We start from the raw sequence: 56346 nt of genomic DNA on the forward strand, positions 1-56346 counted from the left end.
CCATAACTGGTGAGGCCTCCAATTTCCGCTGGTACAAGGGGCGGCATTACTCGGGCTGGTATCACGCGACAACGGGGGACAGCCTGGTTGCTTACGAGAGCCGCCTGGAGCTCGCGCGGATTCTGCTGGCGGACTTCGCCCGGGACGTGGTTGGCATCGCTGCTCAGCCGTTCGGCTCGCCACCTGACACATGCACTTCGACAGGACAGAGTGCTCTCGATCCATCGCCCCACAGACTTCGTCACCTTTTGTCAGTCTTCAGGTCGGTGCGGATCTGCCTGCCCGAGCAGGCCTCGGCCTCGCACTGTGCGCTGTGATCTCAGCGGCCTCGTCCCTTTCTGCGCTCAGGCCCTGCTGATGCTGTGTCCGGTTTCGCAGAAGGCTGGTCGGGGCTTGTCGAGGTGGGGCGTCCGCGCGTTGTGGTGGAACGTCCTCGCGCGGTGGTGTCGGCCGGCCCGGCATGTCAGGACCAGCGTGGCGGGATTGACGATCTTCCGTCCAGGGAGGCGGGGGCAGGTCCGTCACATCTGGCCGGGAACCGCCTGTGCGTCGTGGCTCCGCCTGTCGCATTCGGCCCACACGACCTTTCCGGGCGTCCCACAGGGGCGCCGACCCCAGCCCCAGCGGTCGGCGAGGGCGGCGACGAGGAGCAGGCCGCGCCCCTCGGTGCGGTCCGGGCCCGGAAGGTGCTCTGCGGGCTCGGGCGTCCGCTCGCCACGGGTATCGGTCACCTCGATCCGTACGGCGGCGATGGGCTTCGTGGGGACGGTCAGCCGTACGTGGAAGTCCCGGCCCGGCACCCGGCCGTGGCTGACGGCGTTCGCGCTGAGCTCGGCCACGAGGAGGGCGATCGTGTCGTGCGCCTCGGTGCCGTACGCGATCCCCCAGGCGTGCAGCCGCTCCGCGCACAGCCGGCGGGCGAGGCGGGCGCCTCGGGGCGTGGAGGTGAACCGCATCTCGAAGTGGTGGATGGGCGTGGTGGGTCGGGTGGGGGTAGCGGTGTCGGCGGGGTTGCTCGTCATGGCTCCACGGTGGGCCGTGGTGGCGTAGCGTGACCATGGGTGACGCGCCGTCGCGTTCCGCTTGTACGCGGGCGAGCGGTGCTGTGTACGTGTGCGGAAGGGTGGCGGCGGTGCGGGACGATGACGCGGGAGCCGGACAGGAGCCGGCGGAGCCGCTCGAGTCGGCAGAACCGGTGGGGCAGCGGCCGGACGACGAGCCCGGGCAGGGCGTGGTCACGGCGTTCGGGCAGCAGTTGAAGTTGTTCCGGACCCGTGCCGGGCTGGAACGTGCGGAGTTCGGGAAGCTGGTGGGGTACGCGGCGCAGTCGATCGCCTCGTTCGAGCAGGGACGGCGCATCCCTCCGCCGAGGTTCATCGACCAGTCGGACGACGTGCTGGACGCGGGTGGTGTGCTGAAGACGCTGAAGGAGGAGGTGGCGCGGGCGCGGTATCCGGCGTTCTTCCGGGATGCGGCTCGGCTTGAGGCGTCGGCGCAGGCCCTGTGCGTGTACGCAGCCGTGGCAGTTCCTGGCCTGCTCCAGACCGAGGAATACGCGCGGGCTGTCTTTCAGATGCAACGGCCGTTGCTGGACGACACAGTGATCGAACAGCGCCTTGAGTCGCGCCTCGCGCGGCAACAAATCTTCTCGCGACGTCCGGCACCGCTCTTGAGTTTCGTCATCGACGAGGTCATCCTGCGCAAGCCGATCGGTGGCCGGAAGGTACTGCGCGGCCAGCTGGAACACATCCTTCTCATCGGCCAGGAGAGGAATGTCGAGATCCAGGTCATGCCGACAGATCGTGAAGATCACGGCGCACTCGATGGGCCCTTCAACCTAATCGACGCCGCTACGGGGCAGCGCATCGCCTACACCGAAGTCCAGAACGACAGCCGTCTGCACACCGAGGCGACAAAGATCCGTGAGCTTGAAGCGCGCTATGGCATCCTGCGCTCACAGGCCCTGACGCCCAACGAGTCACTGGCCTTCGTGGAGAGCCTGCTAGGAGAGAGATGACCGTGCATCGCACCGTTTCCACCGTGCCGGAATCGGCGTGGTTCAAGAGCAGCTTCAGCGGCGGGGGCGGCGGCGAGTGCATCGAGGTAGCCGTTACGCCCGGCACCGTGCACGTTCGGGATTCCAAGCGGCTCGGCGGGCCCGTACTGACCGTCACTCCCGACGCCTGGGCCGGCTTCGTGGGGCTGGCCGCTGGCCGGTCCGTCTGACCTGAGCGGTCGTGAGGGCCCTCCCGCGCGTGCGGTCGGCCCCTCACCTGCTGCACGGTCGGATCCAAGTCACCTGGCGAACGTACACGCATTCATGCCGGGGAACGATGAGGTAGACGAGGAAACCGCTGTCGACGTGTGCGGTGTCTCCCTTCGGGCCCAGCCCTTCGTACATCGTGGGTCGAGTTAGAAGGCGCCAGCAGCCCGCACCGGCTCGTCGGCCTTCTTCTCGACCTCGGCGACGAACGCCTGCGGTGCTCCGCCGATGACGTATTCCTCGCTGGGGTCGCATTCCCACTTCCACGTCACGCGGACACCGCCCGCATCGCCTCGTCCTCGACGGTGCGCGGCTCGTCCATGGCGGATCGGAATGCAGGGTCGTCCTTGCTGGTGGTGCCGTGGATCGTGGCGAGAGCGCGGCCACGGCGGGCGGCGAGATCGGGCCGACGCTCGATCTCTCCACCTGAGCGGCCCAATGAGTCAGCCACTGCTGAAGGTGTGCGATCTCGCTGGTCCGGATGGCGGCGGCGAGTGCTTCTTCCTTGTGCCGTTCCATCTCGTCCTGGCGGTGCGGGGCGATCCGGGCGAGCGCGACACGGACGGCGTCGGGTGTGTACTCGGGGCGCGGGGTCAGCTCGGTGCCGTGGTCGGGCTGAGTGCTCACGATGGCCTTCCCAGGGGTGCCGGTCGGCATAGCCGGCCGGGGCGCACGCATCACATGTCGCCGTACACGCCCTCCTCGCGGCGGGTCATCCGCCACGCGGCGCGGCGGACGCTGCGGTCGAGGCTGGACTTGAAGTTCCGGTCGGAGCCGAAGTACCGGCGGCCGAGACCGGCGATGGAGTCGACGTGGTCGGCCGTCTTGTCCGCGAAGACCTTGTCGAAGACCTTGCCGAAGTCGTCCTCGTCGTTGAGCTGATGACGCTCTTTGAAAACGGCTCTGGCCGCAGTTCCGTGAACGGCGGGTGAGGTTGCCGGTCAGCCCAGCGAGGCGCTCGCTGCACGCAGTTCGTCGAGGGCCGCCAGGGTGTACCCGGCGAGTTCGTCCTTGCTGTCACGGTCGCCGTCGGACCATTGGGCGTATCCCCGTTTGAAGGCGAGGACGCCCAGCTCGCCCGCCAATGCCGCGGTCGGATCGGGTACGCCGCGGGCGACCAGAGCGTTCGTCATCGCGGCCGCGAGGCTGACGCTCTTGAGGGCGTCACGCTCTTGAAGTTCGGCGCTGGCGGCGACGGCCTCCTTCAGGCGAGGCGCAAGCTCGCGGCTCATGGGGCCCATCGCGCTCGACGCGCGCTCCAGACCGGCGGCGACCGCCTCAAGCGGGCTGGCGTCAGCGGGCGCGTCGGCGATCCCCTCGGTCAGCAATCGGCTCAGCGTCTCCTGTCCGGCCACCAGCAGCTCGCGCTTGTCGGGGAAGTGCCGGAAGAAGGTGCTCTTGGTGACTCCTGCGCGCTCGGTGATCTGCGCGACCGTCGTGGCGTCGTACCCCTGCTCGGTGAACAGGTCGACGGCAGCCACGACGAGGCGTTCGCGTGCGCCTGGTTCCCATCTACCCATGGTCACCATCCTAGGTGATGGGACTCTTGTCCCATCACTGCAGTAGAGTGATGGGACAAGAGTCCCATCACTCCTGGGGGAGTTTTCCATGCGCGTTTTTGTCACCGGCGGCACCGGTCTGATCGGTTCTGCTGTCGTCGCCGAACTGCTCGACAACGGTCACACCGTCCTTGCACTCGCTCGCTCCGACGCATCCGTGCAGGCCATAGAGGCGGCCGGTGCCGAGCCCCTCCGGGGAGCCCTCGCCGATCTGGACACCCTTCGCGCCGGCGCCGCACGGGCCGACGGGGTGATCCACCTCGCGTTCGACCACGACTTCAGCAGCCCCGAGACCCTCGCGAAGTCGGTCGCGGAGGAGGGTGCCGCCCTCGCGGCCCTCGGCGAGGAACTCGTCGGCAGCAATCGCCCCCTCGTCACCTGCTCGGGCACGCCCTACGTAACCGGCCGGGCCTCCACCGAGGCCGACCCGCTGATGACCGAGGGACCGCTCGGCGGTCGCGGTCGCGCGGTCACGTCGGTCCTGGGCCTGTCCTCGCGCGGGGTCCGCAGCAGTGCCGTACGCCTGCCGCGCACGGTTCACAACCAGGGCTCAGGCGGATTCGCCGGCCTGTTGACCGACATCGCACGCCGGACCGGGGTGTCCGGTTACCCGGGCGACGGCGCACAGCGCTGGCCGGGCGTGCATGCGCTCGACGCGGCAGTCCTCTTCCGGCTCGCTCTGGAACAGGCGGAAGCGGGTACCTCCTGGCACGCCGTGGCCGACGAGGGGGACAAGGTTCGCGATGTCGCCACGGTCATCGGCCGACGGCTGGGCCTGCCGGTCGAGTCGGTACCGGCGGAGACCTTCGGTCCCCTCGGCCAGATCTTCGCGAGCGACCAGCCCTCGTCCAGCGCGTACACCCGGCAGGCGCTCGGCTGGGAGCCCAAGCACCCCAGCCTTCTGGAGGACCTGGAGAACATCCAGCCCTGACCGGCGACCGGGACGTTCGGGCAGGCCCCCTGCCGAAGCGATCCCCGTTCCCGCTGATCCGTGAATCTCATGGCTGGGTGAGGATGCGGGTCCGGAGGAGTTCGAATGAAGCTCGGCCGTACATCACCCTCTTGAGCGCCTTCACCTGGTTCACGTGACCCTCGACCACACCGGAACTCCACGGGAGGGTGAGTCCGGCGGTGACGGCGTCGAGGTCCTGGCGGAGGAAGCCGGCAAAGCCCTTCATGGGCTTCGGTGCGTCCTGCTCGGCCTGCCGGATCCACTCCAGCAGCAGGTATCCGCGCCGGTGGCGGACCAGGTCGACGAACGCCCGAGCGAGGTCGCAGGCCCGGGCGATGTCCGGGCAGGCGAGCCGGTCTTGGAGGAGTCGCTCGTCCTGGCTTTCGGTGAGCGTCTCTCGGGGCCGCATGATCCACGAGGTGATCTTGCGGGGGCTGGGGATGTCGGCCCGGACCGGTTCGGCGGTGCCCGCGCGGAGGGCGGCGAGGTGTTTGCGGACGACCTGGCGGCTGCCCCGGTAGCCTCGGGCCTGGATCTCCAGGAACAGGCGCGTGCCGCTGGCCTGGCCTTGTGCTTCGGCGAAGCGGGCGTTGAGGTATGCCTTGAACGGCTCCAGGACGCCGTTGGGGCGGCGCTCGCGGGCAGAGGCCAGCAGCTGGTCGAGGTCGGTGTCGCGGAAGCGGCGCACGGTCTTGCGGTCGAGGTTCAGACGGCGGGCGATGGCGCTGATCGTCCAGTGTTTGTCCAGCAGACGGTGGATGTTCTCGTAGCGGTGGCGGGTGCGTTCGATGATCTGGGTGCGGGGCAGTTCCGCGGGCGGTAACAGCATCGGGGGCGGCTCCGGCACCCCGGTTCCCGTCTCCTCCTCGGTGTGTTTGCGCAGGCAGTCGCGGGCTGGTGGCAGGTCTTCTCCACCGCAGCGGACAGGTTCTGCAACAGGTGCCGCGATCAGCGACTTCCAGGACATGAGGGGCGGCCTCTTTGACCGCCTTGGTGTAGGCGCTGGCCCGGTCCCGGCAGATGATCTCGGCGCCGGGGGTGCTTGGTGAGCCAGGCCGCGAACGTCTCGGAGGTGCGGTCGGGCAGCACATCGACGACCCGGCCGGCCTCGACGTCGACCAGCACGGTGCCGTAGGTGCAGCCCTTGCGGAAGGCGAACTCGTCCACCCCCAGCACCCGCGGCGCTCGGTCCGGCACCGTCGGTGCCGTCAATAGCCCGAGCAGCCGGGTCCGGCCCGCGGTCAGCCGCAGTCGGCGGCACAATCGTGCGGCCGGACGGCCGGACGGCCGCCGAGCTCGATCGCGATCGACCGCAGCCAGCCTGTCAGTCCGGTGCTGGAGCGGCGGTGCCGCTCGGACAGTCCCGGCACCTGCTCGACGAACGTCTTGCGGGAACAGCTCTTCCGGTCACAGAAGTACCGGCGGACCCACAGCCGGACTACGACCCGGCGTGAGCCCAACGGCCTTTCATCAAGGGCGCGTTGGTACATGCTGTGCGTGCGCCTCGCCTGTTTCCGGCAGTCTGGGCACCGGCCCGGGTGAGCGGTGGACACCGCCTCCACCACAAGGACGTCGGTGGACTCGCTGACGCGGTCCACCCGCGCATCGATCCCGGGAAACAGAACATCCTCGACCGTCTTGCTCGCCATGGCAGGAAACACTCTGCCGAAACGATCCCGCGTTCCGGCCGCTGACCTGGGGGTTCACGGAGCTGCGGCCAGAGCCGTTTTCAAGGATTCTCATCACCGCCCGGACTTTGGCGTCCGCCTTGGCCTCCTCGAAGGGCCGGACGACGTCCTGCTCTGTGAAGTCCGTGCCGAACTTGGCGTAGAACTTCTCGATCAGCTCGGACAGCAGGGACTTCTCGGCCTCCTTGGCGCCGCCCGGTCCCTCGCCGAAGCCCGGCATCGTCGCGGGCCCCTCCGGGCCGAGGGAAACGTCGTGCTCGCCGGTCTGCTGCGCGCGCAGGTGGCTGAGGTCCACATCGCCGAATGTCCACGCGAGGGCCGCCGGCCGACATCCGCAGGCCAGTGCCCTCCATGCCTCAGGCGGGGCCGGGATCGAAGATCTCGTGTCCGCCGACCCGACGCCAGACAATGTGCGGCTCACCCGCGCGGACCTCGTCCGTGTACTGCGAGGTGGCCCGCCCGTCAGGTGCCCAGGTCATCTCCTTGACGGGACGCACGTAGGCGGGAGTGGAACACCCTGGACCGGCTTGACAGCTTGCCCGCCGCCTGCCGGACGCCCAGCGGGTGCGGGGCCGCTGCGGCGGACGGTCCGGGGCAGTCGACGGCACACCCCGGCCGTGGACGGCCGGAGAGTAATAGGATCCGAGCTGCCACAACGGCCACACAAGACAAGTGTTCGAGCGTGAGCAGGGTCGTTCGGGCATGCTGGAAAGATGCCAGCGGCACCTTTTCCGGAGGGAGCGGGAATGGCGGAGAGTCCGGCAGAAGGACGCAGGGGCGGTCCGGCGGCACCCCAGTTGCGGCTGGACGAGCTGCTGGAGGGCCTGCAGGCGCAAGTGGCGCAGGTACGTGCGACCCGGGACCGGGTGCACACGCTGCTGGACGCGGTGCTGGCGATCGGCTCCGACCTGGATCTCGATGTGGTGTTGCGGCGCATCACCGAGTCCGCGGTGGCACTGGTGGACGCCCAGTACGGGGCGCTGGGGGTGCTGGGCGAGGAAGGCCGGATCAAGCAGTTCATCACGGTCGGTGTGGACGAGGAGACCATCAAGGCGATCGGCCACTATCCCGAGGGCCGGGGCATCCTGGGGCTGCTGATCAGGGAGCCGGAGCCGCTGCGGCTGGCCGACCTCGGCGCCCATGCCGAATCGGTGGGCTTCCCGGAAGGGCATCCGCCGATGACCACGTTCCTCGGGGCTCCGGTGCGCGTGCGCGACCAGGTCTTCGGGAACCTGTACCTGACCGACAAGCGCGGTGGGGCGCAGTTCGACGACGAGGACGAGGCGGTGCTGCGCACCCTGGCGGCCGCGGCAGGCGTGGCCATCGACAACGCCCGGCTGTACGAGGACACGCGCCGCAGGGAGCAGTGGCTGGCGGCGAGCAGTGACCTGACCCGCAGCCTGTTGTCGGGCACCCACCCGGACCAGGTGCTGCACCAGGTCGCCACCAGCGTAAGGGCGCTGGCCGAGGCCGATCTGGTGACGGTGGCCGTGCCGCTCGACGGCGGCGACGAGCTGGTGATCGAGGCCGCCGACGGGGAGGGCGCCGAGCGGGTGCGCGGGCTGGTACTGCCGGCCACCACGCTGGCAGCGAAGGTCTACCGGTCCAACGAACGGATCACCAGCAACGCGCTGTCCAAGGAGCCGCAGGGAGGGGGTGGGTCCGCGGCTCGCGTGGAACTGGGCGCCGGGTTCCTGCTCCCGCTGGTCGGCCGCGAGCACGCCCGCGCAGTCCTGCAGGTCGCCAACCTGCCCGGCGGCTCGGAGTTCTCCGACGCCGTCGTGACGATGACCAGTAGCTTCGCCGACCAGGCCGCACTCGCCCTGGAGATTGCCGAGCACCGACGCGAGGCCGAGCATCTCCTGGTCCTGACCGATCGCGACCGCATCGCCCGCGACCTGCACGACCTGGCCATCCAGCGGCTGTTCGCCTCCGGGCTGACGCTGAACTCGGTGCTCGGCCGACTGGGCGACCGGCCCGAGGTGGCCGAGCGCGTCCAACGCGTGGTCAACGACCTCGACGACACCATCAAGACGGTGCGGACCACGATCTACGCGCTGCGCGAGCGCGACCGCTCCGACGAGCGTTCCGGGCTGCGCGCGAAGCTGCTGTCCGAAACCGACAAGGCCGCCGAGACTCTCGGCTTCAGTCCCGCCCTGCGTATGACCGGGCTGCTGGACACCGGCGTACCCGCCGGCCACGCCGAGAACCTGCTGGCGGTGCTGCGCGAGGCGCTGTCGAACGCCGCCCGGCATGCGCACGCCAGCGCCGTCGAGGTCACCGCCGAGACGGACGGCACTCAGCTGCGACTGCGCGTGTCCGACAACGGGCGTGGCATCGACCCGGCCGTCACCCGCCGCAGCGGCCTGGACAACCTCCGCCGACGCGCCACCGACCTGGGCGGCAGCCTCACGCTCGCATCGAACGAGCCCACCGGCACCGTCGTGGAATGGACGGCCCCCCTCCCCTCAGAGGCGGACGCGTAGCGCGCGAGCCCAGCCGCGCCGCTCGGCCGGCGCGGACCGCTTCGGGCCGCTCCCCGGACCACAGAGCAGATGTCGCACCTCATGCGCGCGGGGGCCCGGCTCGCCGGACGCCGGCGGTGACCGCGTTCGTCAGCTCGTGCGTTCCCAGCCGCGGCGGGGAGCGCGGGCGCCGAGCCCGGTGTCACGGCTGCGGTAGACGATGTAGGGGCGGGTGAGGTAGCCCAGTGGTGCGGTGAGCATGTGGACGAGACGGGTGAAGGGCCAGAACGCGAACAGCAGCAGGGCGCTGAGCGCGTGGAGCTGGAACAGCACCGGCGCTTCGCTCATCAGGTCCGGGTCGGGCTGGAAGTAGAAGATGGAGCGGAACCAGACGGAGATCGTTTCGCGGTAGTTGTAGCCGCCGCCCACGATGTTCGCGGCCACGGTGGCGGCTAGGCCCAGGGCGATGGTCACCGTGAGGGAGAGGTACATGGCCTTGTCGTTGCGGGTGGTGGCCGAGAACACGGGCCCGACGGTGCGGCGCCGGTAGATCAGGATGGCCAGTCCGCCCACGGTGGCGACGCCCGCGATGGTGCCGAGGACGACGGCGGAGACGTGGTAGGCCTGCTCGCTGATACCGGCGGCTTCGGTCCAGCTCTCGGGGATGACCAGTCCGCCGATATGGCCGAGGAGCACGACGAGGATGCCGAAGTGGAACAGCGGGCTGCCGATGCGCAGCAGCCGCCTCTCGTACAGCTGGGAGGAGCGGGTGGTCCAGCCGAACTTGTCGTAGCGGTAGCGCCAGACGTGACCGAGGACGAACACCGCGAGGACGACGTAGGGCAGCACGACCCACAGCAGGATGCCGCCGGTGCCTGCCCCCGCCGCCAGGGTGAGGGGTTGCGCGGGCGCGGTCATCGGGGACCTCCTACGACGGGGTCGGGCAGGAACACCGGGGACGCGTACGGATCGAGGCCGACCTGCTCCTCGGGCGGCCCCTCGGAGGCGAGGCGCATGACGGCTTCGCGGTCGTCTCCGGCGAGGGCGGGCAGGGTGGCGGACACGGAGTGCAGCACCTGCGCCCAGGGCGAGCCGTCGTCGGCCAGGGCCAGCCGCAGCAGTTCCAGGCCGGCACGGTGTTCGGAGAGCAGGCGTACTCCCGCGGCCGGGTCCGCGGCGGCGAATTCGAGAACGACGGCCAGGTGGTCGGGAAGTTCGTCGTCGCCCAGGCGCCATCCGGCGGCGGCGTAGGCCTGCTTCAACCGCAGCAGACCGATGCCTCGCTTCCTGGTGTCGCCGTGCGCGTAATACGTCAGATAGGGGCAGCAGCGTTTGCGGTGGTCGAAGGTGGCCACGTAGGCGGCGGCCAGGTCCGCGAGGGCGGTCTGCCCGGCGTATGCCGTGAACCGGAGCAGCGGGCGCGCGGCCGGGTCGGGAAGGGCGGCGGCGACCCGGGTGGCCAGGGCGAGGCGCTGTTCGAACTGCTCGTCGGGGTAGGCGAGCAGCAGGGACTGGGCCTGCCAGGCGTGGGGATGCCAGGGCTCGGTGCGGGCCGCCCGCGTGGTCTTCCTCTTCATGGTTTCGGCTCGGCCTCCTCCGCGCTGTCTCCGCCGGCGCCGGCTCCGCCGCCGGATGGTCTGTCCGGGAACATGCCGGGCGGGGAGCCTTTGCCGTCCCAGTTGAGGAGGTTGACCCGGGTGGCCTTGTCAGTGGGGGCGGCCGGGGTGTCGGAGGTCTGACGGTTGCGCAGCGCTTGGAAGTTCTCCACGGCGATCGGGGCCGCACCGCCGGAGGTCTCACCGAACGGGCCGGAGCCTCCCATGCCGGGGCCGCCCTCGTAGTCCAGGCTGCACTCGGTGGCCAGCTCCTCCAGCCTGTGGGCCTGTTCGGCGTGGGCGGGCGGGATGACGTACCGCTCGTCGTACTTGGCCAGGGCCAGCAGCCGGTACATGTCGTACAGCTGCTCGCCGCTCATGCCGACCGACGTGGGGATGGTGTCGTCGGGTTCCCGGCCGAGGTTGATGTCGCGCATGTAGGAGCGCATGGCGGCCAGGCGGTGCAGGGCCGCGTCGACGGGGGCCGGGTCGCCGGCGCTGAACAGCTGGGCGAGGTAGTCGACGGGGATGCGCAGGGCGTCGACCGCGGCGAAGAGGTTGTGGTGGCTCTCGGCGTCGTGGCCGGTGTCGCGTACGGCGTCCACCACCGGGGACAGCGGCGGGATGTACCAGACCATGGGCATCGTCCGGTACTCCGGATGCAGCGGCAGCGCCACCTTGTAGGTGTTGATCAGGGAGTGGATCGGGGAACGCTGGGCGGCCTCGATCCAGTCCCGCGGGATGCCTGCCCGCTCCGCTTCGGCGATCACCTGCGGGTCGGTCGGGTCGAGGAAGACCTGCCGCTGGGCCTCGTACAGGCCGGTGTCGTCGGGGGTGGAGGCGGCTTCGAGGACGCGGTCGGCGTCGTAGAGGACGAGGCCGATGTAGCGCAGGCGGCCGACGCATGTCTCGGAGCAGACGGTGGGCAGGCCGACCTCGACGCGGGGGAAGCAGAAGGTGCACTTCTCGGCCTTGCCGGTGCGGTGGTTGAAGTACACCTTCTTGTACGGGCAGCCGGTCACGCACATCCGCCAGCCCCGGCAGCGGTCCTGGTCGACCAGCACGATGCCGTCCTCGGTGCGCTTGTAGATGGCGCCGGAGGGACAGGAGGCCGCGCAGGACGGGTTGAGGCAGTGCTCGCAGATCCGCGGCAGGTAGAACATGAAGGTCTGCTCGAACTCGAGCTTGATCTCCTGGGAGACCTGGTTCAGCAGGACGTCCTTCTCGCTGGTCGCCGCCGATCCGCCGAGGTCGTCGTCCCAGTTCGCCGACCAGGAGATCTTCATGTCCTTGCCGCTGATCAGGGACTTGGGGCGGGCGACGGGGGTGTGCTCCTGGAGCGGGGCGTTGGTCAGCGTCTCGTAGTCGTATGTCCAGGGCTCGTAGTAGTCGTCGAGGGACGGCAGCACCGGGTTGGAGAAGATCTGGATCAGCTTCTTGAAACGACCGCCCGCCTTGAGTGCGAGGCGGCCCCGCTTGTTGAGTTCCCAGCCGCCCTTCCAGGTGTCCTGGTCCTCGTAGCGGCGCGGGTATCCCTGGCCGGGGCGGGTCTCGACGTTGTTGAACCAGACGTACTCGACGCCGGTGCGGTTGGTCCACGCCTGTTTGCAGGTGACCGAGCAGGTGTGGCAGCCGATGCACTTGTCGAGGTTCATCACCATCGCCATCTGGGCCATGCAGCGTCCGATAGTGGCTCCGCCACGGGGTCCGATGGTGCCTTCGCCACGGGGTCCGACGGTGCCTTCGCCACGGGGCATCAGTAGTCCACCTCCTGGTTGGCGCGGCGGCGGATGACGGTGACCTCGTCGCGCTGGTTGCCGGTCGGGCCGAGGTAGTTGAAGGCGTAGGAGAGCTGGGCGTAACCGCCGATCAGATGGCTGGGTTTGATCAGCAGGCGGGTCAGGGAGTTGTGGATGCCGCCGCGCCGGCCGCTCGTCTCGGTACGGGGCACGTCGATGAGCCGGTCCTGTGCGTGGTGCATGTAGACGGTGCCCTCCGGCATACGGTGCGAGACGACCGCCCGGGCGGCGACCACGCCGTTGCGGTTGACGGCTTCCACCCAGTCGTTGTCCCGCACGCCGGCTTCGGCCGCGTCCTGCGTGCTCATCCAGATCGTCGGCCCGCCCCGGGACAGGGAGAGCATGAACAGGTTGTCCTGGTACTCGGAGTGGATCGACCACTTGTTGTGCGGGGTCAGGTAGCGGACGGTCACACCCAGTTCCCCGACATCCCCCGGACGCGGCTCGTCGAACAGGGCGTCCATGTTCAACGGGGGCCGATAGACGGGCAGTTGCTCGCCAAGCGCAATGATCCAGTCGTGGTCGAGGTAGAAGTGCTGGCGGCCGGTGAGGGTGTGCCAGGGCTTGAGGCGCTCCACATTGACGGTGAACGGTGAGTAGCGGCGCCCGCCGGTCTCCGAGCCCGACCACTCCGGGGAGGTGATGACCGGGACCGGGGCGGCCTGGGTGTCGGCGAAGGTGATCCGCTTGCCCTCGTGCTCGGCGGCCAGGTCCGCGAGCCGTGTGCCGGTGCGGGCTTCGAGGGTGTGGAAGCCCTGTGCGGCCAGGTGCCCGTTGGTGGTGCCGGACAGGGCGAGGATCGCCTCGCAGGCCTGCACGTCCCGGGCGATCGACGGCCGTCCGTCCGCCGCTCCGCCCCGCACCGTGCCGTTCTTGTGCCGCAGGTACTCCAGCTCGCGGTCGACCTTGAAGGTGATGCCCTTGGTCGTGGCACCGAGCGAGTCCAGCAGCGGGCCGAGGGCGCCCATCTTGTCGGCGACGGCAGCGTAGTCCCGCTCGACCGTCACGAGTTTCGGCATGGTGCGGCCCGGCACCGGCTCGCACTCCCCCGCCTTCCAGTCGCGGACCCGGCCGTGCGGGGTGGCCAGCTCGTCCGGGGTGTCGTGCAGCAGCGGCGCGGCGATCACGTCCGTGCGTACGCCGAGGTGGCCGACGGCCTGACGGCTGAACTCCTTGGCCAGGGTGTGGAAGGCGTCCCAGTCCGTGCGGGTCTGCCAGGGCGGGGCGATCGCCGGATTGAAGGCGTGCACGAAGGGGTGCATGTCCGTGCTGGACAGGTCGTGCTTCTCGTACCAGGTGGCTGCGGGCAGTACGACGTCGGAGAACACGGTCGTGCTGGTCATGCGGAAGTCCAGGGTCAGCAGCAGGTCGAGCTTGCCGACCGGGGCCTGATCCCGCCACACCACGCCCCGGGGGCGGGCGTCCGGCGGAGCCTCGGTGGCACGGACCGAGGCGTCGGTGCCGAGCAGGTGCTTGAGGAAGTACTCGTTGCCCTTCGCGGACGAGCCCAGCAGGTTGGCCCGCCAGACGGTCAGTACCCGTGGGAAGTTCTCCGGCGCGTCCGGGTCCTCGCCCGCGAACCGCAGCCGCCCCGCCTTGAGCTCGTCCACGATGTGCTCGGCGACCGGGCGGCCGGCTGCCGCCGCCTCGTCGGCCAGGTCGAGCGGATTGCGGTCGAAGGTGGGATAGGACGGCATCCAGCCCATCCGGGCCGACTGCGCGATGAGGTCGGCGGTGGTCTTCCCGGCGAACGGACCGCCCGCGCCGCTCTCACCGGCCGCCCCGCCGGTGTCCGCCGCGAGGGTGTCGGCCGAGAACGGGTCGTAGCGGAACTGGTCGCTGTGCAGATACCAGTACGCCGTCTGGATCATCAGCCGGGCCGGGCGGTTCCAGTCCGCAGCCGTCGCGATCGCCGAGTAACCGGTGATCGGACGCACCTTCTCCTGCCCGACGTAGTGCGCCCAGCCGCCGCCGTTCACGCCCTGGCAGCCGGTCAGCGTGGTCAGCGTCAGGAACGCGCGGTAGATCGTGTCGGAGTGGAACCAGTGGTTGGTGCCCGCCCCCATGACGATCATCGAACGGCCGCAGGACTCCTCGGCGTTGGCGGCGAACTCCCGGGCGATCCGGGCCGCCCGATCGGCGTCCACGCCCGTGATCGCCGCCTGCCAGGCCGGGGTGCAGGGCTGGTCCGCGTCCTCGTACGACGTCGGCCACTCGCCGGGCAGACCGTCACGGGCCACCCCGTACCGGGCCAGCAGCAGGTCGTACACCGTGGTCACCAGCCGCCCGGCGACCCGGCGCACCGGTACGCCGCGCCGCAGCCGGCCCCCAGCGCCGTCCGGAGCGTCGAAGCGCGGCAGCTCGACGGCGACCGGCGCCTCGCCGTCGCCGAAGGCGGACAGCAGCGGATCGGTGTCGCCGAGGTCCAGGTTCCACTTCCCGGCGCCGGACTCGCCGTAGCGATCGCCGAGCGTGCCGTTCGGCACCACGGGCTGCCCGGTTGCGGCGTCGAGCAGTACGGTCCTGAACTCGGCGTGCTCGGCCCCGGCGCTCTCACCGCCGAGATCGGCGGCGGTCAGGAACTTGCCCGGCGTGAAGGTGCCCGGCTCACCGTCGACCTCGTCCAGCGCGACCAGGAAGGGCAGATCCGTGTACTTCTTGACGTAGCCGGTGAAGTACGGGGCGGCCCGGTCGACGAAGAACTCCTTGAGGATCACGTGACCCATGGCCATCGCCAGCGCCCCGTCGGTGCCCGGCCGGGCCGCAAGCCACTCGTCGGCGAACTTCACGTTGTCCGCGTAGTCGGGCGACACGGCGACGACCTTCTGGCCCCGGTAGCGGGCCTCCGCCATCCAGTGCGCGTCCGGCGTACGGGTCACCGGCAGGTTCGAACCCCACATGATCAGATAGCCGGCGTCCCACCAGTCCCCCGACTCCGGTACGTCGGTCTGGTCGCCGAACATCTGCGGAGAAGCCACCGGCAGGTCGGCGTACCAGTCGTAGAACGACAGCATCGCGCCGCCGAGCAGCGAGTAGAAGCGGGCTCCGGCCGCGTGCGACACCATCGACATCGCCGGGATCGGCGAGAATCCGGCCAGCCGGTCGGGCCCGTACTTCTTGATGGTGTGCACGTGCGCGGCGGCGACCATCTCCACCGCCTCGTCCCAACTCGCCCGCACCAGGCCGCCCTTGCCGCGCACCTGCCGGTAGCGGCGCGCCTTCTCGGGGTCGGAGACGATGTCCGCCCAGGCGGCCACCGGGTCGCCCAGCCGCTGCTTGGCCTCCCGGTACATCTGGAGGAGCACGCCCCGCACGTACGGATAGCGCACCCGGGTGGGCGAGTACGTGTACCAGGAGAACGCCGCCCCTCGCGGGCAGCCGCGCGGCTCGTACTCGGGGCGGTCCGGGCCGACCGACGGGTAGTCGGTCTGCTGTGCCTCCCAGGTGATGATGCCGTCCTTGACGTACACCTTCCACGAGCACGATCCGGTGCAGTTCACGCCGTGCGTGGAGCGCACCACCTTGTCGTACGACCAGCGGTCCCGGTAGAAGTCGTCCGCCTGGCGGCCGCCCTTCCGGTGCAGGGTGCGCAGGTCGTCGGAGACCTCCGCCCGGGTGAAGTAGCGGCGGCTGCGCACCAGCGCCTCCGCCAGACCGCTGTCCATCCCCGCCCGCGCCGGCCCCTGGCTGGTCTCCCTGCTCACCGCGGCACTCCGCTCCCGGGCGCCACGGCCCGTTCGAATGGTGATCGGTTCCGGCCGTATGACTCTACGACCGCCGTCCCCGGGAAGGTCGGCAGCCACACCGTGACCGGCTCGGGGCTCGGCGAGGACCGTCTGTGTGCAGGGCCGGTCACCCCGGTTTCGCAGGGCCGTGCCCGGGTCTGGAAATGCCCCGTCCCCCGCTCGTGGTGAGCGGGGGGACGGGGCTTACGGGAGTGCCGCGCTGTCGGCGTCGGCGGGGGGGCGGCGGGCGGCCTTTCAGGCGGCCGGCCGGGACAGCGTGCTGCCCGCCCTGGCACGCACGGCCTCGACGGCTTCCCATTCCGCGGTGCCGAGGTTCGCCAGCGCTGCCGGGAAGACGCCGTCCTGCTCCTTGAGGATGTGGTCGCGCAGCATCGCCGTCGCCTCCATCAGGCGGTCCGGCCAGGTCGCATCGGTCAGGAACGCACCGTTCGCCTCGGCCAGCACCGCCTCGATGCGGCGGTGCTCGGCCTCCAGGGCGGCGATCTGCTCGGGGAAGTCCCCGGCCAGAGCGGGGAACAGGCCGTGCTCCTCCACCTCGGTGTGCGGGCCCAGCACCCCCGTGATCTCCCGGGCGACCTCCGCCATCCGGACCACTCCGCCGTCCTGGTGGGCGGGACGGAGGTAGCTGATCAGGCGGACCACCTCGTCATGCTCCCGGGTCAGCTCGTCGATCGTCTCCAGGGCCTGGCAGCCGCAGTACTCGCACACCGTCTTCTCCCTCTTCCTCGGCCCGTCGTTCTCGTCCGCTCGTCCCTACGCGGTGGTGTCCGCGGTGCGGTGCCCACCCGGGCGGCCGGTGGGCTGCTTCCGTTCGTCCCGCCCGCCGCCTTCGGCCGCGGCCCGGACACCGGTGAGGGTGTAGACCAGTGCTGCGGCGGCCACGATCGCGAGCAGGGCCAGGCCCGCCGCGTACGTCCCGTACCCGCCGTACAGCGAGCCCATCACCAGCGGCGGCAGGAAGCCTCCCAGGCCACCCGCGGCGCCGACCACTCCGGTGACCGAGCCGACCTGGTCGGCCGGGGTCCGCTGGGCCACCAGGGCGAAGGTCGCCCCGCTGCCGGCGCCGAGCGCGGCGGCCATGGACAGGAAGGCGATGGTGCCCATCGGCGCCAGGGGGAGGGTGAAGGACTGCACGACCGCTCCGGCCACGACCACGGCCAGCGAGCCGGCCAGCACCCGGACCGGGCCCAGCCGGTCGGACAGCCAGCCGCCGATCGGGCGCATCGCCACGGCGAGGAGCACGAATCCGGCCATGCGGTTGGCGGCGTCGGCCTGGGTGAGGCCGTAGCCGGTCTTGAGGTAGGTGGGCAGGTAGACGGAGAAGGCCACGTAGCCGCCGAACATGACCGCGTACAGCGCGGATGCCTGCCAGGTGATGGCGAGGCGGGCGGTGGCGGCCAGGCGGCGGGCCAGCGGCTCGGTCGGTACGGTGCGTCCGGGGGCGTCGCGTAGCAGCAGCGCGGCGGTCACGGCGTACACGGCCAGGACCGCGGCGGTGATGAGGAAGGGGGTGGCCATGTTGTTCGCGTCGACCAACTGCACGGTGGTCAGGGCGCTGATGGCGGTGCCGCCCATGCCGGCGCCGAAGATGCCGATGGCCAGGCCGCGCCGCGCGGGCGGGAACCAGGAGTTGACGAGCGGCACGCCGACCGCGAAGGCGGTGCCGCCGATGCCGAGGAGGAAGCCGCCGACCAGCAGTGCGGCGAGGGAGGAGTGCCCGGCCAGGCCGAGGTAGAGCACCGGCACGATGGTGGCCGCCGACACGATCGGGAACATCACCCGTCCGCCGAACCTGTCGGTCAGCGCGCCGACCGGGATACGGCCGAGCGAGCCGACCACGACCGGCACCGCCACCAGCAACGACTGCTCGAACGACGACAGGTCGAGGCTGTCCTTGAACCGCGGGCCGAGCGGGCTGAGCAGCGCCCACGCCCAGAAGTTCACGGCGAACCCGACCGTGGCCAGGGCCAGCATCAGCCACGCCCGGCCCGGCACCGGCGCACCCGACGGCGAGCTGCCGCTCCTCGACTTCAACGGCTGGACCATGTTGTCCGTCCCTTTCGTCTTCATGGTGGTACTGCGTGGTACTGCGCTGCGCCACCGGGATCGCTCACGCGCCGCAGGCCCCTTGCCTGCAGAAGCGGCATCCCGGAACCACTCTCCGCACCAGGTCCGACCGCAGGCATGGGCCAACGGTCCCTGCCGACGGACAGACGGTCCCCGGATTCGGACCGGCAGTCCCTCCGCACGGTCCCGTCCACCGGCTCGTCCGCGCGCTCCCGCGAAGCAACGGCAGCGATCGGTCGTCCTCGCACGGCGAGGGGGCCCGTGGGGGTAGGGCCGGTCGGCCCTACCCCCGCACGACGGCCGCGGGGACGATGGACTGATGTTCCAGAACGACGCCTTTCGCGCACTCGCCCGGCAGGAGTGCCTGCGCCTGCTCGCCAAGGTGCCGGTCGGCCGCGTGGTCTACACCCGGCACGCGCTGCCCGCGGTCCTGCCCATCAACTTCTCCCTCGACACGGACGCCTCCGTCCTGGTGCGCACCTCGCCGGACTCGGATCTCGTCCACGCCATCGACGGCGTCGTGGTCGCCTTCGAGGCGGACGAGTTCGATGCGGCAACCCGGTCCGGCTGGAGCGTGGTCGTCACCGGACAGGCCAACGTCGTGACCGATCCCGCCGAGCACGACCGGCTCTCGGAGACCGGCCCCACGTCGTGGATGCCCTTGCAGGAGGCGGCGTTTGTGCGGATCGAGTCGGAGATGGTCACCGGACGCGAACTCAGGGGAACGCACGGCACGCAGTGAGGCGTCACCCGCCGCGCGCCGCCGGGCTTCCGGTGCCTGCCGCGCCGGCCCTGCGCCGGCCGACGCCACGGGCCCTTCACCAGCCGACGCCACGGAGTCGGCCCGTCGGCTCGGTCCCGATGTCAGTCCTCAGGTCATGTGGCGGGCAGGGCGGTGGCGAGCAGGACGATGCCGAGTGAGCCGACGAGGGAGACGACCGCCAGGGACCGGGCCAGGTCGGCGCGGCCCTTGGCGTGGGCGATTCCGTGTCCGGCCGCGGCGAGCATCACCACCACGAACAGGGCGAGCTTGGCCGCCAGGGTGCGGCCGTAGCCGGGTTCGGCGAGCGAGGCCCAGGTGACGCCCCGGTGCCAGGCCATGGCCCAGCCGCTGGCCAGCTGCACGGGCAGGAACACCGCTGCGGTCAGTATTCCGAACCGGCGGCCCGCCGCCGCCGTGAATGTGTCCTTGACCTCCGGGGCGAGCAGATGCCGGGCCAGCGGAAGGACCACCAGGGTGAGGGCCAGCTGTCCGCCGACCCACAGGGCCGCACCGGCCACGTGCGCGAACCGCACCAGGGACCACCAGCCGACGGTGTCCATCAGTCGCTCACCTCCACCGTGCCGTGCGCGCCTGCTTCGGCGTGGCGCATGTCGTGGTCGACGAAGGCGTAGTGGCCGGCTTCCGGGAACGTCGTCTCGACGAAGCCGCCTTGCGCCGGGGCCAGGTCCAGCACCTGCGCGCCGCCCGCATCGCCGGGCTTCAGCGAGTAGGCGCCCTCCTTGTACACGGTGTCGAACACGGTGCCGACGATGTGGAAGGCGATGCCGTCGCCGGGGCCTGCGGCAACCACCCAGAAGCGGGCCCGCTCGCCGGCCTTCACCTTCAGGGGCTGCCTGGAGTACTGGTTCGCGATGCCGTTGAACACCCAGGCGTCCGGGGTGCCTTCGCGCATCTTCGTCACCTGGGCCGTGCTGCCGGGCGTGCCGAGGTAGAGCGCGGAGGAGACCAGCACGTATTCGTGGTCGGCCTTCGGCAGGCCGGGCGGGTCGATGACGACGGCGCCGTACATGCCGTTGCCCATGTGCTGGAGCATCGGTGAGGTGCTGCAGTGGTACAGCCATGCTCCGGCCTTCTCGGCACGGAACCGGTAGACCAGCCGCTCGCCCGGGTCGAGGGTACGCATGGGCTTGTCGGGGGCGAGGGCGCCGGCGTGGAAATCGATGCCGTGGCCCATACCGGTGTCGTCGTTGACGAGGGTGATCTCGAAGACGTCGCCGACCTTGCCGCGCAGGGTGGGGCCGGGTGCGCTGCCGCCGAAGGTCCACATCTGCTGCTTCACGCCGGGGGCGACCTCCATGGTGGTGTGGGCGGCGTGCAGTTCGACCTTCCGCACCGTCCCGCCGGGCGCCGGGGCGAGTTCGGCGTCGTGTGCCCGCCAGCCGTCGGAGAACTCGGCGGCGAGGTCCAGCCCGCCCGGGGCGGGGGCGGTGGCGTGCCCGCCGTGACCGTCCGCGTGCTCGGTCGTGCCGCCCTTGACGACGATGTCCATGGTCATCCCGGCGGCACGGTGGCCCGGCAGCGTGCACCACGCCTGGCGGTCCCCGGTGATGGTTCCCAGGTCCAGGGTGTGGCTGTCGCCCTTGCCGAGCATCGGAGTCGCCGGGCCGTCCTCGACCTTGAGGTCGTGACGCTGGGCGTCGACATTGGTGATCTTCAGTCGCAGCGCCGTTCCCTCGGCGACCTCGATCCGGCCCGGGCGGATACGCATGTCGGCGAGGGTCACGTCGACCGTGCGGGTCGCGGTGGCGGCCCCGCCTCCCGCCGCGGAGGCGACGGCCGGTCCGCCGGTGTCCCCGCCGCTGTCGGCCACGAGCACGGCCAGCACGGTCAGGACGACGCCCGCGGCGGTGCCCCACAGGGCCGGGCGACGTGCCACCCCGGCCTTTCCTGCGGCCGGCGACAGCCCCCGTCCGGTGCGGACGAGTACGGGCACCGCGAGGGCGAGGAACGCCGCCCCGGCCAGGGCGGCCAGCACCGTGCCGATCGCGGCGGCCGGGCCGGGCAGCGGGAGCGCCACCAGCGCCACGCCGGTGTTGAGGGCCACCAGCCGCGGCAGCCAGCCCCGTTCGAGCAGCGCCCGTACGGCGGCCCGGTCCTTCGGGCCGCTGCTGAGGACGACCGGCAGCAGATAGGTGAGCGCGCCGATCAGGATCTGGGCGACGAAGCCGATGAGCAGCACCGGGAGCAGAGCGCCGATCCCGGCCTGTGCCTCCGCGAGCGGCCGGGCGGCCAGCCATGCGAGGTCCGCCACCACCGCGATCAGCAGCCAGCAGGTGGCCGTGGCGAGCATCCAGGCCGCCGCCGCGGAGACGGGACGGTTGCCGCGTACGGTACGGACGAGCAGGTGGACGGCGAGGGCCGCTCCCTCCACGTACAGGGCGAGACCCGCCGCGGCCGGCCAGCGCCACCCGAGTGCCAGTGCGGCGGCCGCGACCAGGAGTCCGCTGCCGGTGAGCCACAGCACCCATCGGGACACCTTGGTGGTGCGGTCGTTCATCCGTACGCCCAGCACGGTCGGCCACAGCATGAACAGCGAGCCCAGGACGGGCAGACCGATCCAGCCGAGCAACGTGACGTGGATGTGCGCCAGGCGCAGCCCGGCGTACCGGTCGGGCCCGCCGGCCCCGCCGCCGGTCAGCATCCAGCCGAGAACGGCACCGGCGATCAGGGCGACGGTGGCCGCCCGGTAGTAGGAGACGATCGGCTTGAGCCGCCCGCCGAGCGCGCCCCGCCCCAGGCCGACCAGCATCACCAGGTGCGCGGCGGCCGCACCCACCAGCAACACGGCGGAGACGGCGGTCAGTACGGGAGTCGCGGTCCACACGCCGATGAGCAGCCCTGCCACGGCGAGGTTGGCCGTCACGAGCCGGGCCGTGCTCCAGCGCTCGTCGGGGATCTTCGCGTGCAGCAGGGCGACGGCGAAGTGCTCGCTCCAGATCAGAATGGCGGTGGTGACGGCACCGAGCAGGAACATGTGCACCGCCAGCCAGCGGGCGACCGGCAGCGACTCCTGCGCCGCGACCGCCGGCAGGGCCAGGCCCAGCCATGCCACGACCAGAACGTGGGCGCGCAGATGCCGGGCCTTCACGCCGGACGTCCTGAACCTGCTCGGGTACTTGGCGGGTCTGCGCGCGTCGTCCGTCCCGGGCGGCCCGTCGGCGATGTTGGTCATGCCACTCCTTGGTGCTGGTTCGAACCCGCGCCGCCGTCCTTGTGCGACGCGTTCCCGCCGTCGGCGCCGCCGGGCAGCAGCGCGGCCAACTCCTCCTGGTGGAGGAAGGATCCGGGGACGTATCCGCACCACGGTTCCTCGGCGTACGGGTCGCCGGTGACGCCGTACGCGCGCGATCGCGAGCCGCCACAGACCCGGCGGAACTCGCACACGCCGCAGCGGCCGCCCAACCGGTCGGCGTCCCGCAGCCCGGTGAACAGCTCGGAGGTGCGGTAGATCTCCGCCAGCGGCGTCTCGCGCACGCTTCCGGCGCCCAGCGGCAGGAAGCCGCTCGGGTGCACCGTGCCGGTGTGCGAGACGAAGACGAAGCCGCGGCCCGCGTTGACGTCCAGCGGCGGACGCCGCACCCGGCGCGCTCCGGCGTCCAGGCCCAGCTCGGCGGCCCGCTCGCGCAACTCCCCGTACAGCGGGCCGAGTCCGAGCGCCGCCGCATGGTCGTCGCCGGTGGCGGCGAGGACCTGGCGTTGCAGGGCGACGCGGCGGAAGTGGTGGGCCTCGGTGGTCTTGGCGGGCACGGTCAGGCCCACGTCGTAGACGAAGTTGAGGACGTCCTCCACCTCACCCGCGGTCAGCGCGCCCAGGCTGCGGCCCCGGCCGGTGGGCACCAGGAAGAAGGCGCTCCACAGCATCGCCCCGTGCTCGGCGACCAGGCAGACGATGTCGGGGAGATCGTGCAGGTTGTGCCGGGCGACGGTCGTGTTGATCTGCACCTTCATGCCGAGGGCACGGGCCGTGTCCCAGGCGTCCAGGGTCCAGCGGAACACCCCGGGCACGCCGCGGAAGGTGTCGTGGACGTCGGCGGTGGAGCCGTCCAGGCTCAGCGAGAGCCCGACCGTACCCGCCGCGTGCAGCTCCCGCAGCCGCTCCGCGGTGAGCGTCGGCGTCCCGGAGGGGGACACCGCGACCCGGACGCCGATCCCCTTGCCGTAAGCGATGAGTTCGGCCAGGTCGGGACGCTGGAACGGGTCGCCACCGGTGATCACGAACATCGGGGCGGGCTGCCCGAAGGCAGCAACCTGGTGCAGCAGGTCCTTCGCGGCGGCGGTGTCCAGCTCACGCGGGTCGCGGCCGGGCACGGCCTCGGCACGGCAGTGCAGGCAGGCCAACGGGCAGGCCCGGGTGGACTCCCAGATGACGATGAACGGCCGCTCCCCCGCGTCGTGCCGCTGGCGGCGGATGGCCCGGGCAGGAGCGTTCATCGCGCGGCCCTGCCCAGTGCCCTGGGGCTGTGTCCGGCCGCCCTGGAGTCAGGGCAGACGAGGCGGGCGGCCGGACGGTGACCGGGCCGGACCGTGCGCGGCACCCCCCGCGAGTGGCAGCGGTGGAATCGGCCTCGAGAGCGGTCGATGTGGTCGTGCACGGGACACCTCCGGATCGGTCGCCGTCAGCTTCCACCGGCGGCGGTGGTCGGCGCGGCGGCCGATGGTCTTGTCGGACAGGGCCGTTGGTCCCTCTTCGCGGCAGGTGCAGAAAGGCCGGACGGACCGTCGGAAAGGCGACGACGCGTGTGGGATTTCCTGCGGCGGCGGGCACCCCGAGCAGACGGGAGTCCCGAGCAGGCGGGAGTCCCGGGCCCATCCGTGCGCGTCGCCGCATGGTCAGGGGTCAGGAGCGGCTCGGCGAGCGGGATGCCAGGGCGTCCCGGTGGCCACCAGGGCGGCCCCCAGGCCGGTCAGTGCGGCGCCCAGGCCCGTGACCAGGGTCGTGAGGTGCCATGCCCGGCATGGCGGCCTCCCCGGCCGACCGGACCCAGCACCGGGACCATTGGTCCCTATTGCGACCAGCCATATCGGGCCGGTAGGCCATCGGACAGGGACCGGCAGCCCCCGGGTGGAGGACACGGTGCGCCGCTTAGCGTCCTGGCCATGGAGAACGATCAGAACGCACGGCAGCGGGAGTCGCGCGCCGCTGAAGGCTGGCCGCTGGCGGCCCGCAGGCTGCTCACGCGCAGCGAGGTGTCTGCCGACGGCCGCGCCGTGTTCGGCACCGGCGATCCGCAGTGGGAGGGCTTCTACCGGGACCGGTGGGCCCACGACAAGGTGGTGCGCTCCACGCACGGAGTGAACTGCACGGGCTCGTGTTCGTGGATGGTGTACGTCAAGGACGGCATCATCACCTGGGAGCACCAGGCCACCGACTATCCGTCGATCGGCGCCGACTGCCCCGAGTACGAACCGCGCGGCTGCCCGCGCGGGGCGTCGTTCTCCTGGTACACGTACTCGCCCAGCCGCGTCCGTTACCCGTACGTGCGGGGTGCGCTCCTGAAGCTGTGGCGCGAGGCGCGCAAGCGGCTCGGTGACCCGGTGGCCGCCTGGGCCGAGATCACCGGCGACCCGGCCAAGGCGCGCGCGTACAAGCGGGCCCGCGGCAAGGGTGGTCTGGTGCGCGCCGACTGGGACGAGGTGAGCGAGCTGATCGCCGCCGCCCACGTGCACACCGTCAAGACGTACGGCCCCGACCGCGTCGCCGGCTTCTCGCCGATCCCTGCGATGTCGATGGCCTCCTTCGCCGCCGGCGCCCGCTTCATGTCGCTGATCGGCGGCACGCTGCTGTCGTTCTACGACTGGTACGCCGACCTGCCGATCGCCTCGCCGCAGGTCTTCGGTGACCAGACGGACGTGCCGGAGGCAGCGGACTGGTGGAACGCCGGGTATCTGATCATGTGGGGTTCGAACATCCCCGTCACCCGCACGCCGGATGCGCACTTCCTGACCGAGACCCGTTACAACGGCACCAAGGTCGTCGCGGTCAGCCCCGACTACGCCGACAACGTCAAGCACGCCGACGAATGGCTGGCCCCGCACCCGGGCACCGACGGGGCGCTGGCCATGGCCATGGGTCACGTGATCCTGCGCGAGTTCCTCGTCGACCGCGAAGTGCCGTACTTCCAGGACTACATGCGCAAGTTCACCGACGCGCCGTTCCTGGTGGCCTTGCGCGAACACGACCAGGGACTCGTCCCCGACGGGTTTCTGACCGCCGCCGATCTCGGCTGTGACGAAGGGACCGAGGAGAACGCGGCGTTCAAGACGGTCCTCCTGGACCGGGCCACCGGCGATCCGGTGGTCCCGGGCGGCTCGCTCGGCTTCCGGTGGGGGGATGCCGGGCGAGGCCGCTGGAACCTCGATCTGGGCGATGTCGTACCGGAGTTGAGCCTGCTGGAGCGGGCCGAGGAGAGCGTCGAGATCGCGCTGCCCCGGTTCGACGAGGGTGGCACCGAGGGCGGTTCGGTCATGGTCCGGGGCGTTCCCGTCCGCCGGATCGGCGGACGGCTCGTGACCACCGTCTTCGACCTGATGCTCGCCCAGTACGGGGTACGGCGTCCCGGCCTGCCGGGCACATGGCCGTCGTCGTACGAGGACGCATCCGAGCCCTACACCCCGGCCTGGCAGGAGACGATCACCTCGGTTCCGGCGGAGCAGGCGGCGCGGATCGCGCGGGAGTTCGCCCGCAACGCGGAGCGCACGCAGGGCCGGTCGATGATCGCGCTGGGTGCGGGCACCAACCACTGGTTCCACTCGGACACCATCTACCGCGCGTTCCTTGCACTGACCACCATGACCGGCTGCCAGGGTGTCAACGGCGGCGGCTGGGCGCACTACGTCGGCCAGGAGAAGGTCCGCCCGGTCACCGGACAGCAGCACCTGTCGTTCGCCTTCGACTGGCAGCGGCCCACCCGGCACATGGCAGGCACCTCCTACTGGTACCTGAACTCCGACCAGTGGCGCTACGAGGCCTTCGGCCCCGAGGAGCTGGCTTCCCCGCTCGGTGACGGACGGTTCGAGGGCAAGGGGTTCGCCGACTGCCTGGCGCAGGCCGTGCGACTGGGCTGGACGCCCGGTCACCCCGGCTTCAACCGCAACCCGCTCGACCTGACGGACGAAGCCCGGGCCCAGGGCAAGGAGGTCGCCGGGCACATCGTGGACGAGCTGAAGTCCGGGCGGCTGCGGTTCGCCGCCGAGGACCCCGACGACCCGGCCAACTTCCCCCGTGTGCTGACGGTGTGGCGGGCGAACCTTCTCGGCTCGTCCGGAAAGGGCAACGAGTACTTCCTGCGCCACCTGCTGGGTACGGACGCGGCGGTCCGCTCCGAGGAGACCCCGCCCGAGCACCGGCCGAAGGATGTGGTGTGGCGGGAGGAGGCACCCGAAGGCAAGCTCGACCTGCTGGTCACGATGGACTTCCGGATGACCTCCACCGGCCTGCTCGCCGACGTCGTCCTCCCGGCCGCGACCTGGTACGAGAAGGACGATCTGTCCAGCACGGACATGCACCCCTTCGTGCACGCCTTCACCCCGGCCATCGCCCCGCCCTGGCAGGCCCGCACCGACTACGACATGTTCCTCACGATCGCCGACCGGTTCAGCGAGCTGGCCGCCGAGCACCTCGGCACCCGTACCGACGTCCTCGCCGTGCCGCTGCTGCACGACACCCCCGACGAACTCGCCCAGCCCGGCGGGGTCGTACGGGACTGGAAGGCCGGCGAGTGCGAACCGGTTCCGGGCCGGACCATGCCGAAACTGGTCGTCATCGAACGGGACTACGCCGCGATCGGGCAGAAGATCCGCGCCGTCGGCCCGCTCCTGGACACCTTGGGCACCACCACCAAGGGGGTCACCGTCCACCCGAACCAGGAGATCGAGGACCTTCGACGCCGCAACGGCACCGTCAGGGACGGAGTCGCCGCAGGACGGCCCTCGCTCGCCACCGCGAGCAACATGTGCGAGGCGATCCTCGCGCTGTCCGGCACCACCAACGGCCGTCTGGCCACGGAGGGCTTCCGCGCACTGGAGCGGCAGACCGGCAGCGAGGGCCTGGTGGAACTCGCCTCCGAGCGCGAGGCGGAGCGGATCACCTTCGCCGACACCCGCACCCAGCCACGCTCCGTGATGACCTCCTACGAGTGGTCGGGCTCGGAGACGGGCGGGCGCCGCTACTCGCCGTTCGTCATCAACACCGAGCACAAGAAGCCCTGGCACACCCTCACCGGCCGCCAGCACTTCTTCGTCCAGCACGACTGGATCACCGAACTCGGCGAGCAGCTGCCCGTCTACCGGCCCCCGTTGAACACGCCCCGGCACTACGGCGACGAGCACCTGCGCGAGGACGGCCGGGCGGAGGTCACGGTCCGCTATCTGACCCCGCACTCCAAGTGGTCCATCCACTCGAACTACCAGGACAACAAGTACATGCTCGATCTGTCCCGGGGCGGACCCACGATCTGGATGTCCACCGCCGACGCCGAGAGGATCGGCGTCAGGGACAACGAGTGGATCGAGGCGTACAACCGCAACGGCGTCGTCGCCGCACGGGCCGTGGTCACCCACCGCATGCCCGAGGGCACCGTGCACATGTACCACGCCCAGGACCGCAACGTGAACGTGCCGAGGACCGAGGTCAGCGGCAAGCGCGGCGGCATCCACAACTCGCTCACCAGGCTGCTGCTCAAGCCCACCCATCTCGCGGGCGGTTACGCACAGTTCACGTACGCCTTCAACTACTACGGCCCGACCGGCAACCAGCGCGACGAGGTCACCGTCATCCGCCGTCGCTCGCAGGATGTGGAGTACTGACATGCCCCGTGGCGAAGCCACCATCGGACGCGTGATGGCCCAGATCGCGATGGTGATGAACCTCGACAAGTGCATCGGCTGCCACACCTGCTCGGTCACCTGCAAGCAGACGTGGACCAACCGGCCCGGCGTCGAGTACGCCTGGTTCAACAACGTCGAGACCAAGCCGGGTGTCGGCTATCCGCGCCGCTACGAGGACCAGGAGCAGTGGAAGGGCGGCTGGATGCTCGACAAGCGGGGCCGCCTGGTCCTGCGCTCGGGCGGCCGCGTCAAGCGCCTGCTGTCCCTCTTCTCCAACCCCGACCTGCCGTCCATCGAGGACTACTACGAGCCGGTCACCTACGACTACGACAACCTCGTCAACGCACCCGCCGGGAAGGACATCCCGGTCGCCCGCCCGCGCTCCGTCCTCACCGGCAAGCCCACCGCCATCACCTGGGGCGCGAACTGGGAGGACGGCCTCGGCGGCGCACCCGAGCACGCCGGCGGCGACCCCAACCTGAGCGGGGAATGGGCGGAGAAGGTCAAGTTCGAGTTCGAGCAGACCTTCCTCTTCCACCTGCCCCGTCTGTGCGAGCACTGCCTCAACCCGGCCTGCGTGTCGGCCTGTCCGTCGGGCGCGATGTACAAGCGGGCCGAGGACGGCATCGTCCTCGTCGACCAGGACAAGTGCCGCGGCTGGCGCATGTGCGTCACGGCGTGCCCGTACAAGAAGGTGTACGTCAACCACGCCACCGGCAAGGCCGAGAAGTGCACCTTCTGCTTCCCGCGCATCGAGGCCGGCCAGCCGACGGTCTGCTCGGAGACCTGTGTCGGGCGGCTGCGCTACCTCGGTCTGCTGCTGTACGACGCCGACCGCGTCGGCGAGGCCGCCGCCTCCCCCGACGAGCACGACCTGCTGGACGCCCAGCGCGGTGTGTTCCTCGACCCGCACGACCCCGAGGTCCGCGCGGCGGCACGGGAGTCCGGAATCCCCGAGGACTGGCTGGACGCCGCGCGCCGCTCCCCCGTGTACGACCTGGTCATGCGCTACAAGGTGGCGCTGCCGCTGCACCCGGAGTACCGGACGATGCCGATGGTCTGGTACGTCCCGCCGCTCTCCCCCGTCCTCGACGCCGTCGACGCGGCGGGCGGAGACCAGGACGACCCCGACCACGTGTTCGCCGCCGTCACACGGCTGCGCATCCCCCTGGAGTACCTCGCGGAGCTGTTCACCGCCGGGGACACGGACGTCGTCGCGGGAGTGCTGATGAAGCTGACCGCGCTGCGCTCGTACATGCGCGAACGCACCCTCGGCGAGACCGGGGACGAGGCGACGCTCAAGGCCGTCGGGCTCACCGCAGGGGAGGCGGAGGACCTGCACCGGCTCCTCGCCGTCGCCAAGTACCAGGACCGGTACGTCGTCCCCGCCGCCCACAAGGAGGACGCGGCCGCGCTGACCGCGATGGAGAACCACTGCCCGGTCGAGTCCTCCGACACCGGCGAACCCCGCAAGGTCATGCTCGGCATCCCCACCCTGCGCCGCCGTACGTCCGAAGCCCCCGCCGGAGGCCACCCGTGAGCCCGCTGCCTACGACCGTTCCCGCCATCATCCGCACCCGCGTCCGGGCCGCCGTACGCCGCCCCGGCCGCGCGGCCCGCCCGGGACGTCCGACCCTGCTCACACCGGAGGAGACCCAGGACCGGGCGCTCGTGCTGCGGCTGCTGTCGCTGCTGCTGCAGTACCCGGACACCGAACTCGCCGCCGCCCGGCCGGTGCTCACCGCGACCGTCGAGGCGCTGCCGGCCTCGCCCGCCGCCGAGCAGCTGGCCGCCTTCACCTCCTGGTTCGCCGGACAGGAGCCCGAGGCGCTGGAGAGGCACTACGTCGAGATGTTCGACCTGCGCCGCAAGAGCAGCCTCTACCTCACCTACTACCTGCACGGTGACACCCGCCGCCGGGGCATGGCCCTGCTCACCCTCAGCCAGCGGTACCGGGCCGCGGGCTGGGACACCGACGGCGGCGAACTGCCCGACCACCTGCCGGTCGTGCTGGAGTTCGCCGCGCTCGGCGGCCCACGGGCGGGCGAGGCGCCGCTACGTCAGCACCGGCGCGGGCTGGAGCTCATCCACCGCGCCCTGACCGACTCCGACTCCCCCTACCGGCACGTCCTGGCCGCCCTGCTCACCCTCCTGCCGCCGCCCACCGAGGCGGATCTGCAGGCGGTGGCCGAGCTGGCCGCCCAAGGCCCGCCCAATGAGGACGTCGGCCTCGACTCCTACGGGTCAGGCGAGTTCGCGCCGCCCGGCACCTTCGTACCGCCCGAGCAGGCACCGCCCACCCTTATGCCGCCCCTGTCCACCCCCGTGAACCCGGAAGGCTCCCCATGAGCGCCGCACCCTCCCCTCTCGCCGCAGCGAGCGGCGCCGACCTGCTCCTGTGGGTCGCCCTCCCCTACATCTGCCTCGCCGTGTTCGCCGTCGGACACGTCTGGCGCTACCGGCAGGACCAGTTCGGCTGGACCTCGCGCACCACCCAGCTCCTCGAACACCGCTGGCTGCGCTGGGGCAGCCCGCTGTTCCACCTCGGCGCCTTCATGGTGATCGCCGGACATGTCATGGGGCTCGCCATTCCCGACTCGTGGACCGAGGCCGCGGGCATCTCCGAGCACGCGTACCACACCACAGCCGTCTGGGGTGGTTCCGTCGCGGGCGTCGCCATGATCACCGGACTCGGCATGCTGTGCGCCCGCCGGCTGCTCACGCGGACGATCCGGCTGGGTACCGACCGCAGCGACAAGCTTCTCTTCCCCCTGCTGTCCGCCACCGTCGTGCTGGGCATCACCGCCACGGCCGCCCACAACGTCCTCGGCGCCGGCTACGACTACCGCTCCACCGTCTCCGTATGGTTCCGCGGCCTGTTCGTTCTCCAGCCCCGGCCCGAGGCCATCGCCGGGGCACCGCTGCTGTTCCAGCTGCACGTCCTGAGCGCCTTCCTGCTCTTCGCGGCCTGGCCGTTCACCAGGCTGGTGCACGTGTGGAGCGCCCCGATCGGATACCTGGCCCGGCCGTACCTGGTCTACCGGCGGCGAGCCACAACCGCCGCGGCCCCGACGACCGCGGGCCGGACCCGGCCGGCCTCGGGCTCCCGGCGAGCCGCATGAGTCACGGGCCGGCGCTCGCACCGGACGCCCCGCCCACCCTGCGCCCGTACACGGTGGGCGGGAGCCGCCGAACGGGGTGGGTGATGGTCCTCACCGGGATCATCGGCTGGCTCGCCTCCTTCCAGCTCACCGTGGACGACTGGCGGATGCTCCACGATCCCGCCTACCGGCCGCCCTGCAACATCAGCCCCGTCGTCAGCTGCGGCAGTGTCATGTCCAGCCCGCAGGGCAGCCTGTTCGGCTTCCCCAACATGCTGCTCGGACTGGGCGCCTTCGCCGCGGTGACCGCCCTGGGCGTCGCCGTGCTGTCCGGGGCGCGCCTGCACCGGCGGATGTGGCTCGCGCTGGACGCCGGCGCGCTGGTGGGGGTGGTGTTCGTGCACTGGCTGATCGGGCAGTCGCTGTACGAGCTCAACAGACTCTGCCCCTACTGCGTCGTCGTCTGGGCCGTCACCATCGCCCTGTTCTGGTACGTCACCCTGCACTGCCTGGAACGGGGGATCGTCCCGGCGCCCCGGGGTGCGCTGAATGTCGTCCGCGACACCCACTGGATGCTCCTCGGCGCCTGGTACGGGGTGATCGTGCTGCTCGTCCTCACCCGCTTCTGGCCGTACTGGAAGAGCCTGCTGTAACCACCGGCACACCCCGCACGAGCCGCTCACGGCCACCCGGACACGAGCAGGGGCCCGACACCGGGGAGCGCTGCCTCAGCACGGACCTGTTTCACGACGAGTAGGGGCACCGCACCGTGACGGGCCCACTGGCGGCGTCAGCGGCCTTCTTGCCTGAGCCGGTCCTGGGCCTGGGTGGCGATGACGGCGGCCTGGATGCGGCGCTCGACGCCGAGTTTGGCGAGCAGACGGGAGATGTGGTTCTTGACCGTCTTCTCGGCGAGGTAGAGCCGCTGGCCGATCTGGCGGTTGGTCAGCCCCTCGCCGATCAGGGCCAGGATCTCCCGCTCCCGGTCGGTCAGTCCCGGCAGGGCGTCGGGCTCGGGCTCCGGCTCCTGGCCCTGGCGCAGCCGGGCCATCAGCCTGGCGGTGGCGCTGGGGTCGAGCAGGGACTGGCCGGCGGCCACCGTGCGCACGGCCGACACCAGGTCCGAGCCCTGGATCTGCTTCAGCACGTACCCGGACGCTCCGGCCATGATCGAGTCCAGCAGGGCCTCCTCGTCGTCGAACGAGGTCAGCATCAGGCAGGCCAGCTCCGGCAGCCGCGAGCGCAGCTCCCGGCACACGGTCACGCCGTCGCCGTCGGGCAGCCGCACGTCGAGCACCGCCACCTGCGGGCGCAGCGCGGGCACGCGCACCAGCGCCTGCTCGACAGTGGCGGCCTCGCCGACGACGGTGATGTCCGGTTCGTCGTTCAGAAGGTCGTGCACCCCGCGCCGTACCACCTCGTGGTCGTCCAGCAGGAAGACCCGGATCGGGTTGTCGGGGCCGGGCCGCTCGCCGTCCGCCATCGATGCTCCTAGCTCGCTTGTACGCCAACTGAATCCTGCACCGGACGCCCCCTGGGCGCGACCGGTCCATACCCGATCCTGCGCGATCCCGGGCCAAAGGACCAGGGCCGATCGGCCCCACCGGCCCCAGCATCTCGTCTGCCCACGGGTACCCGATCGGAGCGCCTCCCCGGAGCCGGCCGCTGCCTCCGTCGGCTCGCACAAACCGTGGCGCGAGCGTGGTCTCCGGATGCCTGTCACGCTGCGCACTCCCGCCCCACGGCAGCGCACTGCCGTGCCGTGCAGGGTGGCAGATCAGCGTGATCCATCCCGCGGCAGCGGATTCCGCCCGGATCGAGGGGACGGGTGCGGCGCGACTCGGGGCCGATCGGCCCCACCCATCCACGAGGACGTCCGGCACCCGCCGACGCGCCGCGCCGCCGTCGACCCTGGTACCGCCGGCACCGACGGGTGCCTGAGACCACGGAACCCGCGAGGCCATCCGGCCCCGGTATCCGGGGCCGGTCAGACGTCGGCCGGGGACCTGGCGGACCTGCGCAGCACAGCGGTGCCGGAGGGAAGCTGCTGGGGGAAGCGGCGCCGATCCCCCGCGGCGCCGCTCTCCTGCGGACCGCCGACTGTGCGGCTTCACATCTCGACGACGGAGGCACACCCATGACCCGCCACGACGACCGAACCGTGACCGCTGCCCCCGCCGAGGCGCCGTCGGACATCGCCGTCGACGTCGACCGGCTGGTCACGAACGGGCTCAAGGCACTGGCCGACTACGAGGCGCTGACCCAGGAGCAGGTGGACCACATCGTCAAGAAGGCATCGGTCGCCGCCCTGGACCAGCACACCGCGCTGGCCCGGCTCGCGGTGGAGGAGACCGGCCGCGGCGTCTTCGAGGACAAGGCGGCCAAGAACATGTTCGCGTGCGAGCACGTCACACACGGCATGGGCCCGATGAAGACCGTCGGGGTCATCGCCCGTGACGACATCGAGGACATGGTGGAGATCGCCGAGCCGGTCGGCGTGGTGGCCGCCATCACCCCGGTCACCAACCCCACCTCCACCACCATCTTCAAGGCGCTGATGGCACTGAAGACCCGCAGCCCGGTCGTCTTCGCCTTCCATCCCTCCGCGCAGCGCTGCAGCGCGCAGGCGGCCCGGATCGTGCGAGACGCCGCCGCCGCCGCAGGGGCACCGGAGCACTGCGTCCAGTGGATCGAGACTCCGTCGGTCGAGGCCACCGGCACGCTCATGCGCCACCCCGGGGTCGCAGTGATCCTCGCCACCGGCGGCAACGCCATGGTCAAGGCCGCCTATTCGGCCGGAAAGCCCGCCCTGGGCGTCGGAGCCGGCAACGTCCCCGCCTACGTCCACAAGAGCGCCAAGCTGCGCCGAGCCGTCAACGACCTGGTGCTGTCCAAGTCGTTCGACAACGGCATGATCTGCGCCTCCGAACAGGCCGTCATCCTGGACGACGAGATCTACGACGCGGCGCTGACGGAGTTCCGTGCGCTGCACGCCCATCTGGCCACGGCCGAGGAGAAAGCGAAGCTGGAGGCGTTCCTCTTCCCGGCCGGCGGGGCGACGGGCGGCGGATGCGAGCCCAAGGTGAACTCCGCTGCCGTCGGCCAGAGCCCCGCGTGGATCGCCGAGCAGGCCGGTTTCACCCTGCCCCCCGGCACCTCGCTCATCCTGGTCGAAGCCGACCGGGTAGGCCCGGACGAGCCGCTGACCCGCGAGAAGCTGTGCCCGGTGCTCGCCGTACTGCGCGCCGCCTCCGAACAGCAGGGCTTCGACCTCGCCGCCGACATGGTCGCCTTCCACGGCCAGGGCCACAGCGCCGCCATCCACACCGAGGTTCCCGCGCTGGCGGAGGCGTACGGCCGGCGTATGAAGACCGTACGGATCATCGTCAACTCCCCGTGCTCGCAGGGTGCCATCGGCGGCATCTACAACAGCCTGCTGCCGTCGCTGACGCTGGGCTGCGGCTCCTGGGGCAGCACCTCGGTGTCCGACAACGTCTCCGCCGCGCAGCTGCTGAACGTCAAGCGGGTCTCCACCCGCCGCAACAACCTCCAGTGGTTCAAGGTCCCTCCGAAGATCTACTTCGAGCCGCAGGCCATCCGCTATCTGCAGGCCATGCCGGACGTCCACCGCGTCACCATCGTCACCGACACGACCATGACCCGCCTCGGCTTCGTCGACCGCGTCAACCGCGTCCTGCAACGCCGCCGCGAGCCGGTCACCGTGCAGGTCATCGACAACGTCCGGCCCGAGCCGAGCATCGACTCCGTGCGCCGCGGCGCCGACCTCATGCGGGACTTCCGCCCGGACACGATCATCGCTCTGGGCGGCGGCTCGCCGATGGACGCGGCCAAGGTGATGTGGCTGCTCTACGAACACCCGGACATCGACTTCGCCGACATGCGGCAGAAGTTCTCCGACATCCGCAAGCGCGCCTTCCGCTTCCCGACGCCGGGCACCCGGGCCCGCCTGGTGTGCGTGCCCACCACCTCCGGCACCGGCGCCGAGGTCACCCCCTTCGCGGTCATCTCCGACCCGGCGACGGGCAAGAAGTACCCGCTGGCCGACTACGCCCTCACCCCCAGCGTGGCCATCGTCGACCCCCTGCTCACCACCGGGCTGCCTCCGACGCTGGCCGCGGACAGCGGCTTCGACGCCCTCACCCACGCCATCGAGGCGTACGTCTCCGTCTATGCCAACGACTTCACCGACGGCCTCGCCCTGCACGCGATCCGCCTGATCTTCGGCAACATCGAAGCGGCCGTGAACAACCGCGAGGGCTCCGCCGAAGGCCGGGAGAAGATGCACAACGCCGGCACCATCGCGGGCATGGCCTTCGGCAACGCCTTCCTCGGCATCGTCCACGCCATGTCCCACACCCTCGGCGCCACCTTCCACATCGCGCACGGCCGCACCAACGCGGTCCTGCTGCCGCACGTCATCCGCTACAACGGCACCGTCCCGGAGAAGCTGACGGGCTGGCCCAAGTACGAGAGCTACCGCGCCCCGGAACGCTTCCAGGACATCGCCCGCACCCTCGGCCTGCCCGCCGCCACCCCACAGGAGGGCGTCGAGTCCCTCGCCCGCGCGGTGGAGCGGCTCCGGGACGCGGTGGGCATCGAGCCGTCGTTCCAGGCCCTCGGCGTCGACGGGCGTTCTTTCCTGGACGCCCTGCCCCAGCAGGCCCTGAACGCCTACGAGGACCAGTGCGCGCCGGCCAACCCGCGGATGCCGATGCTCGACGACATGCAGGGCATCATGCGCGCGGCCTACTTCGGACCGGCCGAGGCGCCTGGCGCATAGGACCGATCGCAGGAGTTCCCAGCGCAGCAGCCCAGAGCTCCCGGCCGGAGGGTGAACCGGTCGGGAGCTCTGGACTGCCTCGATCACGCCGTGCCGGGTCACCCCGTCAGAGCGCCCGCAGCCCGTGCTCCCGGAACTGCTCACGGACGCGCTCCGTCAGGTCCGGGTCCGGGGTGGGTGTGTCGCGCAGGGGGAAGGGGATGCCCAGCGCGTCGTATTTGTGGGCGCCGAGCTTGTGGAACGGCAGGACGTCGACGCGATCGACGTTGCTCAGCCCGGCGAGGAACGTGCCGAGCCCGTCGACGGCCGCCGGGGCGTCGGTCCAGCCGGGCACGAGGACGTAGCGGACCCACACCGGGACACCGAGCCGGTCGAGACGGGTGGCGAAGTCGAGGGTGGGGCCGAGTTCGCCTCCCGTGAGTTTCCGGTAGGTCCGGAGGTCGAAGGACTTGATGTCCAGCAGGACCAGGTCGGTGTCGGCGAGCAGTTCGTCGGTCGCGCGGGCGCCGAGGAAGCCGGAGGTGTCGAGGGCCGTGTGCAGGCCGAGCTCCTTGCAGCGGCGGAAGATCTCGGCCGTGAACGCGGGCTGCAGCAGGGCTTCTCCGCCGGTGAGCGTCACTCCCCCGCCTGCGGTGGTGACGAAGGGCCGGTACTTGCCGATCTCGGCCATCACCTCGTCGACGGTGGTCTCCTTGCCGTCGCGCATGTGCCAGGTGTCCGGGTTGGCGCAGTACAGGCAGCGCAGCGGGCAGCCGCTGAGGAACAGCACGAACCGGGTCCCGGGACCGTCCACGCCGGTGGACAGGTCCCAGGAGTGGATCCGGCCCGGGACCTGTCCGGTGGCGCGCTGCGCCGTGGTGTTCACCGTGCTCCGTGGAAGGTGCGGCTGATCACGTCGAGCTGCTGCTCGCGGGTCAGCCGGACGAAGTTGACGGCGTACCCGGAGACCCGGACGGTCAGCTCCGGGTACTTCTCCGGGTGTTCCATGGCGTCCTCCAGCGTCGCCCGGTCCAGGACGTTGACGTTCATGTGGAAGCCACCGGAGGCCATGTACGCGTCGAGGATGCCGACCAGATGGCCCGCACGCTCGGCCGGGTCATGCCCCAGCCCCTCGGGCGTGATCGTCGTGGTCAGCGAGATGCCGTCCCGGGCCTGCTCGTACGGGAGCTTGGCCACCGAGAGCGCCGAGGCGGCGACCCCGTGCCGGTCGCGGCCGTTCATCGGGTTGGCACCGGGTGCGAACGGGGTGCCGGCGCGGCGGCCGTCGGGGGTGTTGCCGGTGTGCTTGCCGTAGACGACGTTGGAGGTGATCGTCAGCACGGACTGGGTGTGCTCGGCATCGCGGTACGTGGGGTGACGACGGACCTTGGCCATGAACGACCCCACCAGGTCGACGGCGATGCCGTCGGCGCGGTCGTCGTTGTTGCCGTACGCGGGGAAGTCCCCCTCGGTGCGGAAGTCGACGGCCAGCCCGGTCGCGTCCCGGAACACCTTCACGCGCGTGTGCCTGACGGCCGAGAGGCTGTCCACGGCGACCGACAGCCCGGCGATGCCGCACGCCATGAAGCGGTGCACCGGGTGGTCGTGCAGCGCCATCTCGATGCGTTCGTAGGCGTACTTGTCGTGCATGTAGTGGATGACGTTGAGCGTGTTGACGTACGCCTCCGCAAGCCAGTCCAGGACACGGTCGTACGCCGCCGACAGCTCGTCGTAGTCCAGGTACTCACCCGTCAGCGGCGGCGTCTCGGGCGCGATCTGCTCGCCGGTCATCTCGTCCCGGCCGCCGTTGATCGCGTACAGCAGCGCCTTGGCCAGGTTGACGCGGGCGCCGAAGAACTGCATCTGCCGGCCCACCGCCATCGCGGAGACGCAGCAGGCGATCGCGGTGTCGTCGCCGGTGCGCGGGCGCATCAGGTCGTCGGACTCGTACTGGATGGCGCTGGTGTCGACGGAGACCTGCGCGCAGAACTCCTTGAAGCCCTCGGGCAGCCGCGGCGACCACAGGACGGTCAGGTTGGGCTCGGGGGCCGGGCCGAGGTTGTACAGGGTATGCAGGAAGCGGAAGGAGGTGCGGGTGACCAGCGGGCGGCCGTCGGTGCCGATGCCGCCGATGGACTCCGTCACCCAGGTCGGGTCGCCGGAGAAGAGGGCGTCGTACTCGGGGGTGCGCAGGAACCGTACGATCCGCAGCTTGATCACGAAGTCGTCGATCAGCTCCTGGGCGCGCGTCTCGTCGATACGGCCCTCGTCCAGGTCACGCTGAAGGTAGACGTCCAGGAACGTCGAGGTGCGGCCCAGCGACATCGCGGCGCCGTTCTGCTCCTTCACCGCGGCCAGGAAGCCCAGGTAGAGCCACTGCACCGCCTCGTGCGCAGTGCCGGCGGGCCGAGTGACGTCGCAGCCGTACGAGGCCGCCATCTCGGCCAGCTCGCCCAGCGCCTTGATCTGCTCGGCCAGTTCCTCGCGGTCGCGGATGACGTCCGGGCTGGAGGGCCGCGCGTCCAGCAGGGCCCGCGCGGCGCGCTTGGCCGTGATCAGCCGGTCGGTGCCGTACAGCGCGACACGCCGGTAGTCGCCGATGATCCGGCCGCGGCCGTAGGCGTCCGGCAGGCCGGTGATGATCCCGGCCTTGCGGGCGGCACGCATCTCGGGGGTGTACGCGTCGAAGACACCGTCGTTGTGGGTCTTGCGGTAGGTGCTGAACACACGCGTGACGAAGGGGTCGGCCTTGTAGCCGTACGCCTTCAGCCCGTTCTCCACCATCCGCAGCCCGCCGCCCGGCATGATCGCCCGCCGCAGCGGGGCGTCGGTCTGCAGGCCGACGATCAGCTCGCGGTCGCGGTCGATGTAGCCCGGCCGGTGCGAGGTGATGGTGGAAGGGGTGCCCGGGTCGACGTCGAGGACACCGCAGCGCCGTTCCTCGGGGAACAGCCGGGCGACCTTGCCCCAGACGGCGAGCGTGCGCTCGGCCGGCCCGGCCAGGAACGCGGAATCGCCCTCGTACGGTGTGTAGTTGGCCTGGATGAAGTCGCGCACATCGACGTGCTCCCGCCAGCGCGTACCGGCGAAGCCCCGCCATGCCTCGGTCGTCGCCCGGGGTCCAGCCGTCACCGTTTCCGTCATCGCCGGTCTCTCCCTCACTCTGCGGGTGAACTGTCCGCACCCTCGATCCTCGTCACTCGCGGTGCCCGCGAGGAGGGCCTGTCGGCGTACCAGGGGGCACCGTCCGTCCCTCGCTCTCCGGGCCGTCGGGCCCGGCCGGGCAGGGCCTCGCCACCCCGGGCCGGGCCCCGGACAGCAGGCCGAACGGCCCTCTGTCCGCGGCCCGTTGGCATCGGTCAGCCGTCCCAGGACCAGTCCGTGACCTCGGGCAGGTCGGTGCCGTGGATGCGGATCCACTCGTGGTGGCGCAGGCGGGCATCCTCCATCCGCTGCCGTACGGCGGCGGCACGCACCGCGAGGCCGGGGACACGGTCGATGACGTCCATGACCAGCCGGTAGCGGTCGAGGTCGTTGCGGACGACCATGTCGAACGGCGTGGTCGTGGTCCCGATCTCCTTGTAGCCGCGTACGTGCAGGTTCTTGTGGCCGGTGCGACGGTAGGCCAGGCGGTGGACCAGCCACGGATAGCCGTGGTACGCGAAGATCACCGGGCGGTCCTGAGTGAACAGGCCGTCGTACTCGAAGTCGCTCATCCCGTGCGGATGTTGCTCGCTCGGCATGAGGCGGGCGATGTCGACGACGTTGACGACCCGCAGCGCCAGCTCCGGCAGATGGGTGCGCAGCAGCCGGGCGGCGGCCAGGACCTCCTGTGTGGGGACGTCGCCTGCGGCCGCGAGCACCACGTCCGGCTCCCGCCCGCCGTTCTCCGTGCCGGCCCATTCCCAGATGCCGGCGCCGCGCGCACAGTGGGCCTTCGCCTGCTCCATCGTCAGCCAGTCGAAGCACGGCTGCTTGCCGGCGACGATCACGTTGACGTAGTCACGGCTGCGCAGCACGTGGTCGGCCACCGACAGCAGGGTGTTGGCGTCCGGCGGCAGATAGACCCGCACAGCCTCCGGGCTCTTGTTGAGGATGTGGTCGACGAATCCGGGGTCCTGGTGGGAGAAGCCGTTGTGGTCCTGCCGCCACACATGCGACGTCAACAGGTAGTTCAAGGAGGCGATGGGGGCTCGCCACGGCATCCGCCGGGTGACGCGCAGCCACTTGATGTGCTGGTTGACCATCGAGTCGACGATGTGCACGAAAGCCTCGTAGCAGGAGAACAGCCCGTGCCGACCGGTCAGCAAGTAGCCCTCCAGCCAGCCCTGGCAGGTGTGCTCGGACAGGATCTCCATCACCCGGCCGTGCCGGTCCAGGTGTTCGTCCACGTCCAGGATCCGGGCCTGCCACGCCTTGCCGCTGGCGCCGTAGACGGCCTGGAGGCGGTTGGAGGCGGTCTCGTCGGGGCCGACGAGACGGAAGTCGCGCCGGTCGGTGGTGGCTCGCATGACGTCTTCCAGCAGGTCGCCGAGGACGCGGGTGGGTTCGTGCAGGGTCGCTCCGGGTTTGTCGACCTCGACGGCGTAGCGCTCCAGCGGCGGCAGGGGCAGTTCGCGCAAGCGCAGTCCGCCGTTGGCGTGCGGGGTGGCGCCGAGCCTGCGGGCGCCGTCCGGGACGCAGGCCAGGACGTCCGGCCGGGGGCTGCCGTGCTCGTCGAACAGTTCCTCCGGGCGGTACGACCGCAGCCACGCCTCCAGCTGCCGCAGGTGGTCGGGGTTGTCCCGGACGGCGGACAGCGGGACCTGGTGCGAGCGCCATGTGCCCTCCACCGGCAGCCCGTCGACCTCCGCGGGTCCCGTCCAGCCTTTCGGGGTGCGCAGCACGATCAGCGGCCAGCGGGGGCGCTCGCCGGCGCCGTCCTCGCGGGCGGCGCGCTGGAACGCGGCGATGCGGTCCAGTGCGGTGTCCATGGCCTGCGCCATCGCACGGTGGACGACGGCCGGGTCGTCGCCGGAGACGTGGATCGGGTCGTGGCCGTAGCCCCGGAGCAGTTCGTCGAGTTCGGGCTCGGGGAGCCTGGCCAGGACCGTCGGGTTGGCGATCTTGTAGCCGTTGAGGTGCAGGATCGGCAGGACGGCCCCGTCGTGGACGGGGTCGAGAAACTTGTTGGAGTGCCAGGACGCCGCCAGCGGCCCCGTCTCGGCCTCGCCGTCGCCGATCACACAGGCCACGACCAGACCGGGGTTGTCCAGGGCGGCGCCGTAGGCGTGCGAGAGGGAGTAGCCGAGTTCGCCGCCCTCGTGGATCGAACCGGGTGTCTCGGGCGCCACATGGCTGGGGACACCGCCGGGGAACGAGAACTGCCTGAACAGCCGGGCCATGCCGGCCGCGTCCCGGGTGACGTCGGGATACGTCTCGGTGTACGAGCCTTCCAGCCAGGAGCCGGCGACCACCGCGGGACCGCCGTGCCCGGGTCCCCAGATGCACAGGGCGTCCAGGTCACGAGTCCTGATGACACGGTTGAGGTGGGTGTACACGAGGTTCAGGCCCGGTGAGGTGCCCCAGTGGCCGAGCAGCCGCGGCTTGACGTGCTCCGGGCGCAGCGGCTCGGTCAGCAGGGGGTTGGCCATGAGGTAGATCTGGCCGACGGACAGGTAGTTCGCGGCGCGCCAGTGGGCGTCCAGCGTCCTCAGTTCGTCGTCGGTGAGTGAGGCGGAGGCCTGCTGTGTGTCGACGGACATCCTGGATTCCCTTCCGGGTCGGGTTCGGTCGGAGGTGCATACGGGTCCGTGCCTCCCCACCCTTCCCTGTCCGCCCGGATCCCCGACAGGGCCGACCGGGCCATCCGTCTCACCGCTGGGCTCGTCCTCGGTTCGCCGGCACCAGCGCCACAGCGCAGTGGGCGTGCTGCAACAGGACCTGCGCGACCGCGCCCAGCGGTGGACCGAGCCGGCCCGCGCGCTGCCGGGTCCCGATGACCACGACGCCGGCCTCGCGCGTCCCCGACAGCAGGGCATGGGCCGGACTGGTGCGGACCGTGCGGCTGTCGACCTCCACCTCGGGGTACTCCTCGCGCAGCCCGGCGATGCCGATCCGCGGAACGGCTTCCTCCACCCGGTCGTTGCGGGACCGGCGCTCCTGGCCGGAGCTCGTCGCGGCCGCCAGCGAGGACGGTTCGGGGGTGAGGTGCCGGTGCGTCGAGCATTGCAGGACACGCAGCCGGGCCCCGCGCCGCGCCGCCTCCTGGAAGGCATAGGCGGCCGCGGCCTCGTCGGCGTCGCTCTCCAGGCCGAGCAGCACCTCGCGATTCCCGCCGCAGGGGTGGTCGCCGCGGGCGATCACCAGCGGACCGTGCACGCGCGCGGCCAGGCGCCAGCTCACCGAGCCGGCCAGCAGACCGGTGACAGTGCCGAGTCCCCGGGTGCCCACGACAGTGAGAGCCGCCCCCGCGCTCTCCTCGGCCAGCGCACCCACGGCGCCGCCCTCCACGGCCCTGCTCTCCACCGGCAGGCCGGGATGCCGCTCGCGGACCCGTGCGGCGGCCGACGCCAGAACCGGCCCCGCTTCGTCACGGTCGGCCACGGCGTACACGATCCGCAACGTGGTGCCGCGGCGCACCGCGTCCTCGGCGGCCCAGTCCAGTGCCCGTACGGCGGCCGGCGAACCGTCCACTCCGACGACCACGTAACCGTCAGTCATTGTCCTCTTCCTTCCTGTTCCGTTCTGTTCGGTGCACGGGTGCCATCCACCCCCCGGATGCCAAGGGTGGTGGCGGGTTCGCCGCCCGGCCGGACGTCGACACCGCGGCGGCTCCATGAGAGATGCTCATGGTCCGCGGACGCTGCGGGCAGAGGCCGACCGAACCCGTCCGCACGCCGTAGGGCCCGACCCGTCGGGCCCTACGGCCCCGGGAGCGGGCCGGCGCGGAGGAACGGGAAGCGACGTTCGGACGGTGAGGTCCACGCGAGCTCACGCCCGGTGACCAGCTCGGGCTCGCCACGGACGAAGACCTCCCGCGGCGCGGGCACCCGGGAGACCGGGCCGGTGCGGTCCAGGCCCTCGCGCTCGGCAGAGTCGGTCACCACCGTGGCCGAGCCCGTGACGACAACGCTCCAGCCGGAGTGCCGGGCCGCGTCGACGGCGTCGGCCTCGAAGGCGACGACCGCGCCGGCCCGTGGCCTGGCGGTGCACGTCCGGGTGCGCTCCCTCCTGCCGGTCAGTACGGTGCTGTCCCGGCCCCGGACCGGGGCAGCAGTAGTGACGTCGAAGCAAGTGACGCAGGTCGTCGGGTGTTGGAGGGACGGCATGGCCGGCAAGAAGGTGGCGAAGGTGCCGGTCGCGGCATACGAGCGCGAGCTGCTGCGGCTGCAGACGGAGCTGGTGAAACTGCAGGAGTGGGTGCGCGCCGAGGGTGCCCGGCTGGTCGTTGTCTTCGAGGGGCGGGACGCGGCGGGCAAGGGCGGCACCATCAAGCGGGTCGCCGAGTACCTCAACCCGCGCATCGCCCGGATCGCGGCGCTGCCGAAGCCCACCGAGCGCGAGCGCACCCAGTGGTACTTCCAGCGGTATGTGGAGCATCTGCCGGCGGCCGGGGAGATCGTGCTGTTCGACCGGTCCTGGTACAACCGGGCGGGGGTCGAGCATGTGATGGGCTTCTGCACCAAGGAGGAGCACCAGCTCTTCCTGCGGCAGTGCCCGATCTTCGAGCGGATGCTGGTGGAGGACGGGATTCTGCTGCGCAAGTACTGGTTCTCGGTGAGCGACGCCGAGCAGCAGGAGCGCTTCCGGCGTCGGCTGGCGGATCCCCTGCGGCGTTGGAAGCTGTCCCCGGTCGACCTGGAGTCGATCACGCGCTGGGAGGCGTACTCGCGGGCCAAGGACGAGATGCTGGTGCACACCGACATCGTGGAGGCACCGTGGTTCGTCGTGGAGAGCGATGACAAGCGCCGTGCCCGGCTGAACATGATCGCCCACCTGCTGGACTCCGTGCCGTACCACGAGGTGCCGCCATCGGTGCTCGATCTGCCGGCACGGCCGCCGTCGACCGGCTACGAGCGCCCGCCGCGCGATCTGCAGACGTACGTCCCTGATCACGCGGCGGGCCTTTGACACACCGGTCAGGCGTCGTGCTCCCGGTGCGGTACGACGGCGACCGGGCAGGCGGAGTAGTGCAGTGCCGCGTGGGCGACACGTCCGAGCTGGAGCCCGAAGTGCCCTTCGCGACACCGGGCACCGACCACCAGCAGGTCGGCCTCGTGCGAGGCGTCGACCAGAACCCGGCGGGCGTGGCCCTCGACGGTGCGCCGGCGCACCTCGATGTCCGCCGGGACGGCCTGCAGCGCCGCCTCCAGTTCCCCGGCCGCCTTCTCCTCGTACAGGCGTGCGGGCTCACCGCCCGGCTCGGGGTACGCCCGGACGAAGTCCGGGTGAGGGTGGCCGGTGGTGTCGTGCGCGGGGCACCGCCAGGCCCGTACGGCTTCCAGAGGCACGCCGCGTCGGCGGGCCTCCTCGACGGCGAAGCGCACGGCCGCCGACTCCTTCGCGTCGTCGCCGACGCCCACGACGACACGACCGCGCACCGGGGGCGTCGCCTGGTTGTCGTGGCTGCCGCGCAGCACGATCACCGGGCAGTCGGCGTGGGCGGCGACGGCCAGACTGACGGAGCCGAGCAGCAGCTCGGCGATGCCGCTGCGGCCGCGGGTGCCCACCACCAGCGCGGACGCGTTCCGTCCCTCGCGCACAAGGACGTACTCCGGCTCCTCGAACACCACGTCGGCGGTCACGTTCAGGTCGGGGTGCCGGGCGCGTGCCCGCCGAGCAGCGGCGCCGACGACGTCCTGGGCCAAGGGCAGCGACGCGGCCGGCCTGCCGACGTCCCGGGCGAGTGCGGCGCCCTCGTACCGCTCCCACAGGCAGGCGAACACCACCCGCAGCGGCACCCCGCGCAGCGCGGCCTCGTCGGACGCCCAGTCGACGGCTCGCAAGCTCGGCTCGGAACCGTCCACGCCCACGACCAGGGGCCCGGACAGGGCTCGTTCGACCGGTGCGTTCATGATCTCCACTCCCTCCCGTGGTGCGCTCAGTCGTGCGCGACGACGGCGACAGGGGCGGTGGCGTGGTGCAGCACCGCGTGCGTGACGGGCCCGATGTGGGCACCGAACGGGCTGCGGCGGATCCGGCGGCCGACGACGACCAGGGATGCCTCGCGGGAGGCGCCGATGACGCGGTCGGCGGGGCTGCCGGGGCGGGACTCCTCGACGACCTCGACGTCCGGGTACTTCTCCCGCCAGGGGCGCAGAACCTTGGCCAGGGCGGCGGCCTCCTGCCGGCCCAGTTCGGCGTTGAGTTCGAGGTCTACGGGCAGGCCGTAGGCGTAGTACGGCGGCAGGATCCAGCCGTGCACGGCCTTCAGTACGGTGCCCCGGCGGGCGGCCTCCTCGAAGGCGAAAGCGATCACCGCGTCATGGGGATGCCCGGTGTCGAGGCCGAGCACCACGGGCCGGTACGCGGTGGCGGCGGACGGGATGCCCGCCGGATCCGCCTCGTGCTCGTCGGCGGCCTGCTCCCCGGCCCGTACCAGGACCACGGGGGTGTCGGTGTGCGCGATCACGGACATGCCGACAGAACCGACGAGGAATCCCCCGATGCCGCTCAGCCCGCGCGAGCCGAGGACCAGCAGCTCGGTGCCCTTCGCCGCCTGCCCCTCCTGCGTCAGTACGTCCACCGGCCTGCCGGGAATCTGCTCCACGTCCACGTGCACGCCGGGGTGGCGCAGGCGCAGTCCCTCAGCCGCCTCGCGCGGAATCCGCTCCTTCCAGTGCTGCTGTGTCCCGGCACCCGGGAGCGGGGCCTGCGCGACGGGTTCCGGGACGGGCTCCCAGACGTGCACCAGCCGCAGCGGCAGGCCGCGCAGCTTCGCCTCTCGGGCCGCCCACTCGGCGGCGGCACGGCTCTCGGACGAGCCGTCGAGGCCCACGGTGACGGTGCGGGACATGGCGTCCACCTCCTGAATCGGGGTTCCGGCCACAGCCTGGTGGCGGGACAGCGGCACGGTGCAGAGACCGCAGGTCCCCGGTAGGGGACCGATAGGCCCCAACCGGGAACGGCCGAAAGGAACGGCGGCGTCCGGACGCCCCCGACTCCGGTCGGCGCAAAATGCGTTGTCTGCCGCTGCCCGGCCCTTGGACCGGCGAGCGGTACCGGCCGGCTGTGCCGGCAGACGGTCTGCCACGGGACATCCGGCATCTCACGGCAGACCAGGGTCCCGGCTGTCCCCCAGATCCTTCGGCCAAAGGAGGATCACGTCCCAGAGCTCGGTCGGCGGTACTCCGCGGTGGCACCGTTCGACGCCCGGACTCGGTGCGCTGCCCTGCTGTCGGCACTCGTGGCTCGCGCGACCGGCGGCAGGCCGGCCACCCCGCAGTGGCGCCGCGACCAGTTTGCCCGCCCGGGCTCGTTCCCCTCGGCGCGACGCTTTCGGGGGCCCGGCGGTCGCGTCGGGCACTCCCCCGGAGAGGACCGCGGCGGACAGGGCCGACAGGAGGTCGCCCCGGTGCCGTGCGGCCCCGCGGCGAAGTGCGTTGCGGGGCCGATGTACCCGAACCGATGGGGCCGTTCGGCCCCTCTTCGCCCAGCGCCGCGCAACAGCCCCGAAACGCGGTCCGGTGCCTGCTACACACCAGGCAAGCGGAGCACAGCGCCGTGCGCTGGCCGGCTCGATCGCCGGATTCGCGACCGCCCTGCTCGACGATCCGGACACCCGCCCGGACATCTGACCAGCATCCTGGCCCATCCCACGGCCCTCGGTGCCACTCGTCCGGTGCTGGTCCTGCACGCCGACCGCTCCCCCGCAGAGCACGCCCTGCGCACCGAGACGCGCGAGCTGGCCGGGCGACTGCCGGGCTCCCGCGCGGTCTTCTGGTACGAGCGCCCCGGCCCGGAGGAACCCGATGCCCGCGAGGGCCTGATGAACCTCGACGGCATCGAACCGGCCGAGAACGCCACGGTGTTCCCGTGCGGCCCGCTGCCGTTCAGGCGGGATGTCCGCGCCCGGCTGCTGCGCGCCGGGGTTCCGCGCAGCAGCAATCGACTGGTTCGCCGACGCGCTTCCCGGCGAGCCGGTGGTGCTCTGCACCCAGACCGCCAACGACCGCGCGATGCGCCTCGCGGCGAAGCTGGGGTTCACCGAGGTGGAGCGGTTCGAGGAGTACGGCGCCGAGCAGTGGTTCGGCGTGCGGTACCCGGTCACGCCTCCCGGCCGAGCAGCGGCGCGGCCTCACGGGGTGGGCGCCCAATAGGTGTCGCGAGCGAGTGGCAGGTCGACCTGCACGCGGCGCCGGCCGGGCCCTCGACGCTCGCTGGTGGAGGTCCGGTTGCCGGCGGCGGCCTCGATCACCAAGGCGTTGCGAAGACCTGGACCGCGTAGTCACCGGACACGGCTACGCCTGTGTCCTTGTAGTTGCAGTTCAGCATGTCCTTCTTGTGGTCGGGGCTGTTCAGCCAGCCTTCGACGTGGGCCTTCGACGAGGCGTAGCCGGGGCCGGAGACGTTCTCGGCCAGGCTGCGCCAATTGGTGTAGCCGGCCTTCTCGATCCGCTGCGTCGCGCTCGATCCGTCGGACCCGGTGTGACCGGTCAGGTTGTTCTTGGCCATGTCGTCCGCATGGGCCTTGGCGGCCGCGGTGAGCTGTGCGTTCTCCTGGAGGGCCGGGCAACCGGCCTTCTCACGCTCCGCGTTGACCAACTGCAGGATCTCGCCCGCAGAGCTCTGCTGGACGACGCCGGGGCGAGCGAGCTGTGAGGCGCCTGACGGTGTCGCCGCACCGGCGCCGACTGCGCCGGTGAGCACCAGCAGAGGGGCCGCACATGCGGCAGCGCAGATGCGGCGTACTCGGTTGGTCTTCGTTCGCACGGCCTTCCCTTTCGTCGGGGGCGGTCGGTGTGGTGCCCGACTGCCAGGCGTCGTCCGTCAGCGATATTCCGGCGATATCCCGGACCCGGAGACGCTCGCGCGCCGTGAATTCGCATGGGCGGACGCGCGCGACGCACCGACACGGAATGTGTTCCGATCCACTTCGGGGCCGAGCGTGCCGAGTCCCGGCGCATGGCCTGCGTTCTGCGGGACCCGCGGCATACCCCCGCGCCACTTCAGGCGGTGGCGACGAGATCGTGTGCGGCCTCTTTCGTCACCCAGGTGAGGGGTAGGACGACGCCTGCTCTTATGGCTCCACAGTAATCCCCATGGCGCAGGGCCACGAATTGGGAATCCTCGGCCGGCCTCCGTGACCGGTGTGCCGGTCCGGTCCTGCGGTCCGCTGCCCACGCCGCCCACGAGAAAGTGACGCAGAATCAGGTGGTCGCATCACCATCGCGGAATGTGGGCGGGAGCGTCGGCCGGGCGGCCGGGAACAGCGCAGTGCCTCCTTCACCCGCCGGGAACGGGCCGAGAAGGAGGCACTTTTGTGAGTGGGCCGGCCGGCGGGCCGGCAGCTCAGGCGTTGGGGCGCTTGCCGTGGTTCGCTTTTCTCTTCTTCCGGGCGCGTCGCTTGTTGCCTCGCTTGGACATGGTCGGCATCTCCTTCGATCGGGTCCATTCAAGTTCATTCGGGTTCAACCGGGCGTTCCACGCATCGCCAGTCTAGATTCGGCCCCTCGTGGCCGCATCAGAGGCGAGGGCACGGCGGGCAAGTCCGTCAGGCCGAGGCTCGTTTGCGTGGGGCGGCCTTCTTCGTCGTTGATTTGCCTGTGGATTCGGCCGTGGTCTTGGCCGTCGTGGTCTTCTTCGCCGCGGCCTTCTTCGTCGTGGACTTCTTGGCTTCGGCTGCCTTCTTCGCCGTCCGGGACGTGGACTTCCTCGCGCTGGTGGATTTCGGGGACGCCGCCGCTTTCCCGGTCGCCTGTTTGCGTGCGGGCAGCGGGGTGACCTCCGCGGGTTCCTCACCGCGGGACTGTCTGGCCGCCGAGACGCTCTTCTCCAGGGCGGCCATGAGGTCGATGACGCGGCCGGTCGCGGCGGGCGGGGCCTCCACCTCGGGGGTGACGCCCTCGGCCTTCGCGGCGATGAGGGACTCGAGGGCTTCGCGGTAGTCGTCGTGGAGGGTGTCGATGCCGACTTCCCCCAGGGTGTCCATGAGGGCTTCGGCCAGGTCGAGTTCGGCGTCGCGGACGGTGACGGAGGTGTCGGGGGCGACTCCTTCGGGGGCACGGATCTCGTCGGGCCACAGAAGGCCGTGCATGGCGATGACCTCGTCGACGACGCGGAGCATGCCCAGGCGCTCCCGGCCGCGCAGGGCGAACTTGGCGATGGCGACCTTGCGGCTGCGTTTCAGGGCCTCCCTCAGCAGGGTGTAGGGCTTGGCGGCCGGCACGCCGTTGGCTGCGAGGTAGTAGGCGGTGTCGATCTGGAGGGGGTCGATGCTGTCCGCGGGGACGAAGGCGACGATCTCGACGGTCTTGGCCGTGGGCAGCGGGAGCTGCTGGAGGTCCTCGTCGGTGATCGGGATCAGGGAGCCGTCGGCGTCCTCGTAGGCCTTGGTGATCTCGTCGGCGGGGACCTCCTCGCCGTCGAGTTCGCAGACCTTGCGGTACCGGATGCGGCCGCTGTCCTTCGCGTGGACCTGGCGGAACGAGATCGAGTGGCTCTCCGTCGCGTTCACCAGCTTGATCGGGATGGACACCAGCCCGAAAGCGATCGCCCCGTTCCAGATGGATCGCACGGTTTGCCCCTTTCGCCCGGTTTCATGGGATTCTCATCGTATGACGCCGATCACGGAGGTGGAGGGGCGGCGACTGGCGCTCAGCAACCTGGACAAGGTGCTGTATCCGGCGACCGGAACCACCAAGGGCGAGGTGCTGCACTACTACGCGACGACCGCGGACGCGCTGCTGCCGCACTTGAGGAACCGGGCCGTGTCGTTCCTGCGCTATCCGGACGGTCCGGAGGGGCAGCTGTTCTTCACCAAGAACCCGCCGCCGGGCACGCCCGCATGGGTGAGGACGGCGCCGGTGCGGAGGTCGGAGGACCCCGGGGCGCGACAGGTGGTGATCGATGACCTGCCGTCGCTGGTGTGGGCCGCCAACCTGGTCGTGGAGTTCCACACCCACCAGTGGCAGGCCGACTCTCCCGCCGTCGCCGACCGCATGGTCTTCGACCTCGATCCGGGCCCGCCCGCCACCGTCGTGCAGTGCTGCGAGGTGGCGTGCCGGCTGCGGGAGCGGCTGGAGGCCGACGGCTTCGAGGTGTTCGCGAAGACGTCGGGCTCGAAGGGACTGCATCTGCTGGTGCCGGTGGAGCCCACCCCGTCGGAGCGGGTGTCCGCGTACGCGAAGGGCCTGGCCGTGGAGATGCAGAAGGCCCTTCCGGACCTGGCGCTGCACCGCATGACCCGCGCGCTGCGTCCGGGCAAGGTCTTCGTCGACCACAGCCAGAACGCGGCGATGAAGACGACGGCCACGCCGTACACCCTGCGCGCCAGGCAGAAGCCGGCCGTGTCCGCGCCGGTGACCTGGGACGAGGTGGAGGGCTGCCGGGATCCCGCCGAGCTGGTGTTCCTGGCCGGGGACGTCGCGGAGCGCCTCGCGCGGCACGGGGAGCTGCTGGAGCCACTGACCGACCCCGCGCGCGGCAGGCCGCTGCCGTGACCCCGCCCCGGCCGCCGCTGCGGCCTCCGCTCCGCGTGGCGCTCGCCGAGTCGGTCGCCGAACTGCCGCCGGGTGACGACTGGGCGTACGAGCCGAAGTTCGACGGGCACCGCGTCGTGGTCTTCCGGGATGCGGAGGGCGTGACGCTGCAGGCACGGTCGGGGCGGCTGGTGTCGAAGGCGTTCCCTGACCTGGTGGCGGCGGCGGAGGCGCTGCCCCCGGGTACGGTGCTGGACGGCGAGATCGTGGTGTGGACGGAGGGGCGTACGGACTTCGCCGCGGTCCAGCGCCGCGCCGCGGCCACCGCGTCCCGCGCGCCGAGCCTGGCGCGGCGGCTGCCCGCTTCGTACGCGGCGTTCGATCTGCTGGCCGACGAGGGCGAGGATCTGCGCGGGCAGTCCTACGCGCAGCGGCGCGCGCGGCTCGTGGAGCTGGTCTCACCGCTCGGCCCGCCGATCCAGCCGGTTCCGATGACCACGGACCGGGAGCAGGCGCTCGTCTGGTTCGACGCGCTGCCCGCCACCGGTGTCGAGGGGCTCGTGATGAAGCGCGTCGGCCAGCCGTACCGGGGCGGTGTGCGGGCCTGGCGGAAGCTGCGGCACACGCAGTCGCGGGACGCGGTGGTCGTCGGCTACACGGGCGGGGTCCTTCGGCCGGCCGCGCTGGTGCTGGTGGTGGCGGGCGACGACGACACCCCCGTGGTGTCGAGTCCGCTGGGCCCTTCCCTTCGCGGGCCGGTGGGGGCCGCGCTCGCGCGGGTTCCCGCGGAGGGCGAGGGAACGGCCACGGCTCACGGACTCGGCGAGATCACCTATCGACGGGTGGCGCCGGAGCTGGTGGTCGAGGTGGGACAGCAGACGACGCGGCATGCGTTCGTGACGGTTCTCCGGCTTCGCGACGATCTTCAGTAATCAAGTTTGACTACATGGAATGCGCGGGATACATTCCCTGTCCCCGCACGTAGTCAAGTTTGACTAACAGAGGGCGATCGTGCCGACCGCAACGACCAGGAGGCCTCGTGACCGTACTGCCCGACACCGGATTCACCCCCAGCGCCGAGGACCGGGCGAGCCTCGACGCCTGGTTCGCCGAGTACGACGCCGCCGGCGCCCGTCGCGAGGTCGAGCGGATGGCCGACATGGCGGTCTTCCCGCTCAATCTGGTCAGCGACGACTCCTCCGGCGACGGCCGTACGGCCCAGTGGGACCGGAAACAGTTCATCGAGACGATGACCCAGGTGATGGGCGAAGGAGGCGAGGAGATCTCCTTCGAGTCGACCCGTACGCCGGTGTTCCTCAGCCCCGCGATGGCGGTGGTGTTCACGGACTCCGTCATGACCGCGGGCGGTGAGTCGCGGCGGCTGCACTACGCCGACGTGCTCGTGCGGCGGGGCGGGACCTGGGCGTTCCAGACCATGATCCAGGCCGGTTGGGGCGACTCCCTCTGACGCCTCACCCTGATGCCTCACCCTGATGCCTCACCCTGATGCCTCACCCTGATGCCTCACCCTGATGCCTCACCCTGATGCCTCACCCTGATGCCTCACCCTCCCCTTTTCCGTCCCCCGCGCCCGTCCGTCGTCCGACCCACCCGCCGCCCGGCGTCCAGGTCCCCCGGCCCCCAGGTCCGCCGTCCCGGACGGCCGGTACGCCTACCGCTGCGGAAGCCAGGTCCTGCGGTCCCGCGCCCTCGCGTACAAGGCCTCGACGTCCTCGGGCCGGAGCACACCGCCGAGCCGCCACAGGACGTCCGCGACCCCGCCGCCGCGCAGTACGCGGACGTCCTTCGGCGGTTCGCCGGGGCAGGAAACCCGGGACGTGCCGTCCAGGGCGAGTACCGGCATGACGCCGACGCCCAGGACGTGACCGGTCAGCGCGGCGATCCCGCGGACCCAGCGGAGTTCGGGAACCGGCCGGCCCCGGCCGGTGACGACCATCGGGTCGGCGATCCGTACGCGCCGCGCGCCGGTCGGCAGGGTACGTACGGCCACGACGCCCCCGGGGCCGATCAACAGGTGGTCGACACGCAGGCCGGTGGGAAGGCCGCCGAAGGACACGTCCAGCGGTCCGCCGACCAGGTCACGCGGCAGTCGGGGCGGCCATTCGCGTGGCCGGACCCCCGACGGGTCACCAGCCGTGGCACCCGGCCTGTCGTCGCCCGTACCGCGCGACCGGTCGCCGGCCGTTGCGCCCGCCCCGTTCTCCGGCAGGGTCCGCCGCGAACCCCCGCTGACGAGTCGGGCCGCTCGTACGCCACCCGGGCCCGCGGAGTACCCGAGCGGCAGCGGAAGCGGTACGGAATGCAGCACCCGCCAGCCGCCCGACTCCAGGCGCTCCAGTTCCCCGCCGATCGACTGCTGCGCGGCGAGCGCCGCACGCCGCGGGTCGCCCCGGTGCCCGAGCCCGAGCCCGAGCCCGTGCAGCGGACCCGCCGGGAAGCGTTCGAGTGCGACGAGAAGCGCCTCGCCCGGCCGGTTGGGGGCGAGGTCGTCGTCGGGATGGAGGGACAGCCGACGGAGTTCGGCCGCGTCCGGTACCGGGGGCGGGCCCACGGTGATCTCGCCGGTGACGAAGGGGGCGAGGGCTTCGAGGACCGCCTCGCGCAGTTCCGGGTAGAGCAGGCTCATCCGCCGGGTGTGCCGGTCGTACCACGCGACGTTCAGTCCGTCCTCGGGCCGGCTGACGTACAGCCGCTGCCGCGCACCCGGGCCCCGCAGCCGTACGGGTGTGACCCGAAGTCCCGGCATGGCCGTGTCACCCACTTCCGTCCATGGCAGCCATGGGACCAGCACAGCACCCGGAGGGGCAACCGTCCGGCTAACGTGGACGACGTACCCGAAGGGGGTGGCGTGTGCGGACGCACGACAAGAGTCGGGACGTGCCGACGCCCGACAGCTCGTGGGACGAGATCGTCCCCGGACTGTGGATGGGCGGCCACGAACGTGCCGGTACGGCGGGAGCACCGGAACGGGTCGTCGTACGGGAGGAGTTCGACCTGGTCGTGAGCCTGCTGCGGCGGCCCGGCCACGGCCCCTCCCCCGGTGTCGAGCACCATGTGCTGGAGATCCCCGACGCACGTCTCACCGGCACGGCCCTGGGAGAGGTGATGGCCCTGGCGGAGACCACGAGCAGTTCGCTCCGGCTGGGGCGCCGGGTCCTCGTACGGTGCCATCACGGATACAACCGGTCGGGGCTGGTGGTCGCGCAGACCCTGATGCTCGGAGGACGCCCGGCCGACGAGGCGATCCGGCTGATCCGGCGGAGGAGGTCGCCGTGGGCACTGCACAACCGGACGTTCGTGGACTACCTCAGGGCCGGGCTGGAAGCGGCGCGGCTCATGGAGGGCCAGGCGGACTGAGCGCCGAGCGGCTGAGGCACCGAGCGGCTGAGGCACCGAGCGGCTGACGGGTTCACCGGCCAACGGACTCACAGGCTCACGGAACCGCAGGCTCACGGAACCGCAGGCTTACGGAATCACCGGCTTACGGAGTCACCGGCTTGCGGACTCTGCGGCCGACCGGCTCACGGCGCCGGAGTCACCGGCTCGGCTCGGGGTCGCGGGCTCAAGGGGGCACCGAACCCCGGCCCGCGGGTCGGACCACCCGCCGGCCCCGAGGACATCCCAGGACGTGTCCGCCCGGACCGCACCAAGCCCCAGCCCGCCTCGCCGGACCGCGTCCGACCCGCCGGGTGTCGTCGGCGGCTCCGGACGGGCCGGAGGACGGTGGCTCCCATAAGGTTTGCGGAGCGCTCGATCGTCCGGAGGAATGCCTTGGGCCCGCTCCACCCCGCTGTGCTGCCGTGCGCGGTCACGGCCGGTGCCGTCGTGCTCGCCGTCGTGCTGCTGTCCGGCTGCGACGAACCGGGCGGGCTGCGCAGCGCGGGCGCGACGGCCGCGGCCGTGGGTCCGGTGCAGCTGTGGCCCGATCTTCCACGCCCCACGGCGACACCGTACGGGTACGGGGAGACGGACACCGTGCGCGTACCGGGCATCAAGGTTCCCGACGAGAACGTCCACAAGGTGGACCCCGTCGCCGTCGTACGGGCCGAGGCGGAGGCCCAGCCGGCCGACACCGACGCGCCCGACGCGCTGTACCCGGAAACCGTGCGGCAGTTCCGCACCTGCGCCGACGACCCGAAGTCCTGTCCGGTGATGACGCCGTACTACCGGGACCTCACCGGCGACGGGCGGGACGAGCTGATCGTCGCCGTCAGGATGCCGGAGCAGCAGATCGCCGTCCGGGTCTACATGCCGCAGAAGGGCCGGCTGACGCGCATCATGTCCACGTCCGACCAGGTGGTGAAGGCCGAGCTGGCGGGCCGGGACCTGATCCTGCGGTCGGTGTCGGCCGGGATCCCCGGGTACGAGTACCGGACCGCCTGGTCCTGGGACGAACGGCAGCGCGCGATGCTGGCGACGGTGGACGAGATCCTGCGGCCGAACCCGGGGGCGACGCATGCGACGCACGGCACGTCCTCCTCGCCCGCCCCGTCACCGAGCGCGTCGCCGAGCGGCCGATGAGACCCCGCCGCCCGGCCTGGACCGCGACCCTCACCTGGAAGGCCGCGGTCTTCATCACGGTCATGTGCTGTGCCCTCGCGGCGCTGCTGGGCGCGCTCGTACACGTCTCGGTGACCCGGCAGACCGTGGGCGAGGCGCGCAAGAAGGCCCTCGACCGGCTCACCGAGGTCACCCGGGCCTACGAGGACGGTGAGCCGCTCCCGCGCGGCGGCGGCATCGATCCGCCCGGGCTGCCGGCCGGGCTGCGCACCCTCGCGCTGAGCGGCCGCCGCGGCACGGTCGTCGCCGACCAGAACGGGCGGCCGACGATGTGGGCGGCGGGACCGGCCGACGGGCGGGCGATCACCGCCGCGGTGGACTACAGCCAGAGCGTCACCACGATCACCCGCCTGGACCGGGCCATCGTCGGGTCGTCGGTGCTGGCGATCGGCGCCACGCTGCTCGTCGGCTCGTTCGCGGTCACCCGGGTCACCCGGCGGCTCCATCAGACCGCCCAGGTGGCGCGGCGGATCAGTCAGGGCGACCTCGACGCGCGCGTCGACGACCCGCTGCGAAAGAAGCGTTCCCGGCCGCGGGACGAGGTCGCGATCGTGGCCGGGGCACTCGACACGATGGCCTCGACCCTTCAGGGCAAGCTGCTGAGCGAGCAGCGGTTCACCGCGGACGTGGCGCACGAGCTGCGCACTCCGCTGACCGGGCTGCACGCCGCGGCCGAACTGCTGCCGCCCGGGCGTCCGGCCGAGATGGTCCGGGACCGGGTGCGGGCCATGCGGGCACTGACCGAGGACCTGCTGGAGATCTCCCGGCTGGACACGGGGAGCGAGCAGGTCGAGCTGGAGGTGCGGCCGCTGGCGCCGCTCGCCGGGCGCGTGGTGCGCGGAGCGACGGCGGACACGGAGCTCGTCGTCGTGCGGGACGCCTGTGTGGAGACCGACGCGCGGCGTCTGGAGCGGGTGCTCGGCAATCTGATCACCAACGCCCATACGCACGGTGAGGCGCCGGTGATGGTGACGGTGGACGGGCCGGTGGTGACCGTACGGGACCACGGGGCCGGGTTTCCCCGCTACCTGCTGGACCACGGGCCGCAGCGCTTCCGTACGGACGGCGGCAAGGGCCACGGCCTCGGGCTGACGATCGCAGTGGGCCAGACGGCGGCGATCGGGGCGGACCTGGTCTTCTCCAACGCCCCGGACGGCGGGGCGGTGGCCCGGCTGACCCTGCCGGAGTACGTGGGCTTCTCCGACGATCCGTCGGCGACGGGGCCTGCGGCGGACCCCTGCGCACAGTCCCGCACCGATGCCTGGCGCGGACCCCTGGCGCAGGTGTCTGGGCCGTGGCCCTGCGCGGACCCTTGACGTGGACACCCTGCGCGTAGCCTGCACGACCTCCGGCGCCGAACCCTGAGCCGGCACCGGCACGGTACCGATCCCCCAGGGCGCGCTGCGCCCGCCTGAACCCTGGCCGCCCGGCCCGCCGCCTGGCTGCCCGGCCGCCCACCTGCCACCGGACGGCGACACCGCCGGGACGCGTACCAGCACAGACCCGGCATATCCGGAGG

General features: G+C 71.4%; 46 protein-coding genes and 3 pseudogenes. 19 read left to right on the plus strand and 30 right to left on the minus strand.

What is annotated here, in order from left to right:
- Nucleotides 1-521 precede the first annotated feature (521 nt).
- Entirely contained in the window at nucleotides 522-1022 is a 501-nt protein-coding gene (locus tag ACZ4Z5_RS00925) for an ATP-binding protein (protein ID WP_468254659.1), read from the minus strand.
- 110 nt (nucleotides 1023-1132) lie between these two features.
- Between ACZ4Z5_RS00925 and ACZ4Z5_RS00930 the strand changes: the two genes are divergently transcribed.
- Nucleotides 1133-2017, plus strand: a complete 885-nt coding sequence (locus ACZ4Z5_RS00930) for a helix-turn-helix domain-containing protein (protein ID WP_468254662.1) — start codon at nucleotides 1133-1135, stop codon at nucleotides 2015-2017.
- Complete coding sequence (locus ACZ4Z5_RS00935) at nucleotides 2014-2226, plus strand: DUF397 domain-containing protein (RefSeq protein WP_468254665.1); 213 nt, start codon at nucleotides 2014-2016, stop codon at nucleotides 2224-2226. Before ACZ4Z5_RS00930 ends, ACZ4Z5_RS00935 begins: the two co-directional genes overlap by 4 nt.
- A 186-nt stretch (nucleotides 2227-2412) precedes the next feature.
- On the opposite strand, the gene ACZ4Z5_RS00940 is transcribed toward ACZ4Z5_RS00935, so the two are convergent.
- From ACZ4Z5_RS00940 to ACZ4Z5_RS00950, 3 genes are all read right to left on the minus strand, one after another.
- Entirely contained in the window at nucleotides 2413-2535 is a 123-nt protein-coding gene (locus ACZ4Z5_RS00940) for a hypothetical protein (protein WP_468254668.1), read from the minus strand.
- Nucleotides 2532-2714, minus strand: coding sequence for a hypothetical protein (locus ACZ4Z5_RS00945; RefSeq protein WP_468254670.1), 183 nt, complete (start codon nucleotides 2712-2714; stop codon nucleotides 2532-2534). The genes ACZ4Z5_RS00940 and ACZ4Z5_RS00945 overlap by 4 nt, the downstream gene beginning before the upstream one ends.
- A 490-nt stretch (nucleotides 2715-3204) precedes the next feature.
- Complete coding sequence (locus ACZ4Z5_RS00950; RefSeq protein ID WP_468254673.1) at nucleotides 3205-3783, minus strand: TetR/AcrR family transcriptional regulator; 579 nt, start codon at nucleotides 3781-3783, stop codon at nucleotides 3205-3207.
- An 88-nt stretch (nucleotides 3784-3871) separates the two neighbouring features.
- Here ACZ4Z5_RS00950 and ACZ4Z5_RS00955 point away from each other — a divergent pair, with 88 nt between their 5' ends.
- A complete protein-coding gene (locus ACZ4Z5_RS00955) occupies nucleotides 3872-4753 on the plus strand; it encodes an SDR family oxidoreductase (protein ID WP_468254677.1) in 882 nt (293 codons plus the stop codon).
- A gap of 67 nt (nucleotides 4754-4820) precedes the next feature.
- Here ACZ4Z5_RS00955 and ACZ4Z5_RS00960 read toward each other — a convergent pair whose 3' ends face one another.
- The 5 genes and pseudogenes from ACZ4Z5_RS00960 to ACZ4Z5_RS00980 form a co-directional block, all read right to left on the minus strand.
- Nucleotides 4821-5741, minus strand: a complete 921-nt coding sequence (locus ACZ4Z5_RS00960) for an ISL3 family transposase (RefSeq protein WP_468254680.1) — start codon at nucleotides 5739-5741, stop codon at nucleotides 4821-4823.
- Nucleotides 5723-5971 (minus strand): transposase, encoded by a 249-nt coding sequence (locus tag ACZ4Z5_RS00965; protein ID WP_468255504.1) that lies wholly within the window; start codon nucleotides 5969-5971, stop codon nucleotides 5723-5725. The genes ACZ4Z5_RS00960 and ACZ4Z5_RS00965 overlap by 19 nt, the downstream gene beginning before the upstream one ends.
- A gap of 44 nt (nucleotides 5972-6015) precedes the next feature.
- The gene (locus ACZ4Z5_RS00970) at nucleotides 6016-6234 is read right to left on the minus strand and encodes a hypothetical protein (RefSeq protein ID WP_468254683.1); all 219 of its coding nucleotides are present in this window, start codon (nucleotides 6232-6234) and stop codon (nucleotides 6016-6018) included.
- A gap of 286 nt (nucleotides 6235-6520) precedes the next feature.
- Nucleotides 6521-6763, minus strand: a pseudogene (locus ACZ4Z5_RS00975) (hypothetical protein); the annotation flags it as partial.
- A 55-nt stretch (nucleotides 6764-6818) separates the two neighbouring features.
- Nucleotides 6819-6941 (minus strand): hypothetical protein, encoded by a 123-nt coding sequence (locus ACZ4Z5_RS00980; protein WP_468255551.1) that lies wholly within the window; start codon nucleotides 6939-6941, stop codon nucleotides 6819-6821.
- Between the two features lie 267 nt (nucleotides 6942-7208).
- Between ACZ4Z5_RS00980 and ACZ4Z5_RS00985 the strand changes: the two genes are divergently transcribed.
- Entirely contained in the window at nucleotides 7209-8948 is a 1740-nt protein-coding gene (locus ACZ4Z5_RS00985; protein WP_468254686.1) for a sensor histidine kinase, read from the plus strand.
- A 129-nt stretch (nucleotides 8949-9077) separates the two neighbouring features.
- Here the strand turns inward: ACZ4Z5_RS00985 and narI (ACZ4Z5_RS00990) are convergent, their stop codons facing one another.
- From narI (ACZ4Z5_RS00990) to ACZ4Z5_RS01015, 6 genes are all read right to left on the minus strand, one after another.
- Nucleotides 9078-9845: a respiratory nitrate reductase subunit gamma gene (narI, locus tag ACZ4Z5_RS00990; RefSeq protein ID WP_468254689.1), complete on the minus strand. Its 768-nt coding sequence runs from the start codon at nucleotides 9843-9845 to the stop codon at nucleotides 9078-9080.
- Nucleotides 9842-10504: a nitrate reductase molybdenum cofactor assembly chaperone gene (gene narJ / locus ACZ4Z5_RS00995; RefSeq protein ID WP_468254692.1), complete on the minus strand. Its 663-nt coding sequence runs from the start codon at nucleotides 10502-10504 to the stop codon at nucleotides 9842-9844. The genes narI (ACZ4Z5_RS00990) and narJ (ACZ4Z5_RS00995) overlap by 4 nt, the downstream gene beginning before the upstream one ends.
- Nucleotides 10501-12198: a nitrate reductase subunit beta gene (gene narH, locus ACZ4Z5_RS01000; protein ID WP_468254695.1), complete on the minus strand. Its 1698-nt coding sequence runs from the start codon at nucleotides 12196-12198 to the stop codon at nucleotides 10501-10503. Before narH (ACZ4Z5_RS01000) ends, narJ (ACZ4Z5_RS00995) begins: the two co-directional genes overlap by 4 nt.
- 80 nt (nucleotides 12199-12278) lie before the next feature.
- Nucleotides 12279-15986, minus strand: coding sequence for a nitrate reductase subunit alpha (locus tag ACZ4Z5_RS01005; RefSeq protein WP_468255507.1), 3708 nt, complete (start codon nucleotides 15984-15986; stop codon nucleotides 12279-12281).
- A 315-nt stretch (nucleotides 15987-16301) separates the two neighbouring features.
- Entirely contained in the window at nucleotides 16302-16775 is a 474-nt protein-coding gene (locus tag ACZ4Z5_RS01010) for a hemerythrin domain-containing protein (protein WP_468254698.1), read from the minus strand.
- 45 nt (nucleotides 16776-16820) lie between these two features.
- Nucleotides 16821-18113 (minus strand): nitrate/nitrite transporter, encoded by a 1293-nt coding sequence (locus ACZ4Z5_RS01015; protein WP_468255509.1) that lies wholly within the window; start codon nucleotides 18111-18113, stop codon nucleotides 16821-16823.
- A 340-nt stretch (nucleotides 18114-18453) separates the two neighbouring features.
- On the opposite strand from ACZ4Z5_RS01015, the gene ACZ4Z5_RS01020 reads away from it, so the two are divergent.
- Nucleotides 18454-18876, plus strand: coding sequence for a pyridoxamine 5'-phosphate oxidase family protein (locus tag ACZ4Z5_RS01020; protein ID WP_468254701.1), 423 nt, complete (start codon nucleotides 18454-18456; stop codon nucleotides 18874-18876).
- A gap of 134 nt (nucleotides 18877-19010) precedes the next feature.
- Here the strand turns inward: ACZ4Z5_RS01020 and ACZ4Z5_RS01025 are convergent, their stop codons facing one another.
- The 3 genes from ACZ4Z5_RS01025 to ACZ4Z5_RS01035 are packed head-to-tail and all read right to left on the minus strand — an operon-like array spanning nucleotide 19011 to nucleotide 23349.
- Nucleotides 19011-19457 (minus strand): hypothetical protein, encoded by a 447-nt coding sequence (locus ACZ4Z5_RS01025; RefSeq protein ID WP_468254704.1) that lies wholly within the window; start codon nucleotides 19455-19457, stop codon nucleotides 19011-19013.
- The gene (locus ACZ4Z5_RS01030; protein ID WP_468254707.1) at nucleotides 19457-22090 is read right to left on the minus strand and encodes a multicopper oxidase domain-containing protein; all 2634 of its coding nucleotides are present in this window, start codon (nucleotides 22088-22090) and stop codon (nucleotides 19457-19459) included. The genes ACZ4Z5_RS01025 and ACZ4Z5_RS01030 overlap by 1 nt, the downstream gene beginning before the upstream one ends.
- Nucleotides 22087-23349 (minus strand): TIGR04053 family radical SAM/SPASM domain-containing protein, encoded by a 1263-nt coding sequence (locus ACZ4Z5_RS01035; protein ID WP_468254710.1) that lies wholly within the window; start codon nucleotides 23347-23349, stop codon nucleotides 22087-22089. The genes ACZ4Z5_RS01030 and ACZ4Z5_RS01035 overlap by 4 nt, the downstream gene beginning before the upstream one ends.
- A gap of 666 nt (nucleotides 23350-24015) precedes the next feature.
- Between ACZ4Z5_RS01035 and ACZ4Z5_RS01040 the strand changes: the two genes are divergently transcribed.
- The 5 genes from ACZ4Z5_RS01040 to ACZ4Z5_RS01060 are packed head-to-tail and all read left to right on the plus strand — an operon-like array spanning nucleotide 24016 to nucleotide 31498.
- The gene (locus ACZ4Z5_RS01040) at nucleotides 24016-27723 is read left to right on the plus strand and encodes a nitrate reductase subunit alpha (protein ID WP_468254713.1); all 3708 of its coding nucleotides are present in this window, start codon (nucleotides 24016-24018) and stop codon (nucleotides 27721-27723) included.
- Between the two features lies 1 nt (nucleotide 27724).
- Entirely contained in the window at nucleotides 27725-29284 is a 1560-nt protein-coding gene (gene narH / locus ACZ4Z5_RS01045; protein ID WP_468254715.1) for a nitrate reductase subunit beta, read from the plus strand.
- Nucleotides 29281-30093 (plus strand): nitrate reductase molybdenum cofactor assembly chaperone, encoded by an 813-nt coding sequence (gene narJ / locus ACZ4Z5_RS01050; RefSeq protein ID WP_468254718.1) that lies wholly within the window; start codon nucleotides 29281-29283, stop codon nucleotides 30091-30093. Before narH (ACZ4Z5_RS01045) ends, narJ (ACZ4Z5_RS01050) begins: the two co-directional genes overlap by 4 nt.
- The gene (gene narI / locus ACZ4Z5_RS01055) at nucleotides 30090-30866 is read left to right on the plus strand and encodes a respiratory nitrate reductase subunit gamma (RefSeq protein WP_468254721.1); all 777 of its coding nucleotides are present in this window, start codon (nucleotides 30090-30092) and stop codon (nucleotides 30864-30866) included. The genes narJ (ACZ4Z5_RS01050) and narI (ACZ4Z5_RS01055) overlap by 4 nt, the downstream gene beginning before the upstream one ends.
- The gene (locus ACZ4Z5_RS01060) at nucleotides 30863-31498 is read left to right on the plus strand and encodes a vitamin K epoxide reductase family protein (RefSeq protein WP_468254724.1); all 636 of its coding nucleotides are present in this window, start codon (nucleotides 30863-30865) and stop codon (nucleotides 31496-31498) included. Before narI (ACZ4Z5_RS01055) ends, ACZ4Z5_RS01060 begins: the two co-directional genes overlap by 4 nt.
- Before the next feature lie 137 nt (nucleotides 31499-31635).
- Here the strand turns inward: ACZ4Z5_RS01060 and ACZ4Z5_RS01065 are convergent, their stop codons facing one another.
- Nucleotides 31636-32328, minus strand: a complete 693-nt coding sequence (locus ACZ4Z5_RS01065; protein ID WP_468254727.1) for a response regulator — start codon at nucleotides 32326-32328, stop codon at nucleotides 31636-31638.
- Nucleotides 32329-32982: 654 nt separating this feature from the next.
- Here ACZ4Z5_RS01065 and adhE point away from each other — a divergent pair.
- Nucleotides 32983-35646 (plus strand): bifunctional acetaldehyde-CoA/alcohol dehydrogenase, encoded by a 2664-nt coding sequence (adhE, locus tag ACZ4Z5_RS01070; RefSeq protein ID WP_468254730.1) that lies wholly within the window; start codon nucleotides 32983-32985, stop codon nucleotides 35644-35646.
- A gap of 106 nt (nucleotides 35647-35752) precedes the next feature.
- Here the strand turns inward: adhE and pflA are convergent, their stop codons facing one another.
- From pflA to ACZ4Z5_RS01095, 5 genes are all read right to left on the minus strand, one after another.
- Nucleotides 35753-36511, minus strand: coding sequence for a pyruvate formate-lyase-activating protein (gene pflA / locus ACZ4Z5_RS01075; RefSeq protein WP_468254733.1), 759 nt, complete (start codon nucleotides 36509-36511; stop codon nucleotides 35753-35755).
- Nucleotides 36508-38769, minus strand: coding sequence for a formate C-acetyltransferase (gene pflB / locus ACZ4Z5_RS01080; protein WP_468254736.1), 2262 nt, complete (start codon nucleotides 38767-38769; stop codon nucleotides 36508-36510). The genes pflA and pflB overlap by 4 nt, the downstream gene beginning before the upstream one ends.
- A gap of 215 nt (nucleotides 38770-38984) precedes the next feature.
- A complete protein-coding gene (locus ACZ4Z5_RS01085) occupies nucleotides 38985-41369 on the minus strand; it encodes a phosphoketolase family protein (RefSeq protein ID WP_468254738.1) in 2385 nt (794 codons plus the stop codon).
- A 109-nt stretch (nucleotides 41370-41478) separates the two neighbouring features.
- Nucleotides 41479-42327: a universal stress protein gene (locus ACZ4Z5_RS01090; protein WP_468254741.1), complete on the minus strand. Its 849-nt coding sequence runs from the start codon at nucleotides 42325-42327 to the stop codon at nucleotides 41479-41481.
- Nucleotides 42328-42527: 200 nt separating this feature from the next.
- Nucleotides 42528-42935: a pyridoxamine 5'-phosphate oxidase family protein gene (locus ACZ4Z5_RS01095; RefSeq protein WP_468254744.1), complete on the minus strand. Its 408-nt coding sequence runs from the start codon at nucleotides 42933-42935 to the stop codon at nucleotides 42528-42530.
- Here ACZ4Z5_RS01095 and ppk2 point away from each other — a divergent pair.
- Nucleotides 42934-43737, plus strand: a complete 804-nt coding sequence (ppk2, locus tag ACZ4Z5_RS01100) for a polyphosphate kinase 2 (protein WP_468254747.1) — start codon at nucleotides 42934-42936, stop codon at nucleotides 43735-43737. The genes ACZ4Z5_RS01095 and ppk2 overlap by 2 nt on opposite strands.
- An 8-nt stretch (nucleotides 43738-43745) precedes the next feature.
- Here the strand turns inward: ppk2 and ACZ4Z5_RS01105 are convergent, their stop codons facing one another.
- A complete protein-coding gene (locus ACZ4Z5_RS01105) occupies nucleotides 43746-44681 on the minus strand; it encodes a universal stress protein (RefSeq protein WP_468254750.1) in 936 nt (311 codons plus the stop codon).
- Between the two features lie 26 nt (nucleotides 44682-44707).
- A complete protein-coding gene (locus tag ACZ4Z5_RS01110) occupies nucleotides 44708-45622 on the minus strand; it encodes a universal stress protein (RefSeq protein ID WP_468254753.1) in 915 nt (304 codons plus the stop codon).
- Between the two features lie 1081 nt (nucleotides 45623-46703).
- Between ACZ4Z5_RS01110 and ACZ4Z5_RS01115 the strand changes: the two are divergent.
- Nucleotides 46704-46925, plus strand: a pseudogene (locus ACZ4Z5_RS01115) (hypothetical protein); the annotation flags it as partial.
- A 94-nt stretch (nucleotides 46926-47019) separates the two neighbouring features.
- Here ACZ4Z5_RS01115 and ACZ4Z5_RS01120 read toward each other — a convergent pair.
- From ACZ4Z5_RS01120 to ku, 3 genes are all read right to left on the minus strand, one after another.
- A complete protein-coding gene (locus tag ACZ4Z5_RS01120; RefSeq protein WP_468254757.1) occupies nucleotides 47020-47538 on the minus strand; it encodes a CAP domain-containing protein in 519 nt (172 codons plus the stop codon).
- 579 nt (nucleotides 47539-48117) lie between these two features.
- Nucleotides 48118-48192 carry a 50S ribosomal protein bL37 gene (locus tag ACZ4Z5_RS01125; protein WP_106430099.1) on the minus strand — a complete coding sequence of 25 codons (75 nt, stop codon included), beginning with the start codon at nucleotides 48190-48192 and terminating at the stop codon, nucleotides 48118-48120.
- Between the two features lie 127 nt (nucleotides 48193-48319).
- On the minus strand, nucleotides 48320-49342 hold the full coding sequence (gene ku / locus ACZ4Z5_RS01130; protein ID WP_468254760.1) for a non-homologous end joining protein Ku: 1023 nt from the start codon (nucleotides 49340-49342) through the stop codon (nucleotides 48320-48322).
- A 40-nt stretch (nucleotides 49343-49382) separates the two neighbouring features.
- Here ku and ligD point away from each other — a divergent pair, with 40 nt between their 5' ends.
- From ligD to ACZ4Z5_RS01145, 3 genes are all read left to right on the plus strand, one after another.
- Complete coding sequence (ligD, locus tag ACZ4Z5_RS01135; protein ID WP_468254763.1) at nucleotides 49383-50267, plus strand: non-homologous end-joining DNA ligase; 885 nt, start codon at nucleotides 49383-49385, stop codon at nucleotides 50265-50267.
- Nucleotides 50264-51178 carry an ATP-dependent DNA ligase gene (locus ACZ4Z5_RS01140; RefSeq protein WP_468254765.1) on the plus strand — a complete coding sequence of 305 codons (915 nt, stop codon included), beginning with the start codon at nucleotides 50264-50266 and terminating at the stop codon, nucleotides 51176-51178. Before ligD ends, ACZ4Z5_RS01140 begins: the two co-directional genes overlap by 4 nt.
- A gap of 107 nt (nucleotides 51179-51285) precedes the next feature.
- Entirely contained in the window at nucleotides 51286-51714 is a 429-nt protein-coding gene (locus ACZ4Z5_RS01145; RefSeq protein ID WP_468254768.1) for a nuclear transport factor 2 family protein, read from the plus strand.
- Between the two features lie 837 nt (nucleotides 51715-52551).
- On the opposite strand, the pseudogene ACZ4Z5_RS01150 reads toward ACZ4Z5_RS01145, so the two are convergent.
- Nucleotides 52552-53013, minus strand: a pseudogene (locus ACZ4Z5_RS01150) (NERD domain-containing protein); the annotation flags it as partial.
- A gap of 104 nt (nucleotides 53014-53117) precedes the next feature.
- Between ACZ4Z5_RS01150 and ACZ4Z5_RS01155 the strand changes: the two are divergent.
- The 3 genes from ACZ4Z5_RS01155 to ACZ4Z5_RS01165 all read left to right on the plus strand — a co-directional run bounded on the left by ACZ4Z5_RS01155 (nucleotide 53118) and on the right by ACZ4Z5_RS01165 (nucleotide 56143).
- Complete coding sequence (locus ACZ4Z5_RS01155; protein ID WP_468254770.1) at nucleotides 53118-53624, plus strand: protein-tyrosine phosphatase family protein; 507 nt, start codon at nucleotides 53118-53120, stop codon at nucleotides 53622-53624.
- A 414-nt stretch (nucleotides 53625-54038) separates the two neighbouring features.
- Nucleotides 54039-54788 (plus strand): hypothetical protein, encoded by a 750-nt coding sequence (locus ACZ4Z5_RS01160; RefSeq protein WP_468254772.1) that lies wholly within the window; start codon nucleotides 54039-54041, stop codon nucleotides 54786-54788.
- The gene (locus tag ACZ4Z5_RS01165) at nucleotides 54785-56143 is read left to right on the plus strand and encodes an ATP-binding protein (protein ID WP_468254775.1); all 1359 of its coding nucleotides are present in this window, start codon (nucleotides 54785-54787) and stop codon (nucleotides 56141-56143) included. The genes ACZ4Z5_RS01160 and ACZ4Z5_RS01165 overlap by 4 nt, the downstream gene beginning before the upstream one ends.
- The last annotated feature ends 203 nt before the right edge of the window (nucleotides 56144-56346 follow it).

The organism is Streptomyces sp. NPDC030222 (assembly GCF_055573115.1).

Excerpts from the sequence above, each read along its gene's own strand:
- ACZ4Z5_RS01060 (WP_468254724.1), top strand. The coding sequence starts at position 30,863 with ATGAGTCACGGGCCGGCGCTCGCACCGGACGCCCCGCCCACCCTGCGC.
- narI (WP_468254721.1), top strand. The coding sequence starts at position 30,090 with ATGAGCGCCGCACCCTCCCCTCTCGCCGCAGCGAGCGGCGCCGACCTG.
- narH (WP_468254715.1), top strand. The coding sequence starts at position 27,725 with ATGCCCCGTGGCGAAGCCACCATCGGACGCGTGATGGCCCAGATCGCG.
- ACZ4Z5_RS00925 (WP_468254659.1), bottom strand. The coding sequence starts at position 1,022 with ATGACGAGCAACCCCGCCGACACCGCTACCCCCACCCGACCCACCACG.
- ligD (WP_468254763.1), top strand. The coding sequence starts at position 49,383 with ATGACGCCGATCACGGAGGTGGAGGGGCGGCGACTGGCGCTCAGCAAC.
- ACZ4Z5_RS01095 (WP_468254744.1), bottom strand. The coding sequence starts at position 42,935 with ATGCCGTCCCTCCAACACCCGACGACCTGCGTCACTTGCTTCGACGTC.
- ACZ4Z5_RS00980 (WP_468255551.1), bottom strand. The coding sequence starts at position 6,941 with ATGACCTGGGCACCTGACGGGCGGGCCACCTCGCAGTACACGGACGAG.
- narH (WP_468254695.1), bottom strand. The coding sequence starts at position 12,198 with ATGGCCCAGATGGCGATGGTGATGAACCTCGACAAGTGCATCGGCTGC.
- narJ (WP_468254692.1), bottom strand. The coding sequence starts at position 10,504 with ATGAAGAGGAAGACCACGCGGGCGGCCCGCACCGAGCCCTGGCATCCC.
- ACZ4Z5_RS01025 (WP_468254704.1), bottom strand. The coding sequence starts at position 19,457 with ATGGACACCGTCGGCTGGTGGTCCCTGGTGCGGTTCGCGCACGTGGCC.
- ACZ4Z5_RS00960 (WP_468254680.1), bottom strand. The coding sequence starts at position 5,741 with ATGTCCTGGAAGTCGCTGATCGCGGCACCTGTTGCAGAACCTGTCCGC.
- ACZ4Z5_RS01015 (WP_468255509.1), bottom strand. The coding sequence starts at position 18,113 with ATGGTCCAGCCGTTGAAGTCGAGGAGCGGCAGCTCGCCGTCGGGTGCG.
- ACZ4Z5_RS01040 (WP_468254713.1), top strand. The coding sequence starts at position 24,016 with ATGGAGAACGATCAGAACGCACGGCAGCGGGAGTCGCGCGCCGCTGAA.
- ACZ4Z5_RS01165 (WP_468254775.1), top strand. The coding sequence starts at position 54,785 with ATGAGACCCCGCCGCCCGGCCTGGACCGCGACCCTCACCTGGAAGGCC.
- ppk2 (WP_468254747.1), top strand. The coding sequence starts at position 42,934 with ATGGCCGGCAAGAAGGTGGCGAAGGTGCCGGTCGCGGCATACGAGCGC.
- ACZ4Z5_RS00935 (WP_468254665.1), top strand. The coding sequence starts at position 2,014 with ATGACCGTGCATCGCACCGTTTCCACCGTGCCGGAATCGGCGTGGTTC.
- ACZ4Z5_RS01105 (WP_468254750.1), bottom strand. The coding sequence starts at position 44,681 with ATGAACGCACCGGTCGAACGAGCCCTGTCCGGGCCCCTGGTCGTGGGC.
- ACZ4Z5_RS01005 (WP_468255507.1), bottom strand. The coding sequence starts at position 15,986 with ATGGACAGCGGTCTGGCGGAGGCGCTGGTGCGCAGCCGCCGCTACTTC.
- ACZ4Z5_RS01090 (WP_468254741.1), bottom strand. The coding sequence starts at position 42,327 with ATGACTGACGGTTACGTGGTCGTCGGAGTGGACGGTTCGCCGGCCGCC.
- ACZ4Z5_RS00955 (WP_468254677.1), top strand. The coding sequence starts at position 3,872 with ATGCGCGTTTTTGTCACCGGCGGCACCGGTCTGATCGGTTCTGCTGTC.
- narI (WP_468254689.1), bottom strand. The coding sequence starts at position 9,845 with ATGACCGCGCCCGCGCAACCCCTCACCCTGGCGGCGGGGGCAGGCACC.
- ACZ4Z5_RS01035 (WP_468254710.1), bottom strand. The coding sequence starts at position 23,349 with ATGAACGCTCCTGCCCGGGCCATCCGCCGCCAGCGGCACGACGCGGGG.
- ACZ4Z5_RS00985 (WP_468254686.1), top strand. The coding sequence starts at position 7,209 with ATGGCGGAGAGTCCGGCAGAAGGACGCAGGGGCGGTCCGGCGGCACCC.
- ACZ4Z5_RS01085 (WP_468254738.1), bottom strand. The coding sequence starts at position 41,369 with ATGTCCGTCGACACACAGCAGGCCTCCGCCTCACTCACCGACGACGAA.
- ACZ4Z5_RS01065 (WP_468254727.1), bottom strand. The coding sequence starts at position 32,328 with ATGGCGGACGGCGAGCGGCCCGGCCCCGACAACCCGATCCGGGTCTTC.
- adhE (WP_468254730.1), top strand. The coding sequence starts at position 32,983 with ATGACCCGCCACGACGACCGAACCGTGACCGCTGCCCCCGCCGAGGCG.
- ACZ4Z5_RS00950 (WP_468254673.1), bottom strand. The coding sequence starts at position 3,783 with ATGGGTAGATGGGAACCAGGCGCACGCGAACGCCTCGTCGTGGCTGCC.
- ACZ4Z5_RS01030 (WP_468254707.1), bottom strand. The coding sequence starts at position 22,090 with ATGACCAACATCGCCGACGGGCCGCCCGGGACGGACGACGCGCGCAGA.
- ACZ4Z5_RS01020 (WP_468254701.1), top strand. The coding sequence starts at position 18,454 with ATGTTCCAGAACGACGCCTTTCGCGCACTCGCCCGGCAGGAGTGCCTG.
- pflB (WP_468254736.1), bottom strand. The coding sequence starts at position 38,769 with ATGACGGAAACGGTGACGGCTGGACCCCGGGCGACGACCGAGGCATGG.
- ACZ4Z5_RS01110 (WP_468254753.1), bottom strand. The coding sequence starts at position 45,622 with ATGTCCCGCACCGTCACCGTGGGCCTCGACGGCTCGTCCGAGAGCCGT.